36 protein-coding genes and 1 pseudogene are annotated in these 41,026 nt (G+C 67.4%); 19 read left to right on the top strand and 18 right to left on the bottom strand.

Going from position 1 to position 41,026, the window contains the following annotated elements; translation table 11 throughout:
- The 10 genes and pseudogenes from ACCD07_RS28990 to ACCD07_RS28945 all read right to left on the bottom strand — a co-directional run.
- Positions 1-473 (bottom strand): annotated as a pseudogene (locus ACCD07_RS28990) (flagellar hook-length control protein FliK); the annotation flags it as partial.
- 14 nt (positions 474-487) lie between these two features.
- A complete protein-coding gene (locus ACCD07_RS28985; protein ID WP_176654204.1) occupies positions 488-817 on the bottom strand; it encodes a flagellar protein FliT in 330 nt (109 codons plus the stop codon).
- Positions 818-820: 3 nt separating this feature from the next.
- Positions 821-1,255 (bottom strand): flagellar export chaperone FliS, encoded by a 435-nt coding sequence (gene fliS / locus ACCD07_RS28980; RefSeq protein WP_176654205.1) that lies wholly within the window; start codon positions 1,253-1,255, stop codon positions 821-823.
- Positions 1,256-1,283: 28 nt separating this feature from the next.
- A complete protein-coding gene (fliD, locus tag ACCD07_RS28975) occupies positions 1,284-3,983 on the bottom strand; it encodes a flagellar filament capping protein FliD (protein ID WP_413449351.1) in 2,700 nt (899 codons plus the stop codon).
- 258 nt (positions 3,984-4,241) lie between these two features.
- The gene (locus ACCD07_RS28970; protein WP_353405435.1) at positions 4,242-4,619 is read right to left on the bottom strand and encodes a flagellar protein FlaG; all 378 of its coding nucleotides are present in this window, start codon (positions 4,617-4,619) and stop codon (positions 4,242-4,244) included.
- A gap of 90 nt (positions 4,620-4,709) precedes the next feature.
- On the bottom strand, positions 4,710-6,251 hold the full coding sequence (locus tag ACCD07_RS28965) for a flagellin (RefSeq protein ID WP_176654208.1): 1,542 nt from the start codon (positions 6,249-6,251) through the stop codon (positions 4,710-4,712).
- A gap of 308 nt (positions 6,252-6,559) precedes the next feature.
- The gene (locus ACCD07_RS28960; protein ID WP_176654209.1) at positions 6,560-8,140 is read right to left on the bottom strand and encodes a GGDEF domain-containing protein; all 1,581 of its coding nucleotides are present in this window, start codon (positions 8,138-8,140) and stop codon (positions 6,560-6,562) included.
- Between the two features lie 141 nt (positions 8,141-8,281).
- Positions 8,282-8,929, bottom strand: a complete 648-nt coding sequence (locus ACCD07_RS28955; protein ID WP_176654210.1) for a response regulator — start codon at positions 8,927-8,929, stop codon at positions 8,282-8,284.
- 27 nt (positions 8,930-8,956) lie between these two features.
- The gene (locus tag ACCD07_RS28950; protein ID WP_413449350.1) at positions 8,957-10,120 is read right to left on the bottom strand and encodes a histidine kinase; all 1,164 of its coding nucleotides are present in this window, start codon (positions 10,118-10,120) and stop codon (positions 8,957-8,959) included.
- A 48-nt stretch (positions 10,121-10,168) separates the two neighbouring features.
- Positions 10,169-10,738 carry a hypothetical protein gene (locus tag ACCD07_RS28945; protein WP_413449349.1) on the bottom strand — a complete coding sequence of 190 codons (570 nt, stop codon included), beginning with the start codon at positions 10,736-10,738 and terminating at the stop codon, positions 10,169-10,171.
- A 91-nt stretch (positions 10,739-10,829) separates the two neighbouring features.
- Between ACCD07_RS28945 and greB the strand changes: the two genes are divergently transcribed.
- Positions 10,830-11,396, top strand: a complete 567-nt coding sequence (gene greB / locus ACCD07_RS28940) for a transcription elongation factor GreB (RefSeq protein ID WP_413449348.1) — start codon at positions 10,830-10,832, stop codon at positions 11,394-11,396.
- Positions 11,397-11,430: 34 nt separating this feature from the next.
- On the top strand, positions 11,431-12,282 hold the full coding sequence (locus ACCD07_RS28935; protein ID WP_413449347.1) for a hypothetical protein: 852 nt from the start codon (positions 11,431-11,433) through the stop codon (positions 12,280-12,282).
- Between the two features lie 7 nt (positions 12,283-12,289).
- Here the strand turns inward: ACCD07_RS28935 and ACCD07_RS28930 are convergent, their stop codons facing one another.
- From ACCD07_RS28930 to ACCD07_RS28915, 4 genes are all read right to left on the bottom strand, one after another.
- Entirely contained in the window at positions 12,290-14,626 is a 2,337-nt protein-coding gene (locus ACCD07_RS28930; protein ID WP_176654215.1) for a RelA/SpoT family protein, read from the bottom strand.
- A gap of 82 nt (positions 14,627-14,708) precedes the next feature.
- Complete coding sequence (gene rpoZ / locus ACCD07_RS28925) at positions 14,709-14,912, bottom strand: DNA-directed RNA polymerase subunit omega (RefSeq protein ID WP_008451304.1); 204 nt, start codon at positions 14,910-14,912, stop codon at positions 14,709-14,711.
- 24 nt (positions 14,913-14,936) lie between these two features.
- Entirely contained in the window at positions 14,937-15,575 is a 639-nt protein-coding gene (gene gmk, locus ACCD07_RS28920) for a guanylate kinase (protein ID WP_176654216.1), read from the bottom strand.
- 81 nt (positions 15,576-15,656) lie between these two features.
- A complete protein-coding gene (locus ACCD07_RS28915; RefSeq protein ID WP_176654217.1) occupies positions 15,657-16,409 on the bottom strand; it encodes a DUF72 domain-containing protein in 753 nt (250 codons plus the stop codon).
- Between the two features lie 184 nt (positions 16,410-16,593).
- Here ACCD07_RS28915 and ACCD07_RS28910 point away from each other — a divergent pair, with 184 nt between their 5' ends.
- Genes ACCD07_RS28910 through ACCD07_RS28865 form a run of 10 tightly spaced genes read left to right on the top strand, consistent with a single transcriptional unit; the run spans position 16,594 to position 28,466 of the window.
- Positions 16,594-17,040, top strand: coding sequence for a chemotaxis protein CheW (locus ACCD07_RS28910; RefSeq protein WP_413449346.1), 447 nt, complete (start codon positions 16,594-16,596; stop codon positions 17,038-17,040).
- A complete protein-coding gene (locus ACCD07_RS28905; RefSeq protein ID WP_413449345.1) occupies positions 17,030-18,373 on the top strand; it encodes a CheR family methyltransferase in 1,344 nt (447 codons plus the stop codon). Before ACCD07_RS28910 ends, ACCD07_RS28905 begins: the two co-directional genes overlap by 11 nt.
- A gap of 2 nt (positions 18,374-18,375) precedes the next feature.
- Positions 18,376-18,990 carry a chemotaxis protein CheW gene (locus tag ACCD07_RS28900; RefSeq protein WP_176654220.1) on the top strand — a complete coding sequence of 205 codons (615 nt, stop codon included), beginning with the start codon at positions 18,376-18,378 and terminating at the stop codon, positions 18,988-18,990.
- Positions 18,991-19,017: 27 nt separating this feature from the next.
- Positions 19,018-20,967, top strand: coding sequence for a TonB-dependent receptor (locus tag ACCD07_RS28895; RefSeq protein ID WP_176654221.1), 1,950 nt, complete (start codon positions 19,018-19,020; stop codon positions 20,965-20,967).
- Positions 20,955-21,512: a YfiR family protein gene (locus ACCD07_RS28890; protein ID WP_176654222.1), complete on the top strand. Its 558-nt coding sequence runs from the start codon at positions 20,955-20,957 to the stop codon at positions 21,510-21,512. Before ACCD07_RS28895 ends, ACCD07_RS28890 begins: the two co-directional genes overlap by 13 nt.
- Positions 21,513-23,285 (top strand): methyl-accepting chemotaxis protein, encoded by a 1,773-nt coding sequence (locus tag ACCD07_RS28885; protein WP_176654223.1) that lies wholly within the window; start codon positions 21,513-21,515, stop codon positions 23,283-23,285.
- 15 nt (positions 23,286-23,300) lie between these two features.
- Positions 23,301-25,577: a response regulator gene (locus ACCD07_RS28880; RefSeq protein WP_413449344.1), complete on the top strand. Its 2,277-nt coding sequence runs from the start codon at positions 23,301-23,303 to the stop codon at positions 25,575-25,577.
- Entirely contained in the window at positions 25,574-26,650 is a 1,077-nt protein-coding gene (cheB, locus tag ACCD07_RS28875) for a chemotaxis-specific protein-glutamate methyltransferase CheB (RefSeq protein WP_413449343.1), read from the top strand. Before ACCD07_RS28880 ends, cheB begins: the two co-directional genes overlap by 4 nt.
- The gene (locus ACCD07_RS28870; protein ID WP_413449342.1) at positions 26,647-28,098 is read left to right on the top strand and encodes a response regulator; all 1,452 of its coding nucleotides are present in this window, start codon (positions 26,647-26,649) and stop codon (positions 28,096-28,098) included. Before cheB ends, ACCD07_RS28870 begins: the two co-directional genes overlap by 4 nt.
- A gap of 5 nt (positions 28,099-28,103) precedes the next feature.
- Positions 28,104-28,466 (top strand): response regulator, encoded by a 363-nt coding sequence (locus tag ACCD07_RS28865; protein ID WP_413449341.1) that lies wholly within the window; start codon positions 28,104-28,106, stop codon positions 28,464-28,466.
- A gap of 10 nt (positions 28,467-28,476) precedes the next feature.
- On the opposite strand, the gene ACCD07_RS28860 is transcribed toward ACCD07_RS28865, so the two are convergent.
- Positions 28,477-29,865, bottom strand: coding sequence for an NCS2 family permease (locus tag ACCD07_RS28860; protein WP_413449352.1), 1,389 nt, complete (start codon positions 29,863-29,865; stop codon positions 28,477-28,479).
- 247 nt (positions 29,866-30,112) lie between these two features.
- Positions 30,113-31,003: a YicC/YloC family endoribonuclease gene (locus tag ACCD07_RS28855; protein ID WP_176654487.1), complete on the bottom strand. Its 891-nt coding sequence runs from the start codon at positions 31,001-31,003 to the stop codon at positions 30,113-30,115.
- Between the two features lie 87 nt (positions 31,004-31,090).
- Between ACCD07_RS28855 and ACCD07_RS28850 the strand changes: the two genes are divergently transcribed.
- The 7 genes from ACCD07_RS28850 (at position 31,091) to ACCD07_RS28820 (ending at position 38,012) form a co-directional block, all read left to right on the top strand.
- Positions 31,091-32,116, top strand: coding sequence for a serine/threonine protein kinase (locus ACCD07_RS28850; protein ID WP_413449340.1), 1,026 nt, complete (start codon positions 31,091-31,093; stop codon positions 32,114-32,116).
- 29 nt (positions 32,117-32,145) lie between these two features.
- On the top strand, positions 32,146-33,114 hold the full coding sequence (locus ACCD07_RS28845) for a PP2C family protein-serine/threonine phosphatase (RefSeq protein WP_176654230.1): 969 nt from the start codon (positions 32,146-32,148) through the stop codon (positions 33,112-33,114).
- Positions 33,115-33,124: 10 nt separating this feature from the next.
- Positions 33,125-33,859: a ribonuclease PH gene (gene rph, locus ACCD07_RS28840; protein WP_176654231.1), complete on the top strand. Its 735-nt coding sequence runs from the start codon at positions 33,125-33,127 to the stop codon at positions 33,857-33,859.
- Positions 33,860-33,925: 66 nt separating this feature from the next.
- Entirely contained in the window at positions 33,926-34,855 is a 930-nt protein-coding gene (locus ACCD07_RS28835) for a substrate-binding domain-containing protein (RefSeq protein ID WP_413449339.1), read from the top strand.
- A 64-nt stretch (positions 34,856-34,919) separates the two neighbouring features.
- Positions 34,920-35,504, top strand: a complete 585-nt coding sequence (rdgB, locus tag ACCD07_RS28830) for an RdgB/HAM1 family non-canonical purine NTP pyrophosphatase (RefSeq protein ID WP_176654233.1) — start codon at positions 34,920-34,922, stop codon at positions 35,502-35,504.
- Positions 35,501-36,757 (top strand): radical SAM family heme chaperone HemW, encoded by a 1,257-nt coding sequence (gene hemW / locus ACCD07_RS28825; protein WP_176654234.1) that lies wholly within the window; start codon positions 35,501-35,503, stop codon positions 36,755-36,757. Before rdgB ends, hemW begins: the two co-directional genes overlap by 4 nt.
- Before the next feature lie 7 nt (positions 36,758-36,764).
- Positions 36,765-38,012 carry an anthrax toxin-like adenylyl cyclase domain-containing protein gene (locus tag ACCD07_RS28820; protein WP_413449338.1) on the top strand — a complete coding sequence of 416 codons (1,248 nt, stop codon included), beginning with the start codon at positions 36,765-36,767 and terminating at the stop codon, positions 38,010-38,012.
- Here the strand turns inward: ACCD07_RS28820 and ACCD07_RS28815 are convergent.
- A complete protein-coding gene (locus ACCD07_RS28815; protein ID WP_413449337.1) occupies positions 38,009-39,736 on the bottom strand; it encodes a methyl-accepting chemotaxis protein in 1,728 nt (575 codons plus the stop codon). The genes ACCD07_RS28820 and ACCD07_RS28815 overlap by 4 nt on opposite strands.
- A 123-nt stretch (positions 39,737-39,859) precedes the next feature.
- Positions 39,860-40,945 carry a patatin-like phospholipase family protein gene (locus tag ACCD07_RS28810; RefSeq protein ID WP_413449336.1) on the bottom strand — a complete coding sequence of 362 codons (1,086 nt, stop codon included), beginning with the start codon at positions 40,943-40,945 and terminating at the stop codon, positions 39,860-39,862.
- Positions 40,946-41,026: the final 81 nt, after the last annotated feature.

The raw sequence follows: 41,026 nt of genomic DNA, 5'->3' as shown, positions 1-41,026 counted from the left end.
GACATCTTCCGGGGGGGGGGGGGGGGGGGGGGGGGGGGGGGGGTTGTTGGGGGGGGGCCGGGGGGGGGGGGGGCGGGGGGGGGGGGGGGTTGGGGGGGGGGTGGGGGGGCGACCCGGCGGGGGGCGCCTGGGGGGCCGGCGCTTTCGCTGTAGACCAGGGTCGACGAGCCGCCCGGACTGCCGTTGCCGATCTGGAAAGTCGGACGCGGCTGGGCGCTGAGCACCGTCATCGGCACTTCGGCGCCCACTTGCGCGCCCGGCGGCAGCATTATGCGCACCGCGCTGTCGGCCACCTTGACCAGGAAACTGCCGTCACTGAATTTGGACAGCACTTCAGCCGTCACCGACTGGCCGACCAGTCCCTGCAGCGCGCGCTGGAATTCCGCCTGGCGGCCGTCGCCGACCGCCGCGGGTGCGCCGACGCCGGCAGCCGGGGTCAGCGGCGTGACGGCGACGTCGAGGCGCGGCAGCATGGCGCGCGTCCGCTTTAGACGCTGCCGTAGGCGTTGATTACCCGCCGTTCAGTGCCGGTGGCGTTGATCAGTTTGGACAGCTGGGCCATCCACGGCATCGTCAGGTCGCGGATCTGGCGGTCGGCGTTGAGCATCTGGCGGATCAGCTCGATCTTGCGTTCGCGGTCCGCGCCCTGCATCGGCTGTTGCGGTTCCTGTTCGCGCAGCGCCTGCACGTGGGCGGCGCAGCGCTGCTCGAGCAGCACCAGCAGGTCCCAGTCGCTGCGCGTGGCGGCCTGCACCATTTGCCCGGTCAGATCGGCCATCGCGGCGTACACGGAAAGGATATCTTGACTCGTCATCATGGATCAGGCGCTCGCGAGATTGGTGGGGTGGGCGCCGGTGACGGCAGGGGTGTCGGCGATCGCATTCCAGGCGTCGCGCAACTCGGTCAGCAGGCGCTGCACTTCTTCCAGGATCGCTGGATCGTTGTTCATATTGGCCGTCAGCAGGCGCGCGCTCATGTATTCGTACAGCGCGTCGAGTCCCTCGGCGATCTCGCCGCCGGCTTTCTTGTCGAGCGCGGCGCGCAGGCCGCTGTCGATGATCATGATGGCCTTGGAGATCGATTTTCCTTTTTCGCCGATATTGCCGCTGCGCATACCCTGCAGCGCCGTGCCGAGCGCCACCAGCGCGCCGTCGAACAGCATGACGATCAGCTTGTGAGGACTGGCGGCGACCACGCCGGTTTCCATGCCTACCTTGGCATAGGCATGTACGCCAGTTTGTCGGGATCCGAACATACTCTGTCTCCTGTTAATGCGTCAGCGGCTATTGCTTGGCAAGCGCCGCGAACTGTTGCGTCAAGAATGACGCGGTGGTATTCATGCTGGCGATCGACGTGTCGAGCGCCGTGTATTGCGCGCGGTAGCGCGCTTCGATATCGACCAGGCGGGCGCTGAAGGCGTCCTTTTGCTTGCTGATATCCTTGACCGAATTGTTGAGGCCGGTGGTGCGTCCGGTGATCGCGCCCTTGGCGCCCAGGTAGCCGGCCGCCAGCGTGTTGAGCTGGTAGGCGTAGCCCTGCGAGAAGCCGAAACTGCCGCGCGAACCGATGGTGTCGCCGGTGATGGTGAGCTTGAGGCCGTCGACCGGCGCGCCCGGCGAGCCGGTCAGTACCTGGCCGTTGCCGGTGGCGGTGTAGCCGCCGATGGTGCCGGCCACGTCGAGGCCGTCGACCGAGGTGCCCGCGCCGAACACGGCGGAAATATCGGTGCCGGTGGCGTTGGCGACATGGATGTTGGACTTGGAGCCGTAGCCGGTCGAATTCAGCTTCAGCTTGCCGTCATCGCCTATCGTCGCCGAGACGGTGGCGCCGGCGGTGGAAAACGCGCTGACGCCGTTGATCGACGATTGCAGCAAGGTGGCCAGCTGGCTCGGGTTGTAGCTGCCGGCCGGCAGCGTGATCGTCGCCGTGTTCGCCAGCGTGGCCGGCGTGGTGTCGTTCAGCGTGACGGTCCAGGTGGTGTCGGCGTCGATCACGGTTTCCGCCGGCAGCACGGCCGTGCCCTGCAAGGTGCCCTGGGTGGCCAGCTGGGTGATGTTGATGCCGTAGTCGCCGGCCTTGGTGTTGGTGCCGGAGCTGGCGAACTTGACGTCCGGGTCGGTGCCGCGGCCGACCGCCGCGAACAGGCCGGCGATGTCGTTGAAGTTGCTGTTGATCGACTTCTGCAGCTTGGCGTTGTCCAGCGTCAAGGTGCCGTCCTTCTGGAAGGAAATGCCGATCTGCGACAGGTTGGTCAGGCTGGTGCCCTGCAGGCCGGTGATCTGCGTCGACAGCTGGCGGCGGATCGACGCCTGCAGGTTGCGCAAGGTGGTGTCGCCCAGCAGCGGGCCGCCGGTCTTGGTGTCCGGATCGTAGGCGCCCAGCGAGGTGATCTGCGCGTTGAGGTCGTTGTAGGCCTTGACGAAGCCGTTGACCGAGGTGGTCAGCGAGCCGCTGTCCTTGGTCACCGACAGCGACGAGCTGCCGACCTTGAGCGCGCTGATGCTGACGCCGGCGATGGCGCCGGTGATGCTGGTGCTGGAACTGGTGACGGCGATGCCGTTGACGGTGGCCAGCGTGTCGGCCGCCGATGCCTTCTGGCTCAGGTTCTGCACGCCGCCCGGATCATAGCCCAGCAGCGAGACCAGGTCCGGGTCCGGCGGATTGCCGCCCGAGCCGGCCAGCGTGATCTTCATCGTCGAGCTGACGCCGGTGGCGGTCGAGGTCAGGATCAGGTGGTTGGGCGTGGCGGTGGCGCCGGTCGAGCCGTCCGAGACGATGCTGGCGGTGACGCCGAAATTGCCCTTGTTGATCGCCTCGAGGATGCCTTGCAGCGTGTTGTTCGAGCTGTCGATGACGATGTTGCCGCTGGTGCGGGACGAATCGGCGGCGAAGCTGGCGCCCAGGTAGGCGCCGCCGACGCCGGCCGTCAGCCCGGCGCCGGCCGGATTGGTGCCGCCGACGGTGATCGGGCTGCCGTCGGCCGACACCAGCGAGATGGCGCCGACCGCCGTGTCGCTGGAGCCGATGTTGGCGCTGCCGCTGTTGCCGATGCCGCCGGTGACGCTGCCGCCGACCGCTTCGGCGATGGCGATGTTGCTGCCGTCGGCATTGGTAAATTGCAGGTCGCCGCCGGCGGCGGTGCCGCTGACGGTGATGTTGGCGTCGGCCAGCGCGCGCGCGACGGCGGTGTTGCCGGTCAGCGCGGCGTCGATCGAGGCCGCCGTCACGCCGGCGCCGGCGGCCGTGCCGGCCGGCTGGGCGGCGATCTCGACGCCGCCGACCGACAGCGAGTAGCTGCCGCCGCCGGTGGTGTCCACATTGCCGAAGCTGGCCGCGCCGGCGCCGCCGAACAGGGTGGCGCTGGTGACGGTGGGCGCGGCCTTGGCCGAGACGCCGGTGGTGGTGCTCTTGGCGTTGATGGCGTCGGCCAGCAGGCGGGCGCTGCGGGTGGTGCCGTCGGTGGCGATCACGGTGTTGTTGATGCTCAGCGAGCCCGGCGTCAGGCCGCCGCTCGACAGGCTGTGGCCCGCGGCGGTGCCGTTCAGGGCGGCGCCGGCGAGGCCGAAGCTGCCGCCGCTCACGGTGCCCAGCGAGAAGTTAATCGTGGTCTTGGCGCCCAAGCCGATGGCCGACGTGGTGCTCTTGTAGCCGCCCGAGGCCAGCGTTTGCGCCTGCGCGATCTGGTTGATGTTGACGCGGTAGTTGCCCGGTTGCGCGGTGCTGGAGGCGGTGGCCGTCATCACGGTCGAATCGCTGGGCGTGCTCACCAGCGACTGGAAACTGGAGATCGAGGTCAGGCTCGCGAGCGAGCCCTGGAAGGCGCCGAGCGCGCTCGACAGATTGCCGAAGGCGGACACCTGGGCCAGGTAGCTGGCCGACTTTTTGTCGAAATCGGCCAGCGGCGCGGACTCGACCGCCATCAGCTTGCTGACGATGGTGTTGACGTCGATGCCAGAGCCGATGCCTGGTGAAGAGATGCCCACGGTGCGCTCCTAAGTAAAGCAATAATATAAGACAATATCGGCAGAATCAAACCCGACTTGAGAAGGGGAAATACCTGCCAGTTCAGGTAAAGCTGAAACATCAGCTAAAAAAGCAGCTGAAAAGACGGGCGGTGGCGGCTGTCGTGGCGGACGCCGGAGGGATGGTCGGCGGCGGCAGGCGCGCAGGACCGGTCAGCTGGCTCCCGGAATCAGGATGCCATGGATGAGAGAAAAGCGGCGCGCGTCTGCGCAGCCGCTTCAGGCCGTTTGCTGGATCAGCAAGCCGGTGCCGGATTTCGATTCCAGCGATTTGGCGATCTCCAGCGCTTCGGGCGTCGGGATCTGGCGCAGCACTTCCTTGGTGGTCTGGTCGATGACCTTGACCACGGTGCGCTTGCTGTCGTTATCGATCGAAAACTCCAATCCCTGCGACTTGGCCTGCGCCGACTTGTTCAGCTGCGACACGGCGTGGCTGACCTGGTCCAGGCTGGGCACGGCGGCCGGCGCCTTGACGGCGGCGACGGTGTCGAGCGCGGTGGCCGGCACGCGCACTGCGCCCTGCGCCACGCCGGCGTCGGGAGTGCGATCTGCTGCGGGGCGCGGCTGACTGGCCGAGCCGATGGTATCGATAGTCATGATGCTTCCTTTGTGAAAAATCCCCGGTTGAATAAATCAACCGGGGAACCTAGTCAGAGCGACCTTACCGCGTCAACCCTGCCCCGGATTTTAGCCACGCAGCAGGGACAACACGCCGTTCGGCAGCGAGTTGGCCTGGGCCAGGATGGCGGTACCAGCTTGTTGCAGGATCTGGCCGCGGGTCAGGCTGGCCGTTTCCGCCGCGAAGTCGGTATCTTGAATCCGGCTACGCGAAGCGGACAAGTTCTCCGTCGTCGTATTCAGGTTCGAGATGGTCGAGGCGAAACGGTTCTGGATCGCACCCAGCGCAGCGCGGTTGCTGTTGATCTGGTTCAGTGCCGAGTCGATGGTCTTCAGCGCCTTGTTCGAGCCGTCGATGGTGCTAACGTCGATCTTGGCGACCGATTGCAGGTCCGAACCGGTCGGGTTGGCGACGATGTCGGTGGTGGTCGACGAGATCGTGAAGCCGCTGTCCGACGAGAAGTCCAGGTGGCCGCCGACGGCGGCCGAGGCCGCGCCGATGACTGCCGCCGCGCCTTCAACCGCCGCGACCGAGCCGTTGGCTGGCTTGTCGGCGCCGCGGATCGACGCGGTGCCCAGCTGGTCGTCGAGCGCGGTCGAGTTGGTGTTGGTGATCTGGATATCTGCGCCAGACGAGTTCGACAGCTGGATTTCCTTGTTGTGGGTGGTGGCGTTGACCTTGATCGAGGCGCTGATGCCGGTGGTGCCGACTTGCGCGTTGATCGCCTGGGCCACGGCCGACAGGTCGCCGCCCTTGATCTTGGCCGAAATCGTCACGGCGGTCGAGTTGGCGTCCGCTTCGATCGAGTTGTCGCCGCGCAGCTGGAACTGCAGCGAGCCGTCGGCGAAGCCGGTGGCGTTGCTGCTGAACAGCGTGGCGGTGGTGCTGGCGGTGGCGGTCACGCCGGAGCTGCTGCTCAGGGCGTTGACGTTGGCGGCGATCTTCTTGGCGCTGTCGCCCACTTTGACGTCGACGCTGGTGGTGGTGCCGGCGCCCGAGGTCAGGCTCAGGGTCTGCGCCTGTACCAGGTTGGCGGCGGTGGCGGTGGCGGCGCCGGCGCTGCTGGCCACGTCGCCGTACTGGGCGGCCAAGGTGTTGTTGCCGATGTCGGTCGCCTTGGCCGACTGGATGCCGACGTTGATGGTCTGGTTGGCGTTGGCGCCGACCTGGAATTGCGACGCGGTCAGCGAGCCGTCCAGCACGTTCTGGCCGTTGAACTGGGTGGTGTTGGCGACGCGGTTCAATTCCTGCGACAGGGCCGAAACCTCGCCCTGGATCGACTTGCGGTCGGAATCGGAGTTGGTGCCGTTGGCGGACTGGACCGCCAGTTCGCGGATACGCTGCAGCAGGTCGCCGGCGGTGCTCAAGCCACCCTCGGCCGTTTGCGCCAGCGAGATACCGTCGTTGGCGTTACGTGCTGCCGTGGTATTGCCGCGAATTTGCGACGTGAAGCGCTCCGAAATGGCCAGGCCGGCGGCATCGTCTTTGGCGCTGTTGATGCGCAGGCCCGAAGACAGGCGCTGCAGCGAGGTCGACAGGTTGGCTTGCGAGGTGTTCAGGTTGCGTTGCGAATTCAGCGATGCAATATTGGTATTGATGACTTGTGCCATGATGTTTCTCCAGGATACTTCGAGTTGGGCAGTGTGCTCATTTCACTTTGGTCTGTCTCCACGCTCCGAGACAATCAAACCGCTGTTGAAGCTGGTAACGGTTGCCCAGTGGGAAAATTAAGGGGAAGAAAGCCGGAAAATTTTGCGTCGCAGGGCTAAAGTTCATCGTCGATGCCCGTTTAAACGACCGCGCAACGGGAATCTTTAGGGTGAAAATAATTATTTTTCGCCCAAAATTTCGGACGAAAAAAAAGCCCGGCAGGCGCCGGGCTGGAGCAAACTGCGGGAAACGATGGCCTATTCGGCAACTATTCGGCCACCACCACCCGGTTCTTGCCGGTTTGCTTGGCCGTGTACATGGCCTTGTCGGCGCGCTTGACCAGGTCGGTCTGCTCCTCGTTCGGGCGGCGCAGCGCGACGCCGGCCGAGAACGTGATCAAGACCTTCTCGTTATCGTGCAGGAAGAAGTGGCGGGTCAGCTCGCGCTGCAGCCGGGTCATCGTGCTCGAGGCCGCCTCGACCGTGGTTTCCGGCATCAGGATCAGGAATTCCTCGCCGCCGAAGCGGGCGATGACGTCCATCGAACGCAAGGTGTCCTTGACGATCTTGACCAGGTGCTTGAGCGCGGCGTCGCCGGCGATGTGGCCGTAGGTGTCGTTGAGCTTCTTGAAGTCGTCGAGGTCGAGGATGGCGATGCACAGCGGCGTGCCGCGGCGGTCGGAGCGGGCGGTCTCGCGCTCGAACACGTCGTCCAGGCCGCGGCGGTTCAGGCTGCCGGTCAGCTGGTCTTCGCGCACCAGTTCGCTCAAATGCTGCAGCTTGGCCTCCAGCGCGTGGATGCGGTTCTCGGCGTCCTGCACTTCCTGGCGCGCCAGCACCATCTTGTCGCGCGCCTTCAGCGCCTCGCTCTGCACCAGCCGGGTTTCCTTGAGCACCTCGTCGAGGATGCTGTTCAGTTCGGAGATGTTGTCGGCCTTGCTGATCTTTTCCGAATAGCCGCCTATCTTCTCGTGGAAGTCGCCGGTCGACGCCGCCACCTGGCCCAGGCGGTCGATGAAGGTCATCATCATGTTCTTGACGGTGAGCTTGACGTCCGACAGGCTGTGCTTGAGCTGGCCCTGCTTGTAGATCACCTCCTTCAGGCTGCGCGTGGCTTCCTCCAGCGCGCGCACGTCGAGCGGGCCGGCGATCAGGTTTTGCACCGCTTCGATCTGGCCGCGCAGCCAGCTGTCGTCGTCGAGCAGTTCGCTGACGTTTTCCAGCAGCAGCTTGAACAGGCGCAGCAGCAATTCCTGCTGTTCGCCGCTGTCGCCGCCGCGCAGCTCGATCTGGAAGCACAGCTGCTTGAGGCGCAGCGCGATTTCCGCCAGCGCCTCCTCGCTGTGGGCCAGCTTGGTGGCCGCGCCCAGCGATTCGGCCTCGGCCACCAACGCCGGCGCGCCCGACAGCAGCGAGGCGACGGCAAAGGTCAGGGTGCGGCTCAGCAGGTCGCGCAGCGTGCGGCTCTGCTCGTCCTCGGCATCCATGCCGGCCACCTCGATGCCGACCTTCCGGCTGATGAAGTGTTTTTCCACCAGCTGCGACAAGGCCTTGGCGTAGCCCTCCCAGTCGCGCGACTTGACGGCGCGGTTGAAGCGGCGGCCGAAGTCGGCCAGGTCGCCGGTGTTTTCCGTCAGGCGGGTGGCGAACTGGCTCAGCACCGATTCCGGGCCGGGATCGACGGCCACCGCCGGCGCGGCCGCCGGCGTGGCGGCGATGCCGGCGATTTCGTTGTAGATGTCGCGGTAGGCTTCCGGCGTCGGCGCGACACGGCGCACCGCCAGGCGCTTGAACGCCTCGCGCGCGATCTCGGCCGGATTCTGCTCGGGAGTGTTGGATTTGCTGGACATATTACGCGCGGCCTCTTAAAGGTTTCTCATGTAATACCATGATACGGCCGCGCCGTGCGCGCCATAGCCTGAATAAAGGGCGGGAAGAGGTCTTTCATCAGGGCATTAAATCTATTCGATCCGGCAACCATGTTGGACACGTCATTCGATCAGCTGGTTCTTGATCGCGTAGTGGGTCAGTTCCGCGCTGTTTTTCAGCTTCATTTTAACCAGTAAACGGGCGCGGTACTCGCTCACCGTCTTCACCGACAGCGACAGTTCCTTGGCGATCATGCCGACCGTCTTGCCGGAGGCGATCATCGTCAAGGTCTGGTATTCGCGGTCGGACAGCGTGTCGTGCGGCGGCGCGTCGTGGTCGTCGCCGACGTGGTTGGCCAGCTCCTGGGCCAGCGCCGCGCTGATGTACTTGAGGCCGCCGGCCACCTGGCGGATCGCCGTCACCAGCTCGCGCGGCGCGCTCTGCTTGGTCAGATAGCCGGCCGCGCCGGCCTTGAGCGAGCGGATCGCGTACTGGTCCTCGCGGTGCATCGACAGCATCAGCACCGCCAGCTCCGGCTTTTCCTTCTTGATCTGCTTGAGCACCTCGATGCCGCTGCGGTCCGGCATCGAAATGTCGAGCAGCATCACCTGGCACTCCGACTTGCGGAACAGCTTGACGGCGTCCAGGCCGTTCTCGGCCTCGCCGGCGACGACGATGTCGCGCGTCTCGGCCAGGATCTGTTTCAAGCCTTCGCGCACGATCGCGTGGTCGTCGGCGATGAAGACCTTGATGATGGCTTTTTCTGTCATGTGAATCTCTACACCCTATTTTTTACATTATTTCACAGCAGAAACGTTTTCTCCAGCTATTGTAGCGCCAGCGGCGGCTGTTTCGACCCTGATTTTGATGGCGACCACGGTGCCGCCGCCGGCCGCGTGGCTCAGCGTCAACGTTCCGCCCAGCGCGCGGGCCCGTTCGGCCATGCCGCGCAGGCCGAACGAGGCCGGCTTGGCGCGGTCGGCCTGGGCGATGCCGCTGCCGTTGTCGGCGATCTTCAGGCTGACGTGGTGGCGCAGCCGCGCCAGCCTGACGCCGACCTCGGTGGCGCCGGCGTGCTTGGCGATGTTGGTCAGCGCCTCCTGCGCGATGCGGAACAGCGCGGTGGACTGGTCGTCGTTGAGGTCGATGTGGCGCTGGTTGGCGTGGAAGCTGCAGGCGATGCCGGCCTGCTTGCCGAATTCCCGCACCTGCCATTCCAGCGCCGCCACCAGGCCCAGGTCCAGCAGCGACGGCCGCAGGTCCAGCGAGATGCGGTGCACGGCGTCGATGGTGCGGTCGACCAGCGCATCGACGTAGTCGGTCTTTTCGCGCAGCGCCGGATGGTCGCCGGCCTCGCCGAGGCGGGCCGCCAGCATCGCGACCGCCATCTTGATCGCGGTCAGGTTGCCGCCCAGCTCGTCATGGATTTCGCGCGCGATGCGGGCGCGCTCCTGTTCCTTGACGCGGTCGGTGTGCGCCGACAGCTCGGCCAGCCGCGCGCGCGACTGCCGCACCTCCAGCTGTTCCTGCTTGCTCTCGGTGATGTTGGTCATGATGCCGTCCCAGCGCACCGCGCCGTCGTCCAGCGCGTGCGGCGTGCAGCGCAGGTTGATCCACTTGACGTCCTTCCAGGCGTCGACCCAGATGCGGCCTTCCCAGTTCCAGCTCCACAGCGCGGCGGCCGAGGCCCGCATCGCCTCCAGGTAGGAGGCGCGGTCGTCGGCCAGGATCAGCTCGAGGAAGCGCTCCGGCTGCCGGTGCAGCTCGGCCGTCGTCAGGCCCAGCAGCGCCTGGCAGCCGTCGCTCAGGTAGGGGAAGGAGACGGCGCCGCCGGCGTGCAGCACGAACTGGAACACCAGGCCGGGCGTGTTGGAGACGATGGCGTCGAAGCGCGCGCGCACCTGTTCCAGCTCGGCCGCGAGGGCGGCGCCGGGGTTGTGCGGTTCGGGGGCTGCGCTCATGGTGTGCCTGAACTCCTGCATAAACTCGTGCATCAATCGTCTAAAAAATTATCGGGCCCGCCAGCGCGCGCGGAAGCGCCGCAGCAGGCGGCGGAAGCGGGCGATCCAGCTGCCCGGCGCCGGCACCGCGTGCCGGCGCCAGTGGCGCAGGCGCCCGGCCAGCGCGCCCACCTGGCGCCAGGCCGCGGTGGCGCGCAGCCGTTCTATCCAGCGCTCCTTCAGCGCCAGGAACCAGTGCAGCAGGCGCGCGAACCAGACTATCGTCATCAGCACCGGCCGCGTCAACAGGAAGATGCGCGCCACCGCCGCCGCGCCGGCCACCTTGGCCAGCACGATGACGAGCAGGCCCAGCAGCGCATGGCCCTGGGCCATCGCCCACAAGGCCAGCAGCTTGACCGGAAACAGCAGCGTGGCCGGCAGCACGAACAGCGCCAGCGCGGCGCGCGGTCCCAGCGTGCAGATCCACGCCTCGATGCGGCGCAGCACCGGCCACGACGACAGCCGGTCCAGCAGCCGCATGCCCAGGTCCCACAGCCAGTCTTCCAGCAGCAACAGCAGGGCGGCCACGTAGACCAGCGGTGCAAACAGCGAACGGCAAAAGCGGTGGAAGGGTTTCATCGTCTCGGCGTTGTTCTATGTGCATCATCATACGTCAAAGCGGACCGTGCGCGGCAGCCTGTTGACCGCCGAAGCCGTTACAATAGCCGGCATGAACAAAGCATTTGTCAAAGAATCGGACGGAGACGACGACGAGGAGGCCGCAGCGCTGGCCTTGGCGATTCCGGCCGGGTCGAAGAACTACATCACGCCGGCCGGCTACCAGCGCATCAAGGATGAGCTGTTGCAGCTGATCGACGTCGACCGGCCGGAGGTGGTGCGCATCGTGCACTGGGCGGCGTCCAACGGCGACCGTTCGGAAAACGGCGACTATATCTACGGCAAGCGCCGGCTGCGCGAGATCGACCGCCGCATCCGCTTCCTGACCAAGCGCATGGACACGGCGGCCATCGTCGACCCCAGCGTGCATCATGGCAGCGACCAGGTGTTCTTCGGCGCCACCGTCACGTATTGCAACCAGAACGACGAGACGCGCACCATCACCATCGTCGGCATCGACGAGCTCGATCCGCTGAACGGCAAGATCAGCTGGGTGGCGCCGGTGGCGCGGGCGCTGACCAAGGCGCGCGAGGGCGACGTCATCAGCTTCCAGGCGCCGCACGGCGTGGAGGAGCTGGAAATCCTGGAGGTAAGCTATCCTGCGCCGGCTGCCGATTGAAGCGCGGCGCGCCCTCGGCGCGGTGCTGTGCGCGATGCTGGCGCTGCTGGGCTGGCCGGGGCGGGCGCTGGCGCTCGACTCCTATGTGATCGATCATAATTTCAGCCGGCCGGACAGCCGCGATCACTACACCCTGCAGCTGTTGAAGGCGGCGCTGGAGGCGTCGAGCGAGATCTATGGCCCGTATGAGCTGCGCACCTCGCCGCTGGGCATGGAGCGCGATCGGCTGCTGCTGGAAATGAGCAAGGGCAAGCTGGTCAACCTGAGCGCGCAGATCACGTCGCCGGAGTGGGAGCGCAAGCTGATCCCGATCCGCATCCCGATCGACAAGGGCATGTCCGGCTACCGCATCTCGCTGATCGACGGTCGCCGCCAGGCGCAGTTCAGCGCGCTGAGCACGCTGGAGCAGCTCAAGCGGCTGCCGCTGGGCGCGGGGCGGCAATGGAGTTCGACGGCGGTGTTCGTGGGCGCCGGCTTCGATGTGGTGCAAGGCAACTCGACGGCCGGCCTGCACGGCATGCTGGCGGTCAACCGCTTCCAGCATTTCCCGCGCGGGATAGAGGAGGCGTTGTTCGAGCAGGCCGCGTACGCGCCGGCCTTTCCCGAACTGGCGCTGGAGCGCAGCCTGGCGATTTATTTTCCGCTGCCGCGCTACTTCTTTGTGACGCCGGGCGAGCAGCGGCTGGCGCAGCGGCTTGAGCAGGGCCTGCAGCTGCTGAGCGCCGACGGCGGCTTCGACCGGATCTTCCACGACTTCTATGACGACTTGATCGACAAGGTGGGCTTGCGCAAACGCCGGCTGTTCAAGCTGGACAATCCGTTGCTGACGCCGCAAACCCCGCTGTCGAACAAGGCCTACTGGTACGACCCCTTCGAACACAAATAATCCGGGGTCAGCTGCGCTCGCGCAGGATGCGGTTGACGCCGGCCACGCGGCGCACGTTGCGCAGCAGGCCGGCCAGGTGCACGCGGTCTTTCACCTGGATGGTGAAGCGCAGCTGGTGCAGCACGTGTTCCTTGTCCTCGTCCATGCCGACGTAGGTGATGTTGGCGTCCGATTCGCCGATCTCGGCCGCCACGCGCGCCAGGATGCCTTTTTCGTTGTTGATCAGCAGCTTGATGCGGCTGTCGAAACGGCGGTTGAGCTCGGTTCCCCACTTGACCGCGATCCAGCGGTCCGGTTCCTTGATCTTCTGCCGCTTGGCCAGCGTGCAGTCGCTGGTGTGCACCAGCAGGCCCTGGTCGCGGCGCAGCTGGCCGAGGATGGAGTCGCCCGGGATCGGCAGGCAGCACGGCGCCAGCTGCACCGACACGCCCTCGCTGCCGCAGATCGTCACCGGATCGAGCTCGGCCGCGCTGTTGTGGTCGACCGGCGCGCTGGCCGATTCGCCGCCGCGCAGGCCGAAGATGTGGCGCGCCACCAGCGCCGCCATGCGCTTGCCGATGCCGATGTCGGCATACAGCTCGTCGAGCGACTTGGCGCTTGATTCGTTCAGCAGCCGCTCGACCAGGTGCTCTTCCAGTTCCGGGTTGAGGCCCAGCGACGACAGCGCCTGCGACAGCAATTGCTGGCCCAGCGTGATCGATTCCGGCAGGTTGATGGTGCGCAGGTGGTGGCGGATCGCCGAGCGCGCCTTGCCGGTGCGCACGAACGACAGCCACGTCGGGCTGGGGCGCGATTTCGAGTCGGTCACGATCTCGACGATGTCGCCGTTGCGCAGCTCGGTGCGCAGCGAGGCCGGCTCGTTGTTGATCGTCACCGACACCGTATGGTCGCCGATGCCGGTGTGGATCGAATAGGCGAAGTCGATCGGCGTGGCGCCGCGCGGCAGCGCGATGATCTTCGACTTGGGCGTGAACACGTACACCGAATCGGGGAACAGGTCGACCTTGACGTGTTCGAGGAATTCGGCCGAGTCGCCGGTCTGCTGCTGGATGTCGAGCAGCGACTGCAGCCAGGCGTGGGTGCGCTGCTGCAGGTCCGACAGGTTCGAGTCGCCGTTCTTGTACAGCCAGTGCGCGGCCACGCCCGATTCGGCGGTGCGGTGCATTTCCTGGGTGCGGATCTGGAACTCGACCGGCGTGCCGTAGGGGCCGATCAGGGTCGTGTGCAGCGACTGGTAGCCGTTCAGCTTGCGGATCGCGATGTAGTCCTTGAACTTGCCCGGCATCGGCTTGTACAGCGAGTGCAGCGTGCCCAGCGCCACGTAGCAGTTGGGGAAGCTGTCGACCACCACGCGGAAGCCGTACACGTCGAGCACCTGCGAGAACGACAGGTGCTTGCTGCGCATCTTCTTGTAGATGCCGTACAGCGTCTTTTCGCGGCCATACACCTCGGCCTCGATATTGGCCATGGCCAGCGTGTTGGTCACCGACTCGAGGATCTTCTTGACCACCTCGCGGCGGTTGCCGCGCGCCGCCTTGACCGCCTTGGCCAGGGTGCGGTAGCGCAGCGGATACAGGTGCGAGAACGACAGGTCCTGCAGCTCGCGGTAGATATTGTTCAGGCCCAGGCGGTGCGCGATCGGCACGTACACTTCCATCGTCTCGCTGGAGATGCGCGCCTTCTTGGCCGGCGCCATCACTTCCATCGTGCGCATATTGTGCAGGCGGTCGGCCAGCTTGATCAGGATCACGCGCACGTCGGACGCCATCGCCAGCAGCATCTTGCGGAAGTTTTCCGCCTGCGCCTCGATCTGGCTCTGGAATTCGATCTTCTCCAGCTTGGACAGGCCGTCGACCAGGTTGGCCACCGGCGCGCCGAAGCGCTCGATCAGCTCTTCCTTCTTGACGTCCTGGTCTTCCATGACGTCGTGCAGCAGCGCGGCCATGATGGCCTGCGCGTCGAGCTTCCAGTCGGCGCAGATCTCGGCCACGGCGATCGGGTGCGAAATATACGGCTCGCCCGATTTGCGCACCTGGCCCAGGTGCATCTCGTCCGAGAAGCGGTAGGCTTCCTTGACCTTTTTCAGGTCGGCCGCGTTCATGTACTCGGCCAGCTTTTCGGTCAGGTGCGTGACCGAGGCCACGCCGGCGGTCAGCGTGGGCGTGGCCAAGGGCGACGAGGAAATCACCGGCGGCGCGGGCGCGGGAGAGGAGGAGGCGATGGTGGTCGACAGCGTGCTGTCACCTGCGTTGGCTCCAGACGTGGCTGCAGCCGGCGCTTTGGCCGGCTGTTTGGCCCTGGCGGGCTTGCCACTCAATGTCGGATCGGCAGGAATCAGATTCATACGTATGCGTTCCGTCTCGCTGAGAATGTCGTACTACTATTAAACCACACCATTCACATTGTTCGGGAACGCCGGGCCCAACTTACATTGGGACCTTTTTCAACATTTCCAGACCGACTTTGCCGGCGGCGATTTCACGCAGCGCGACGACGGTAGGCTTGTCCTTGGCTTCGACCTTCGGGGTGTGGCCCTGCAGCAGTTGGCGGGCGCGGTAGGTCGCCGCCAGCGTCAGCTGGAAACGGTTAGGAATGGTTTTGAGACAATCTTCAATAGTAATGCGGGCCATCTTAACTCCTAAAATCTTGTGTATTTATTCAGCGTGGATACCCAATTGGGCAAATAGCGAGGCGTTGCGCGCCGCTTGTTGCGCAAACCGGCAACGGGCCGCTCTGACAATCGCCGTCAGTTCCGACAGGGCGACTGCAAATTCTTCGTTGATGATAGCATACTCGAACTCGGGGGCGTGGGCGATTTCGCCGCCGGCCGCCAGCAGCCGGCGCGTGATCACATGCGGTTCGTCGGTGGCGCGTTTTTTCAGCCGTTCCTCGAGCGCGGCGATCGACGGCGGCAGGATGAAGATGCCGGCCGCCTGCGGGAACTGCTTCTTGACCTGGCGCGCGCCCTGCCAGTCGATCTCCAGCAGGATGTCGGTGCCGGTCTTCATCTGTTGTTCGACCATGATGCGCGAGGTGCCGTAGTAATTGCCGTGCACCTCGGCCCACTCCAGGAACTCGCCGGCGTCGGCGCGCTTGACGAAGTCCTCGGCCGTCGTGAAATAGTATTCCTTGCCGTGGGTTTCGCCCGGACGCGGCGCGCGCGTGGTGGTGGAAATCGACAGCTTGATGGTCGGTTCCTGCGCCAGCAGCGCGTTGACCAGCGTGGACTTGCCGGCGCCGGACGGCGCGACCACCATGAACAGGCTGCCCGCAAATGCGTTGGTTGAACTCATGTCTATCTTTCAAAAACGTCAGCAGGCGGGTAACTACGTCGCCCAAAGACGTATTTTACCAAGAGCAACGACAGCTTTCCACTACAGCAATGAGATCAGATGCTGCGCCGCAGCGGGCGCGCGTTCCTTGGCGCCGTTGATGAAGTAGACGTAGGCGTCGCCGGATTTCGCCTGCTGCTGCCACTGCTTCGCGGTGGCGGCCCACTGCTTCAGCGCCGGCTTGGTGTAGCCGGTCTCCACTTCGCTTTGCGCGTTCATCAGGCGCGCGTACACGAACTCGCCGGTGATCTCGCCCACGTTGGGGTACTTGGGCGAGTCGGTGATGACGGTGGCGATCTTGTGCTTGCGCGCCAGCCGATAGTACTCGTCGCACAGGAAGCTGTCGTGGCGCGCGTCGAGCACGTGGCGCAGCTTGCGCGTGCCCAGTTTGGCGGGCAGCAGCTTGAAGAAGGCGGCGATGTCGTCGGCGTCGAACTGCTTGGTGGCGGCCAGCTGCCACAGGATGGGGCCGAGCTTGGGGCCCAGTTCCGTCAGCCCGCTGTCGATGAAGCGGGCGATCGATTCGCCGGCCTCGCCCAGCACCTTGCGGTTGGTGGCGAAGCGGCTGGCCTTGACGGCGAAGACGAAATCGTCCGGCGTCTGCGCGGCCCAGGAGGCGAAGTGCTCGGGCTTGGCGGTGCGGTAGAAGGTGCCGTTGATCTCGATGCTGGTGACCTGGCGGCTGGCGTATTCCAGCGCCTTCTTCTGCGGCACCCCTTTCGGATAGAAAGTCTCGCGCCACGGCGCAAAGTCCCAGCCGCCTATGCCCACCCGCACTGTGCCCGATGTAGCCATCCAGGATTCCTCCGCTAGTCGATGCGCCGATGATAGCGCAGATGGGGGCTGTTCCGTATGCGTGGTAAAAGCAACTTTGTTACACTTCGCGAGGATATTTGTGGCAATATGGATCACAATTGACGTGAAACAATCTTCACTCATCCACCGCAGATAGCCGGGGTCAGCCATCGTGCAACAGCTGTTGATTTGGACACTGGATGAACGGCGCTACGCCCTGCCGCTGGCAGCGGTGGAGCGGGTCGAGCGCGCGGTGGCGGTGACGCCGTTTCCGGCGGCGCCGGGGGTTGTTTGCGGCATCGTCAACGTGCAGGGGCAAGTGGTGGCGGTGATCGACATGCGTCAGCGGCTGGGTTTGCCGGCGCGCGAGATCGCGCTGACCGACCAGATCGTGCTGGCGCATACGGCGCGCCGGCGCATCGCTTTTGTTGCCGACGCGGTCGGCGGTGTCGTCGATTGTGCCGACGACGCCATCGTCGGCGCCGGCCTGATTGTTCCCGTCCCCGCCGCCGATTTCGCGAGCGGCGTGGTAAAGCTGGACGATGGCATGATACTGATCCATGACCTGGACCGGTTCCTGTCGCTGGACGAAGAATTGGCTCTCGAGAAGGCGCTCTCCGATGCTTATTGACCGTCATGCCGAAACCGCCGCCGCAGCAGCAGCGGCAGCCGATGCGCTGCTGGCGCGCTTCAGCGGCTATGTCGCCGAGCACCTGGGGCTGCATTTCCCGCGCGGGCTGTGGCCCGAACTGCTGCGCGCGGCCGAGGCGCTGGCGCGCGACAGCGGCATCGCCGGCACCTCGCGCGCCGCCGTCTGCATGGAGCGCCTGATGGCCGCCGCGCCGACGCGCGCCGGCGTCGAGCAACTGGCGCGCCACCTGACCATCGGCGAAACCTACTTCTTCCGCGAACCTGAGCTGTTCGACACGCTGGAGCGCGATGTGCTGCCGCCGCTGATCGCGGCCCGCCGCGCCGCCGGCAAGACGCTGCGCGTCTGGAGCGCGGGCTGCTGCACCGGCGAGGAACTGTATTCGCTGGCCATCCTGCTGCACCGCCTGATCCCCGACCTGGCCGACTGGCGCGTCACCTTGCTCGGCACCGACATCAATCCGCAGTTCCTGCGCAAGGCCGAGCAGGGCGTCTACCGCGACTGGTCGTTCCGCAACGTGCCCGATTGGATACGCCGGTGTTATTTCGACGCGGGCACCATCGCGCCGGTGCTGCGCCAGGGCGTGCGCTTCGATTACCTGAACCTGGCGACCGACGCGTTCCCCGGGCCGGACAGCGGTACGCCGCCGATGGACCTGATCCTGTGCCGCAACGTGCTGATGTATTTCGCGCCGGCCTGTGCCGCGCGCACCGTGCTGCGGCTGCGCGACGCGCTGGCCGGCGACGGCTGGCTGGCGGTCGGCGTCGCCGAGACCGGGCACAGCCTGCTGAAGCCGCTGCAACCGGTGCGCTTTGGCGCCGCCCAGTTGTACCGGCGATCCAAGCCGGCAGCGGCGCCGCCACCGCTGTCCGCTGCCCCGGCGCCGGCCGCCGTCACCGTCTCAACGCCCCCGCGCGCCCGCATGCCGGACCTGGCCGAACGCGCGCGGCAGTGCGCCGATCGTGGCCTGCTGGCCGCCGCCGGCGACTGCTGCGCCGCCGCGATCGCCCGCGACAAATGCGATCCCGGGCTGCGCTACCTGCAGGCGCTGATCCTGGAGGAGCAGGGGGATGTGGCCGCCGCCATGGGCGCGCTGCGGGACGCGCTGTACCTGGACCAGACCTTCGTGCTGGCGCATTTCACGCTGGGCACGCTGTGCCGGCGCAACGGCGACGAGCGCGAGGCGGCCCGCCATTTCGCCAACGCGCTGGAGCTGCTGCACGGCCGCGCGCCGGACGAGCCGCTGGCGCACGCCGGCGGCCTGCGTGCCGGCGAGCTGGCCGACCTGATGCGCGCCGGCGCGGGGACGCACTGACGATGCCGGGCCGGCGCCAGGCACCGGACTGGGACGCGCTGCGGGCGCGGCTGGCGGCGGCCGCCACCGTCGCGACGGAGCAGGACGCGGCGCCGGGGCCGGAGCGGCAGCGCGCGCTGTTGCTGGAGCGGGCCAGGCGGCTGGCGCAGGAACCGCCGGCCGAGGTGGCGCCGGCGGCGATGGCCGAGGTGCTGGAGTTCATGCTGGCCCATGAACGCTACGCGGTGGAGATGGCGCATGTGCACGAGGTCCATGTGCTGCGCGAATTGACGCCGCTGCCCGGCACGCCGGCGTTCGTGCTGGGGATCGTCAATGTGCGGGGACGGATCCTGTCGCTGGTCGACCTGCGGCGCTTCCTCGGCCTGCCGGAACAGGGATTGACGGATATGAACAAGATCATCGTGCTGCGCGACGGCGCCATGCGCTTCGGCGTGCTGGCGGACCAGATCCTGGGCGTGAACAAGCTGGTGCTGGCCGAGCTGCAGCGGCCGCCGACGGCGGCGGGCGGCATCCGCGCCGAGTTCCTGAAGGGGATCACCGCGCAGCGCCTGATCCTGCTTGACGCCGGCCGCCTGCTGGCCGATCCGGCGATGGTGGTGCAGCAGCATGCGGCCTGACAAAAAGCGTGACCAAGGGAGGGGACGATGGCGCGACTGACAAGACCGGAAAAGCATGGCGCAAGGCGCCTGGGCTGGCGCGCGGGCTGGTTGGGCCTGGTGTGCTGCGCGGCCGCCGCGGACGGCGGCGAGCAGCTGCCGCAACTGTCGCGCATGAGTATCGAGGAGCTGGCGGAGATTCCGATCACCTCGGTGTCCAAGCGGGCCGAGCCGCTGGGCGACGCCGCCGCCGCCGTCTACATCATCACCGCCGAGGACGTGCGGCGCTCCGGCGCCACCAGCGTGCCCGAGGCGCTGAGGCTGGCGCCCAACCTCGAGGTGGCGCGCACCAACGGCAACAACTATGTGGTCACCGCGCGCGGCGGCAGCACCGGCAACGGCAACAAGCTGCTGGTGCTGATCGACGGCCGGGTGGTCTACAACCCGCTGAACGCCGGCGTGTTCTGGGAAGTCCAGGACGTGATGATGGAGGACATCGAGCGCATCGAGGTGATCAGCGGTCCGGGCGGCACGCTGTGGGGCTCGAACGCGGTCAATGGCGTGATCAACATCCTGACCCGCTCCAGCGCCGACACCCAGGGCACGCTGCTGGCGCTGGGCGGCGGCAACCAGGAGCGCGACGTGGCGCTGCGCCAGGGCTGGCGCCTTGGCGGGGACGGCAGCATGCGGTTGTACGCCAAGGGTTTCCGCCGCGACGGCAACCGCACCACGGCCGGCGCCGACGCCAGGGACGGCTGGTCCGGGCGCCAGGCCGGCTTCCGCGCCGACTGGGGCGCGGCGGACGACGGCGTGACGCTGCAGGGCGACCTGTACGACCGGGAGCTGGACCAGATCGCCAGCGGCGAGCGCAGGCGCTCCGGCGGCAACCTGCTGGCGCGCTGGAGCCACACGCTGGCCGACGGCGGCGCGCTGCAGGTGCAAGCCTATTACGATCACGTGTACAACCTGATGCCGGGCGCCGTGCTGTTCGGCGAGTCCAACAACACCTACGACATCGAGGCCCAGCACCGGCTGCCGGTGGCGGCGCGCCACGAGCTGGTGTGGGGCGCCGGCCTGCGGGTCTGGCGCAGCGCGGCGACCAACGGCGCGATACTGGTGTTCCTGCCGGAAAAGGTCGAGACGCGCCTGTCCAATCTGTTCGTGCAGGACGCCATCACCCTCGACGAGGACTGGAAGCTGACCCTGGGCGCCAAGGTCGAGCACAACGCCTACACCGGCACCGAATACCAGCCCAACGTACGGCTGGCATGGAAGCCGACGCCGCGCTCGCTGCTGTGGGCGGCGGTGTCGCGCGCGCTGCGCACGCCGTCGCGCGTGGACCGCGACTTTTATGTGTTCGGCATTCCCGGCGCAGCCTACCGCGGCGGCAGCGATTTCCGCTCCGAGCGGCTGACCGCGCTGGAGCTGGGCTACCGCGCCCAGCCGACCGCCAGCCTGTCGTATTCGGTCAACGCCTTCTACAACAAGTACGACGACCTGCGCAGCATCGAGAACGGCAAGGCGGCGGGTACCCTGACGATCGGCAACCAGGCCGAGGGCAACGTGGCCGGCGTGGAAATCTGGGGCAACTACCAGGTCAACCAGGGCTGGCGGCTGAGCGCCAGCCAGACCCTGCAGCGCGAGCGGATCAGCCTGCAGCCCGGCGCCACTCGGCCGGCGCCCACCGGCGGCGCGGGCACGCTGTTCGGCAACGATCCGCCGCACCGCTATGTGCTGCGCTCCAGTCTGGACTTGCCGCGGCAGCTGGAGCTGGACCTGTCGCTGACGCGGGTCGCCTCGTTGCCGTTCCCGTACGTGCCGGCCTATACCTCGCTGGACGGGCGCCTGGGCTGGCGCCCCAGCCCGCGGCTGGAGCTGGCGCTGAACGCGCGCAACCTGCTCGACCGCGGCCATGCCGAGTTCGGCAACGTCACCGGCGGCACGCCGCGCGCCGTGTTCGACCGCGCACTCATGCTGCAGCTGATATGGAAATTCTGACCCGCCCCCTGCGCGCGCTGGCGCGCGCTGTGCTGCTTCTGCTGCTGGCGCTGGCCTGGCGGCCGCTGGCCATCGCGGCCGACGCCGACACGCTGGAATTCGCGGTCAAGGGCGCCTACCTGACCAAGTTCGGCCTGTACGTCGAATGGCCGCCGGGCGTGTTCGCGGCGCCGGCCAGCCCGCTGGTGCTGTGCGTGGTGGGCGACGACCCGTTCGGCGCCGCGCTCGACAGCGCGGTCGGCCGCGAACAGGTGGACGGCCATCCGCTGCAGCTGCGGCGCCTGAAGAGCCTGACGCGCGAGGCCGGCTGCCACGTGGCGTATGTCGGCGCGGCCGAGGCGCCGCGCGGCGCCGAGGCGCTGCGCGGCGTGCTGACGGTGGGCGAGGCGCGCAGCGGCGGCGTGATCAGCTTTGTCATCAAGGATAACCGGGTGCGCTTCACCGTCGACGACGAGGCGGCCGCGCGCAACGGCCTGCAGATCAGCTCCAAGCTGCTCAACATGGCGCTCAGCGTCAAACCCCGTCCGGGCAAGGAGGGTCACTAGATGCACTGGTTTACCGATACGCCGATCCGGCGCAAGCTGATGCTGATCACCGTGCTGGCCAGCGCCATCGCGCTGCTGATGGCGGGGGTGGTGATCGTCAGCTACGACATCCTGACCTACCGCGCGCAAAAACTGCAGGAGAGCGCGGTGCAGGCCGAGATCCTGGCCTCCAGCGTGGCGCCGTCGCTGGTGTTCAGCGACCCCAAGTCGGCGCAGGAATACCTCAACGCGCTGCGGGCCAATCCTGAGATCAGCGCCGCCGCGCTGTACACCGCCGACGGCGCCCCGTTCGCCAGCTACGCGCGCACGGACCGGCCGGCGCAGCCGCTGCCGGCGCGCGCCGAGGCGCTGGGCCAGCACTTCGTCGGCGACGACCTGGTGGCGTCGTGGCCTATCCAGGAAAAGAAACGCCAGCTCGGCAGCGTCTACCTGCGCATGGGCACCGAATCGATGGCGTCGCGGCTGACCCGCTACGGCGGCATCATCCTGCTGGTGATGATAGGCTCGCTGCTGATTTCGCTGCCGCTGGCGATGCGGCTGCACGCGGTGATCGTCACGCCGATCCGCGACCTGGCCGAGGCGGCGCGGCTGGTGGCGGCCGGCGAGATCGTGGTGCGGCCGGCCGCGCGGGCGCGCGCCGACGAGATCGGCCAGCTGCAGGACAAGTTCCGCGAGATGGCGCTGTCGCTGCAGGACAAGGTGGCGATCGCGCGGCGCATCGCCGCCGGCGACCTGCATCAGCAGGTGTTGCCGCAGTCCGAGCGCGACGCGTTGGGCCAGGCCTTCGCGGCGATGGTCGACAACCTGCGCGAGAAGGCCGCCGTGGCCGAACGCATCGCCACCGGCGACCTGACCGGCGAGGTGGCGGCGCCGTCCGAGCGCGACGTGCTGGGCAATGCCTTCGCGGCGATGGTGTTCAACCTGCGCGAGATGAACCGCCAGATCGGCGAGGGCGTCGACGTGCTGGCGGCGTCGTCGAGCGCGATCCTGGCCGGCACCACCCAGGTGGCGACCGGCGCCAGCGAGGCGGCCGCCGTGATGAGCGAGACCGCCACCACGCTCGACGAGGTCAAGCAGACCGCGCTGATGGCCAGCCAGAAGGCCAAGAACGTGGCCGAGGCGGCGCAGAAGGCGGCCCAGGTGTCGCAGACCGGCAAGCGCTCGGTGGAGGAATCGATCGACGGCATGCAGCAGATCCGCGCGCAGATGGAGCTGATCGCCGAGAGCATCATGCGGCTGTCCGAGCAGAGCCAGGCGATCGGCGAATTGATCGCCAGCGTCAACGACCTGTCCGAGCAATCGAACCTGCTGGCGGTGAACGCCTCGATCGAAGCGGCCAAGGCGGGCGAGCACGGCAAGGGCTTCGCGGTGGTGGCGCAGGAGGTCAAGAGCCTGGCCGCGCAGTCGAAGCAGGCCACGGCCCAGGTGCGCACCATCCTCGGCGACATCCAGAAGGCCACCGGCAGCGCGGTGCTGGCCACCGAGCAGGGCGCGCGGGCGGTCGAGCTGGGCGTGCGCCAGTCGCGCGACGCCGGCGAGGCGATCCGCCAGCTGACCGAGAGCATCGGCGACAGCGCGGTGGCGGCCAGCCAGATCGCCGTCTCGGCGCACCAGCAGCTGGCCGGCATGGACCAGCTGGCGCTGGCGATGGAGAACATCCGGGTGTCGACCACGCAGAACATGGCCAGCACCCGCCAGGCCGAGTCGGCCGCGCACGACCTGCACGCGCTGGGGCAGAAGCTGCAGGCCATGGTCGGGCGCTACCGGGTCTAGGAGCGGGGACGGCACATGGCGACCGACGACGAACAGTTCCTGCTGCGGCTGATGGCGACCTTCCGCCTCGAGGCGGACGAGCATCTGGGCGCCATGTCGACGCTGCTGCTGGAACTGGAAAAGCCGCAGGCCGGCGCGCCCGTGGCCGGCCTGCTGGAGACGCTGTTCCGCGAAGCGCACAGCCTGAAGGGGGCGGCGCGCGCGGTCAACCTGGTTGACGTCGAGTCGGTGTGCCAGGCGCTGGAAAGCGTGCTGGCCGCGCTCAAGCGCGGCGAGATCACGCTGTCGCCGCCGCTGTTCGACCTGCTGTACCGCACCGTCGACGCGGTGCGCGCGCTGCTGAACGGCGAAGGCCGCGCCGGCGGCGAGGATGCGGCCGACCTGCTGCATGCCCTGGACCAGGCGCAGCGGGGACTCTACGCGGCCGGTTTGGCGGCCGATTCCGCGCCCGCCGCGCCATCCGCCGCGCCCGTCGGCGCCGCGCTTGCCGCGCCGCCCGCCGCGCCCGCCGAGCCGGCCGAACAGACCGTGCGCATATCCACCGCCAAGCTCACCGCGCTGCTGCTGCAGGCGGAAGAGCTGCTGGCCTTCAAGCACAGCGCCGAACACCAGGCCGACGACCTGCACGGGCTGCACACCGAACTGGGCGCCTGGCGCAAGAGCTGGGAACGCACGGTCGCCGGCGCGCGCGCCGCCGTGCGCGCCGGCGAACGCCGCCAGGGATCCGGCGGCCTGCAGGCGCCGGCCATCGAGCGCCTGCTGGAAGCGGTCGAACGCGACGCGCTGCTGGCCAAGACGCTCAGCGACCGCTGCGCGCAGATCGAGCGCAACGCGTGGCAGGAGCGGCGCGCGCTGGCCGGCATGGTCGACAACCTGCTGGCCGACATGAAGCAGACGCTGATGCTGCCGTTTTCCACGCTGCTGGAAATGGCGCCGCGCCTGGTGCGCGACCTGGCCCACGACAGCGGCAAGCAGGTCGGGCTGAGCATGGACGGCGGCGCCGTCGAGATCGACCGCCGCATCCTCGAGCAGATGCGCGATCCGCTGCTGCACCTGATCCGCAACGCCATCGACCACGGCATCGAGCCGCCGGCCGAGCGGCTGCGCCGCAACAAACCGGAACGCGCGCGGCTGGCGATTGCCGTGGTGCCGCGCGACGGCGACAAGGTCGAGCTGCTGGTCAGCGACGACGGCCGCGGCATCGACGCCCATCAGGTGCGCGAGCGCGCCGTCCGCGAAGGCGTGCTGACGGCCGAAGCCGGCGCGGCGCTAAGCGAGGCGCAGATGCTGGCGCTGGTGTTCGAGTCCGGCGTGTCCACCAGCGCCATGCTGACCGACCTGTCGGGGCGCGGCCTGGGCCTGGCGATCGTGCGCGAGAAGGCGGAAAAACTGGGCGGCAGCGTGACGGCCGAACATGCGCCCGGCGGCGGCGCGCGCTTCCGCATCGTGCTGCCGGCCACGCTGGCGACCTTCCGCGGCCTGCTGGTGGCGGCGGCCGGGCGCCAGTTCGTGCTGCCTTCGCGTAACGTCGAGCGGGTCTTCCGCGTGCTGCCCGAGTCGGTGCGCAGCGCCGCCGGCCAGGCCACCATCGTGCTGGAGAACGAGGTGCTGGCGCTGGCGCCGCTGGCGCGCGCGCTGGGCCTGGCGTCGCCGTCGGCGCCGGCGATGCCGCCCTCCGGCTACCTGACGGTGGCGCTGCTGGCCAGCGGCAGCCGCCGCATCGCGCTGGCGGTGGACGCCGTGCTGGGCGAGCAGGAAGTGCTGGTCAAGGGACTCGGGCCGCAGTTGCGGCGGGTGGCCAACATCGCCGGCGCCACGGTGCTCGGGGCCGGCCAGCTGGTGCCCATCCTGCACGTGGCCGACCTGATGAAGTCGGCGCTGGCGGCCGGCGCCGCGCCGATGCCGGAGGCGCCGGCGGCCGCGCCGCGCCGTTCGCTGCTGGTGGTCGAGGATTCGATCACCTCGCGCGCGCTGCTCAAGAACATGCTGGAGGTGGGCGGCTACCAGGTGGCGGTGGCGGTCGACGGCGTCGACGCCCTGGGCGCGCTGCGTCGCGGCGCCTTCGACCTGGTGGTGTCGGACGTCGAGATGCCGCGCATGGACGGCTTCGACCTGACCGCCAAGATACGCGCCGACCGCCAGCTGGCCGCGCTGCCGGTGGTGCTGGTGACGACCTTGGAATCGCGCGAGCACCGCGAGCGCGGCATGGAAGCCGGCGCCAGCGCCTACATCGCCAAGCAAAGCCTGGAGCAGAGCACCCTGCTCGACACCGTGCGCAGGTTGCTGCGATGAGCGCCGCCTCCATGATACGGGTGCTGGTGGTCGACGATTCGCCGGTGGCGCGCGAGCTGCTGGTGTATCTGCTCAACTCCGATCCGCAGCTGCAGGTGATCGGCGTGGTGGCCGACGGCGAGCAGGCGATCGAGGCGGCGCAGCGGCTGCGGCCCGACGTCATCACGATGGATATCCACCTGCCGAGAATGGACGGCTACGCCGCCACCCGGGCCATCATGGAGAGCGTGCCGACCCGCATCGTCATGGTCAGCGCCAGCCCGGCCATCCAGGCGGTGGCGGCCAGCTTCCACGCGCTGGAGGCCGGCGCGCTGGCGGTGCTGGCCAAGCCGCCCGGCCCCGGCCATCCGGAGCACGCGGCCTGCACCGACGAACTGCTGCGCACCATCAAGGTGATGGCCGAGGTGGGCGTGGTCAAACGCTGGAAAAAGACCGGGGCCGCCGCTTCGGCCTACCCGCTGCATCCGCCGCCTGTGCCGCAGCCGCCGCGGCGCGACCTGCGGCTGCTGGCGATCGGCGCGTCGACCGGCGGCCCGCTGGTGCTGCAAACCATCCTGGCGCGGCTGCAGCAGCCGTTCGGCGCGCCGGTGCTGATCGTCCAGCATATTTCGGCCGGTTTCGTGGCCGGGCTGGTCGAATGGCTGGGCCGCAGCTGCGACTTCGACGTGCGCATCGCCGTCCACGGCGAGCTGGCGCAGGCCGGGCGGGTCTACCTGGCGCCGGACGGCGCCCACATGACGGCGCAGGCCGACGGCCGCATCGCGCTGACCGGCGTGCCGCCCGAGCATGGCGTGCGGCCGGCCGTGTCCTGCCTGTTCCGCTCGGTGGCGGCGCAGTACGGATCGCACGCGGCCGGCGTGCTGCTGACCGGCATGGGACGCGACGGCGCCCAGGAACTCAAGGACATGCGCGACGCCGGCGCGCTGACCATCGCCCAGGACCGGGACAGCTCCATCGTCTACGGCATGCCGGGCGAGGCCGTCAAGCTGGGGGCGGCCCAGCACGTGCTGGCGCCGGAAGCCATCGCCACCTTATTGAACATGTTGAAAGCGGGAGCGCCATCATCGCCATGACCACCATGCCAGCGCCATCGGACGCCGAGATCCTGATCGTCGAAGACAGCCGAACCCAGGCCGAACACCTGCGCCATCTGCTCGAGCAGCACGGCTACCGCGTGCGCCTGGCCGGCAACGGCCGACGGGCGCTGGAGGCGATCGGCGACAGCCAGCCGGCGCTGGTGCTGTCGGACATCGTGATGCCGGAAATGGACGGCTACCAGCTGTGCCGCGAGGTCAAGGCGCGGCCGGAATGGCGCGCGATCCCGGTGGTGCTGATCACTTCGCTGTTCGATCCGGAGGACATCGTGCGCGGCCTGGAGTGCGGCGCCGACAACTTCATCCGCAAGCCGTATGCGACGGCCTACCTGATGAGCCGCATCGAGCAGGTGCTGGCCAACCGGCGCCTGCGCCAGCAGGCCGACGCCGGCGACGCCGGCAAGGGTATCGTGCTGTACCTGAACGGGCGCGAGCACCTGATCAATTCGGAGCGCCAGCAAATCCTCGACCTGCTGGTGGCGACCTACGAGCAGGCGGTGCTGGTCAACAGCGAGCTGCAGGCGCGTGAGCAGCAGGTCAGCGACTTGAACAAGCAGCTGCGCCGCCATGCCGCCGACCTGGAAAACTCCAACCGCGAGATCGCCCGCCAGAACGCCAAGCTGGAGGCGTCGAACCGCGAGATCGCCCGCCAGAACGACGAGCTGGGCGAGGCCAACCGCATGAAGTCGGCCTTCCTGGCCAATATGTCGCACGAGCTGCGCACGCCGCTGAACGCGATCAACGGTTTTTCCGAGGTGCTGCGCAGCGGCATGGCGGGCAAGCTGACGCCGCAGCAGGAAGAGTTCGCCGGCAACATCCTGGCCAGCGGCAAGCATTTGCTGGCGGTGATCAACGACGTGCTCGACCTGTCGAAGATCGAGGCCGGCATGATGACACTGAACCTGGAGCCGGTCGGCGTGGCCACGCTGCTGGGCGACAGCCTGATGGTGGTGCGCGAACGCGCGCAGCAGCACGGCATCGCGCTGGTGCTCGAGGCCAGCGACGATACGCCGCTGCCGGCCGACCGCCGCAAGCTGACCCAGGTGATCTTCAACCTGCTGTCGAACGCCGTCAAGTTCACGCCCGACGGCGGCCGCGTGACGCTGAGCGCGACGCGGGTGGGGCCGGAGCGGCCGGCCGCCATGGCGCTGGTCGACGGCGGCGCCGCGCTGCGGCCCGACGCCGTCTACATGGAGATCGTCGTCGGCGACAGCGGCATCGGCATCGCGGCCGACGATCTGCCGCGGCTGTTCCGCCAGTTCGTCCAGCTCGACAGCCGGCTGTCGCGCAAGTACGAGGGTACGGGGCTGGGGCTGGTGCTGGTGCGGCAGCTGGTCGAGCTGCACGGCGGCGCGCTGGCGGTGCGCAGCACGCCGGGCGCGGGCTCGGAATTCATGTTCTGGCTGCCGTGCGGAACGGCTGGGTGAACGAGATGGCCAAAATCCTCATCGTCGAAGACAACCCGTCCAATATGCTGCTGGCGGCCTTCCTGCTGGAGCGCGAGGGCCACGAGGTGCTGCAGGCCACGGACGCCGACGGCGCGCTCAGCCTGGCGCGCAGCGAGCTGCCGGCGCTGATCCTGATGGACGTGCAACTGCCCGGCATGGACGGGCTGGAGGCGACCGCCGTGCTGAAGGCGGACAGCCGGACCAGCGCGATCAAGGTGCTGGCCTTCACCAGCTTCGCCATGGCCGGCGACGCGGAGCGCATCCGCGCCGCCGGCTGCGACGGCTATATCAGCAAGCCGATCGGCGTCGAGCAGTTCGCCGCCGAGGTCGCGCGCGCGCTGGCCTGAGGCGGCCGGATCAGATCGCCCAGCCGCCGGCGTAGAACAAGGCCAGCGCGGCGGCGATCGATATCGTGCCGACGTTGAGCTTGCGCCATTCGCCGGCCACCAGGCGGCCGACCACCAGCGTGCAGAAGCCGAGCATGATGCCGGTGACGATATTGCAGGTGAGCAGGATGAACACGGCGCAGACCAGGCCGGACAGGGCATCGATCTTGTCGTCCATCTTCATGTGGGCGACGCTGCCCAGCATCAGCAGGCCGACATACATCAGCGCCGGCGCGGTCGCATACGACGGCACCAGGCCGGCCAGCGGCGAGAAGAAGATCAGGCCGAGGAACAGCACGCCGACCACCACCGCGGTCAGGCCGGTGCGGGCGCCGGCGGCGGTGCCGACGGTCGATTCGATGTAGGCGGCGGCGGGCGCGCCGCCCACCAGCGCGGAGAAGATGGAGCTGAGCGAGTCGGCCGTCAGCGCCCTGCCGCCGTTGTGGATATAGCCCCTGGCGTCGACCTGGCCGGCCTGGCCGGCGACCGCGCGGATGGTGCCGGTGGCGTCGAACACGGCGGTCATCACCAAGGCCAGCACGCTCGGCAGCAAGGTCATGCTCAGCGCGCCGCGGATGTCCATCGCGCCGATCAGCGAGGCGTGGCCGGGGGCGCTCAGCTTGGGCATGGCGAAGAAGCCGGTGAAGTGCACGGCCGGGTCGAAGGCCAGGCCGAGGGCGGAGATGGCGATGACCACCAGCAGGATGCCGCCGGGCACCTTGCGCTGCTCGAGGCCGAAGATGGCGGCCAGGCCCAGCATGCTCATGACGACGGGGAAGGCGGTCACATGGCCCAGCGCCACCGGCAGGCCGGCGCCGGCGTTCTTGACCACCAGGCCGACGTCGCTGGAGGCGATCATCAGCAGGAACAGGCCGATGCCCACGCCGGTGCCATGCGCCACGCCCGACGGCAGGTTCTGCAGGATCCACGAGCGCACGCCGGTGACCGAGATCGCCGTGAACACCAGGCCCATCAGGAACACCGCGCCCAGCGCCACGGCCGGCGACAGGCCCTTGCCCAGCACCAGGCCGAAGGCGGTGAAGGCGGTCAGCGAGATGGCGCAGCCGACGGCGATCGGCAGCCGGGCCCACAGGCCCATCAGCAGCGAGCCGACGGCGGCGGTCAGGCAGACGGCGACGAACACGGCGCTGACGTCGAAGCCGGCCTGGCCCAGCATGCCGGGCACGACGAACACGGAATACACCATGGCGAGGAAGGTGGTGATGCCGGCCACGATCTCGCGCCGCTGCGTGCTGCCGCGTTCGGAGATCTGGAAATATTGGTCGATTTTGCCCGGAGGGACGACGATGGCTGGCTCCGCCGGCACGGGGCGGAGTTGTGGCTGGGGCTGGGACATGATGGTGCTGCTCCTGTTGTTGTCCGCCTGGCCGGCCGTGGCGGCCGTACCGGGCAGTGTCTCGTTATGGGTATTGCCAGGAGAGCTTAGGGGAAAGCTTGTCTGCGATGCACGGGAGTTAATCGATACCTACCATAACTGAAAACGTATTGCGTTTATCCAGGGCGGGGAATCCCCTATGAGGCGGGCGGCAAAGCGGAGGGCCGCCACATCGCGCGGCGTGGCGCGCTGTGGCGGCATACGGACAGGTTTATTCCAGGTTCTGCACCTGCTCGCGCATCTGCTCGATCAGCAGCTTCAGCTCCATCGAGGCGTCGGCCAGTTCCTTGACCGAGGCCTTGGCGCCCAGCGTGTTGGCTTCGCGGTTGAGTTCCTGCATCATGAAGTCCAGCCGTTTGCCGACCTGGCCGCCTTTTTTCAGGATGTGGCGGGTCTCGGTCAGGTGCGCCGACAGCCGGCCCAGTTCCTCGGCCACGTCGATGCGGATGCCGTACAGGATCACTTCCTGGCGGATGCGCTCGAGCGCGTCCTGGCGCGACAGCGCCGAATTGGAGCCCTGGCAGGCCAGGCCCAGCGCGTCCTGCATGCGTTCGACGGCTTTCTGCTGGAACGCCGCCACCACCTGCGGGATCAGCGGCGTGATGCGCTTGACGATCACTTCCATCGCCTCGATGCGCGAGGTCAGCATCGCTTCCAGCGCCGCGCCTTCGCGCTGGCGGCTGAGGACGAAGGCCTCGACCGTCCTGGCGGTCAGCGCGGCCACGTCGGCCTGCAGCGATTCCTGGCCGATCTGGGCTTCCTCGATGACGCCGGGCCAGCGCAGCAGCTCGGCCACCGACATCGTCTGCACGCCGGGGAAGTGGGTGCCGACTTCGGCTTGCAATCGTTGTAATTCCGTCAATAACGGCAGGTTCAGCGCCTGGGTGCCGGCGGTGGCCGCCTTGCGGCCAAAGCTGAGGCGCAGCTCGACCTTGCCGCGGGTGATCGCCGCCATGACCGCGGAGCGCAAATCGGGTTCAAGCGCTCGCAAATCGTCGTTTATTCGAAACTGAAGGTCTAAAAACCGAGAGTTGACGCTCTTGATTTCGATAGTCAGTGTTCCCGCCGCACTTTCACTGGTGGCGACCGCGTAGCCCGTCATACTGGAAATGCTCAATGGATATCCCCGATTTAATCTTTACAAAACAGTGATTTATCCACACAATCCGGTTGTTGAGGCGAGGAATCTATGGCTGCACAAAACAACGCCCCGTTACCAGATGGTCTGGAAATTGCTGGATATCGCATTGTAAAGAAAATTGCGTCCGGTGGGTTCAGTATTGTTTACCTGGCGTATGACGCCGACGGGGTGGCGGTGGCGATCAAGGAGTATTTACCCAGTTCTTTGGCCCTGCGCCAGGAGGGGGAACTGGTGCCGACCGTGTCCAAGGCCAACCTGCCCGTGTTCCGCATCGGCCTCAAGTGCTTTTTCGAGGAGGGCCGGGCGCTGGCCCGCATCGCCCACCCGAACGTGGTCAGCGTGCTCAACTTCTTCCGCGCCCACGAGACGGTGTACATGGTGATGGCCTACGAGTCGGGCCATTCGCTGCAGGAGCACATCCAGCGCCAGCGCGCCAAGGGCAGCAAGGTGGGCGAGGCCTTCATCCGCACCATCTTCCTGCAGGCGATCAAGGGCCTGCGCGAGGTGCACGCCAACAAGCTGCTGCACCTGGACCTGAAGCCGGCCAACATCTACCTGGGCACCGACGGCACGCCGATGCTGCTGGACTTCGGCGCGGCGCGCCAGACCGTCAACAACGACATGCCGACGTTGACGCCGATGTACACTCCCGGCTTCGCGCCGCCCGAGCTGTACGCCAAGACCGGCGGCCTGGGGCCGTGGTCGGACGTGTACAGCCTCGGCGCCTCGATGTTCGCCTGCATGGTCGGCTCGCCGCCGCAGCCGGCCGACCAGCGCAAGACCGAGGACAAGATGGCCGGCCACTTCCAGAAGCTGGAGGGACAGTACACGCCGGAGCTGGTCAAGCTGGTACGCTGGTGCCTGGAGATCGATCCGCTGGAACGTCCGCAAAGCCTGTTCGCGCTGCAGAAGGTGCTGCAGGCGCCGGTGGCCGTGGCGGCCGCGCCGGCGCCGGCGGCGCCGCAGGGCATGATGGACAAGCTGGGGGAAGGCCTGCGCGGCCTGGTCGGCCGCCTGGGCGGCGCCGCCAAACCGAAGTCCAAGGCCAAGGCCGGCCCGGACACGCTGCTTTAACGCGGTTTAAAAAACAAGAAGGTTGAACCATGCAATTCTCCGTGTATCAGGAAAGCCACATCGGCGGCCGCAAGGTCAACCAGGACCGCATGGGCTACAGCTTTACCCGCGACGCGCTGCTGCTGGTGCTGGCCGACGGCATGGGCGGCCACCTGCGCGGCGAAATCGCCGCCACCGTCGCGCTGCAGACCATTTCGTCGCTGTTCCAGCAGCAGGCCACGCCGTACGTGAAGAAGCCGCAGCGCTTCCTCGAGGAAGCCTTCCTGGCGGCGCATCAGGAGATCCACCAGTACCGCATCCTGCACAACCTGCCGGAGACGCCGCGCACCACCATCGTCGCCTGCCTGATCCAGCACAACACGGCGACCTGGGCGCACTGCGGCGATTCGCGGCTGTACTGGATGCGCAACGGCGAGATCCTGGCGCGCACGCGCGACCACTCGCACATCGAAAGCCTGATCGCCAAGGGGCTGGCGCTGCCGTCCGAGCGGGCCACCCATCCGGACCGCAATAAGCTCTACAACTGCCTGGGCGCCGACAGCCTGCCCAAGGTGGAAACGGCCAGCGCCGGCGGCATGCTGCCGGGCGACCTGATGCTGTTGTGCTCCGACGGCTTGTGGTCTATGCTGCCGGACGACGACATGGTGCGCCGCATGCAGACGCAAACCGTGGTGCGCGCCGTGCCGGACCTGCTGCAGGCGGCGCTGTCCGCGGCCGGCAGCGGCAGCGACAACGTCACCGCGCTGGCGATCATGTGGCAGGGCAGCTCGATCATCGACGGCATGGGCGCCAGCACGATGGCGGCGGCCGAGCTGTCGACCGTGATCTCGACCGAGGCGTTGCCGCAGGACCTGCACAGCACCACCATCCACAGCGCGCCGGTGCCCGGGCAGGCCGGTGCGGAACCGGAAGTCGACGCCTTCGATGAAGATGAAATCGAGAAGGCCATCGCGGAGATCCGCGGTGCGATCGAAAAATCCTCCCAAATACTTAAATAAGGAATACAGCATGAGTTTTGAATCACGTCCCAGCGGCCGCGCCGTCGATGCGCTGCGCACCCTGCGTCTGACCCGCGACTACACCAAGCACGCCGAAGGCTCGGTGCTGATCGAGTGCGGCGACACCAAGGTGATCTGCACCGCCAGCATCGAAGAAAAAGTGCCCGGCTTCCTGAAGGGCAAAGGCCAGGGCTGGATGACGGCCGAATACGGCATGCTGCCGCGCTCGACCCACACCCGCATGGACCGCGAGGCGGCGCGTGGCAAGCAGTCCGGCCGCACCCAGGAGATCCAGCGCCTGATCGGCCGCTCGCTGCGCGCGGCGTTCGACCTGGAGGCGTTCGGCGAGCGCACCCTGCACCTCGACTGCGACGTGATCCAGGCCGATGGCGGCACCCGCACCGCGTCGATCACCGGCGCCATGGTGGCGGCCTACGACGCGTTCTCCAAGCTGGTGGCGCGTGGCGCGGTGCCGGCGATTCCGCTCAAGCATTTCGTCGCGGCGATTTCGGTCGGCGTGTACCAGGGCATGCCGGTGCTGGACCTGGACTATGTCGAGGATTCCGGCTGCGACACCGACATGAACGTGGTGATGAACGACGCCGGCCACTTCATCGAAGTGCAGGGCACGGCAGAAGGCGCCGCCTTCGACCGCGCCGGCATGAACCGCCTGCTCGACCTGGCGCAGGGCGGCATCGCCGACCTGATCAAGCTGCAGAAGCAGGCGCTGGGCCTGGCCGCCTGAGCGGGCAGACCGCAGAAATTCCATCCGATACCGTCACGGTTGTACAATGGCCGGATGAAAAAATGGATGTCGCTCCTGCTGGTGCTCATCGCGTTTTCGATGTGGCCGGCATACGCCAGAGACCTGAACGTCGTCTTCATTCCGAAGGCGCGCGACCAGGACTTCTGGACCTTCATGCGGCAGGGCGTGGACCGGGCGGTGCAGGAAGACGGGCACGTCAACCTGACCTGGCGCGGCCCGGCCCACAACGACGACATCGATTCGCAGATCCAGATCCTGCGCATCTATTCCAAGCCGGAGGTTGACGCCATCATCATCGCCTCGACCGACCGCGCGCGCCTGGTCGAACCGGTCAAACAGGCGGCGGCCCGGGGGATCAAGATCGTGGTGGTGGACTCCGCGCTGGATGGCAACGCCCACGTCAACTTCGTCACCACCGACAATTACGCAGCCGGCGCGCTGGCGGCGGAACGCATGTCCAACTTGTTGGGCCGGCAGGGCACGGTGGCGCTCTTGCGCACCATCGCCGGCAGCGGCTCGACCGAGGACCGCGCCAATGGCTTCATCGACTATCTGAAAAAGAACGCGCCGCACCTGGCCGTCGTCGCCGACGTGTATGGCGGCGGCACGCGCGGCAAGGCCGCCCGCAGCGCGGCCACGCTGCTGGAGATGTATCCCGAGGTCGACGGCATCTTCGCCGTCAACGAATCCGCCAGCGACGGCATGCTGCGCGCGCTGCGGCAAGCCGGCCTCGCCGGTAAAAAGAAATTTATCGGTTTCGACACCACCGAGTTCCTGCTGGACGGCTTGAAGCGGCAGGAAATCCACGGCCTGGTGGTGCAGGATCCGCGCCAGATGGGCTATCAGGCGATGAGGGCCGCGGTGGCCGCCGCGAAGGGCGCGGCCATCAAGCCAGCGCTGATCCTGACGGACGCGGTCATGGTCACACAGGAGAACTACCAGAAACCCGAGATCCGTTCGCTGCTGACTCCGTAGGGGGCGCGCCAAAGGGTTTACAATGTCGGCTTCATTGCCTTACTTGCCCTCTCCAGCCGACACCATGACCCAACGCCTGATCCTCGCCTCGAACAACGCCGGCAAACTCAAAGAGTTCAACGAACTGCTGTCCACCGTGGGCTTTTCCGTCCACGCGCAGGGCGAGTACGACGTGCCGGAAGCGGACGAGCCGTTCCATACTTTTGTCGAAAATGCACTGCAAAAAGCCCGCCACGCCTCGCGCCTGACCGGGCTGCCGGCGCTGGCGGACGATTCCGGCGTGTGCGTCAACGCCCTGGGCGGCGCCCCCGGCGTGTATTCGGCGCGCTTTGCCGGCGAACCGAAATCGGATGCCCGCAACAACGAGAAGATGATCGCCGACCTGGCCGCCCACGCCGACAAATCGGCGTACTACTACTGCGTGCTGGTGTTCGTGCGCCACGCCGACGACCCGCAGCCGGTGATCGCCGACGGCCGCTGGAACGGCGAAATGGTCGCCACCCCGCGTGGCAACGGCGGTTTCGGCTACGATCCGCACTTCTACATCCCGGCGCTGGGCAAATGCGCCGCCGAGCTGACGGCCGATGAAAAGAACGCGCTGTCGCATCGCGGCCAGGCCCTGCGCGCACTGGTAGAGAAGCTGAAATGATACCGATCAAAATCGCCGGCGCCGCCAGCAAGGCCGCCGCTCCCGCCAGGGACATCAGCGAGGCGGCCGGCGTGGCCGCCAAGTACCTGCAGGCCGGCGCGCTGAACCTGCAGGCGCTGCCGCCGCTGTCGCTGTACATCCACTTCCCGTGGTGCGTGAAGAAGTGCCCCTACTGCGACTTCAATTCGCACGAGGCGAAGGAAGGCGGGGCCTTCCCCGAACAGGAATACCTGGACGCGCTGCGCACCGACCTGGAGATGGCGCTGCCGCTGATCTGGGGCCGCAAGATCTACACCATCTTCATCGGCGGCGGCACGCCCAGCCTGATGTCGGCGGCGGGGCTGGACCGTTTGCTGTCCGACGTGCGCACCCTGCTGCCGCTCGACAGCGACTGCGAGATCACGATGGAGGCCAATCCCGGCACCTTCGAGGCGGAGAAGTTCAAGTCCTACCGCGCCAGCGGCATCAACCGCCTGTCGATCGGCATCCAGAGCTTCAACGGGCGCCACCTGAAGGCGCTGGGCCGCATCCACGACGACAACGAAGCCAAACGCGCGGTGGACATCGCGCTGGCCAACTTCGACAACTTCAACCTCGACCTGATGTACGCGCTGCCGTCGCAAACGCTGGACGAGGCGCGCCACGACGTCGAGACGGCGATGGCGTTCAATCCGCCGCACCTGTCGCTGTACCATCTGACGATGGAGCCGAACACGCTGTTCGCCAAGTACCCGCCGGCGCTGCCGGACGACGACGCCAGCGCCGACATGCAGGACCTGATCGCCGAGCTGACCGCCGCCCACGGCTACCAGCAGTACGAAGTGTCGGCCTATGCGAAGGAAGGCCGCCGCGCGCGCCACAACCTGAACTACTGGGAATTCGGCGATTATCTCGGCATCGGCGCCGGCGCCCATTCCAAGCTGTCGTTCCCGCACCGCATCCTGCGCCAGGCGCGCTACAAGCAGCCCAAGGCCTATATGGAGCAGGTGCGGCTGGGCGCGCCGGTGCAGGAGGAATACGAGATCAAGCGCGAGGACATGGGCTTCGAGTTCATGCTCAACACGCTGCGCCTGCACGGCGGCTTCGATCCCAACCTGTTCAGCGAGCGCACCGGCATGAGCCTGAACGCGATCGAGAAAACCCTCAACGAGGCCGAGGCCAAGGGCCTGCTCTACCGCGACTACAAGCTGATCAAGCCGACGGTGCTGGGTCAGCGCTTCCTCAACGATTTGCAGCAGATGTTCCTAGGCTGAGGCCACTATGCCCTTATTCGGTTTGATTTCGTCCTGTTTCGAGCCGCAAAACGGCATGACCTCGGCCGACATGGTGGCCAGCCAGCAGGTGGCCAACGAACTGGACGAGGTGATCATCTTCCGCTCGACGGGACCGTGGTCGCGGCGCTGGCTGGAGCAGGGATATCCCAGCAAGAATTTCCACGTCAAGGGCAAGAGTTCGGACTGGGGGCCGCAGGCCGGCTTCGTGCCGTACGACGGCACCTACAGCAAGGTCGGCCACGACCAGGCCAAGGCGCAGAAGGGCACGCGCACCAACCAGAAGGGCATCAACGACGGCTTCACCACGGCCAGGGTGCTGGAGCTGACCTTCGATCAACTGACCCGGCAGCTGCTGAGCCCCGAGGAAATGCCGCCGCGCACGGCTTTGCAGTTCATGGAAGCCATTCCCGGCACCAGGGACTATTCCCTGCTGGCGACGCGTCCGGGCGACGGCCATCTGTTCGAGTTCCGCGCCTGCTGGCGCCGCGCCGGCCCGACAGCTGGCATGGCCGTTTATGCGATCCATGTGTACACCATCGCCACCGACTTCAGCCCGCGCGGCATGGCGTCGCGCCTGCTGCTGCCGCTGGAGGTGATGTGTTCGTCCGAGGCGGGCGCCAACAACATGCCGATGACCGGCGACTACGACCTGATGGCGGTGTGCCCGCGCTGGAGCGACTACGGCGGCCGCAGCACGGCGCAGATTGAAAAACCGGGCCTGGTCATGAACGGCATGGCGCAGCCGCGCGCCGGCCAGATCTTCCGCGCCGGCGTCAACCTGGACCAGGTGCGGGACATGGAGAGCAACACCGGCCGCGTCCGTCCCACCGGATGGCAGCCGCCGCCGCGCTTCGGCCAGGGCGAGCATTCGGACATGGGCAACGTCACGCCCCGCATCACGCGCTGCATCAACCTGCTGAACTCGCGCATGCTGAACGGGAACGGCGCCTTCCGCCGGGTGCACCACAACGCCGAATCGCACCGGCATGTGGCCTTCGGCGCGCTGACCATGGCGGACATGGAAAACGGCAGCGACGGTTTTCCCTTGACGGTATTCCAGCCCGACGCCGCCGGCGCGCGCCATCCGGCGATCGCCCGCTACGGGCCGATCTCGACCTTGCTCGACATGCGCGAGTTCCGGGTTTATGCCGGCCTGCTGCAGGACGCCGGCTACTTCCTGCCCCGCAACGCGGCCTGGGGCATGTCGATTCGCGACGCGATGCGGCCGGTTTAGAATTCTTCCCAGTCCTTGTCGCCGCCAACGGTGGCGGGCTTGCTGGCGGCCAGCCGCTGCGGAGCGGGCGCGCGCGCGGCCACGGCGGGCCGCACCGCAGCCGCCGGGCGTGGCGGCGCCAGCGTAGCCTTGGCGCGCGCGGCCGGCGCGGCCAGCGTCGGCTGGCGGCCCTCGTTGCCCAGCTTGAACGACGACGCCACTTCGGCCAGCCGCGCCGCCTGGTCCTGCATGCTGGCGGCGGCCGCCGCCGCTTCCTCGACCAGCGCCGCGTTCTGCTGCGTCACCTGGTCCATCTGCGTGATGGCGGTGTTGACCTGGTCGATGCCGATGCTTTGCTCGCTGCTGGCCGAGGTGATCTCGCCCATGATGTCGGTGACGCGGCGCACGCTGGCCACCACGTCGTCCATGGTGGCGCCGGCCTGCTGCACCAGCTTGGCGCCGACGTCGATCTGGCCGACCGAGTTGCCGATCAATTCCTTGATTTCCTTGGCCGCGCCGGCCGAGCGCTGCGCCAGGTTGCGCACCTCGGAGGCCACCACGGCGAAGCCGCGTCCCTGTTCGCCGGCCCGTGCCGCCTCGACCGCCGCGTTGAGCGCGAGGATGTTGGTCTGGAACGCGATGCCGTCGATGACGCCGATGATGTCGACGATCTTGCGCGACGAATCGTTGATCGAGCCCATGGTCTCGACCACCTGGCCGACGATGGCGCCACCTTTTTCCGCCACGTCGGACGCCGCCTGCGCCAGCTGGTTGGCCTGTCTGGCGTTTTCCGCGTTCTGGCGCACGGTCGAGGTCAGCTGCTCCATCGACGACGCGGTTTCCTCCAGCGAGCTGGCCTGCTCCTCGGTGCGTTGCGACAGGTCCATATTGCCGGCGGCGATTTCGTTGGAGGCGGTGGCGATGGTGTTGGTGCCGACCTGCACCTGGCTGACCACATGGTGCAGCGAATCGTTCATGCCCTTGAGCGCGGTCATCAGGTCGCCGATCTCGCAGTGGCTTTTCTCGTCGCTGAAATGGGTGGTCAGGTCGCCGGCGGCCACGGTCGAGGCGATGTCGATGGCCGAATGCAGCGGCACGGTGATCGAGCGCGAGATGATCCATGCGGCCAGCGTACCGAAGGCCAGCATCAACACCGTCAGCACCAGCTGCAGCATGTTGCTGCGGTCGTTGGCGGCGTCGATCGCGTGGGCGGTGTCGTCGATGGCCTTGCGCTGGTAGGTCAGCAGTTCCTTGACCTTGTTCTGGTAGGCGTCGGCGGCCGGCGTGAAGGTTTCCTTGAACAGTTTTTCCGCCTCGGCCGCGTTGCCCGCCTTCTTGGCGTTCATGATGTCGGTCTTGGCTTTCTGGTAAGTGTTGCGGAAGGCGACCGAGGCCTCGAAGGTGGCCTTCTCCTCGTCGGTGCTCAGCAGTTCCTTGATCTGGCCCAGCACCTCGCCGCCGCGCTTGCTGCTGGCGGCGATGACGTCGGCAAAGGTGGTCGACAGCGTGTCGTCGGTGCTGCGGGCGATCAGCGCGGTGCGGGCGACGGCCGAATAGATCAGCACATACCAGTCCGACACCAGGCGCTCCTTGGCCAGCGGTTTTTCCATCATGTGCCGGGTGGCGGCGGCGTTGGCGCGGGCGTTGACCAGCGCCACCGAGGTGGCGAAGACGGCGAGCAGCAGGACGATGGCGAAACCCACGGCGAGGCGGGTGCCGATGCGCATATGCGACAGAAAGTTCATGATGTTTACTCCGGGAACGGGCACCGGGCGGCGCCGCTGGCTGGGCTTTAGTATGCGCCCATCCGGCCGGAGTGTTTATGCACTAGCTTATGTTCGCGCATGTTCGTTGCTTTTTCGAAACAGTCAAAAACTGCGCGTTTGCGCCAGGTCGGGCCGCTCGCACCAGCGGGCGAAGGCTTCGGCCAGGCGTTCGCTTTCGGCGATGGCGCGGGTCCAGTCGCGGTTGCGGCCGGCGTGGTCCTGGCCGTAGGCCTTGAAGTCCTGGCGGTCGGGCAGTTTGCCGTTGGCCAGGCGGGCGACGAAGTCGGGCGACGGCGACACCAGGATCATGTTGTCGAGCGCGGGATTGCCGGCGCCGGCCCTGGCGCGGCGCCACGGCATGGACTTGTCCAGCCAGCCGGGCACGATGTAGTCGTTGAAATGCGGGTACAGCACCAGGCCGGGATCGCGCTGGTAGGGCAGGTGCAGGTGGTAGTCGATCAGGCCGCCGTCCCAGTAGGCGCCGTCCGGCGCGCCGGCGATGCCCGACACCGCCTCCAGCACCAGCGGGATCGAGCCCGAGGCCAGCAGCGCGTCGCGCAGGTTGGCCTCGGACAGGCCGACGAAGTGGGCGGTGAAGGCGTCGAATTCGTTGCGCAGCCAGTTTGCGTCGTCGCCGGCGTGGTGGAAGATCACGCGCTGCATGGACGTGGCGAGGCGCCGGCGCGACACGGCGTTGCCGGCGGCGGCGCGCAGGAAGCCGGCCATTTCGCGCCAGCGCGCGCCGTTGGTGCTGCCCAGCGGGCCGATGCCGCGCATGGTCAGCACCGAGACGTGGTGGTGCGGATGATTGAGCGGTTCGGCGGCGCGGCCGTCGAGCAGTTCGTCGAGCAGCGCGCGGCAGGTCTGGCTGACGTAGGCCGGCGTGACCTTGGCCGGATAGCGCTGGCCGGCGTACAGGCGCGCGAGCCGCTGGTGGGCGGCGACCGGGTCGTCGAACGCCGAGGCGGCCATGCGCCAGGCGCCGATCGACGCGCCGACCAGCTTGCGCGGACGCGGCGCGGCCTTGAGCCAGTGGCCGAACATCCAGCAATCGAGGCCATGCAGGATCAGGCCCTTGGGACCGCCGGCGGCGGCCGGCACGATGGCGATATCGGACGCCAGCACGCCCTCGGCGGCGATACGCTGGCGGGCGCGGGCGCCCAGACGAATGGTGATCGGATTAGTCATAGTCAAATCCGGGGTCAGATCCGACATTTGGACACGAGCCCTGCCGTAGCGACCGCTACGGCCTGTGTGTTATACACATCT

This window comes from Duganella sp. Dugasp56 (genome assembly GCF_047304105.1).
GTDB lineage: Bacteria > Pseudomonadota > Gammaproteobacteria > Burkholderiales > Burkholderiaceae_D > Rugamonas > Rugamonas hordei.
The sequence above is the reverse complement of the archived record's forward strand: the minus strand, read 5'-3'. Positions and strand labels throughout refer to the sequence as shown.

Bases quoted from the DNA above. Each gene is read 5' to 3' on its own strand.
- ACCD07_RS28985 (WP_176654204.1), bottom strand. From the start codon at position 817: ATGATGACGAGTCAAGATATCCTTTCCGTGTACGCCGCGATGGCCGAT.
- fliS (WP_176654205.1), bottom strand. From the start codon at position 1,255: ATGTTCGGATCCCGACAAACTGGCGTACATGCCTATGCCAAGGTAGGC.
- ACCD07_RS28970 (WP_353405435.1), bottom strand. From the start codon at position 4,619: ATGACTATCGATACCATCGGCTCGGCCAGTCAGCCGCGCCCCGCAGCA.
- ACCD07_RS28965 (WP_176654208.1), bottom strand. From the start codon at position 6,251: ATGGCACAAGTCATCAATACCAATATTGCATCGCTGAATTCGCAACGC.
- ACCD07_RS28960 (WP_176654209.1), bottom strand. From the start codon at position 8,140: ATGTCCAGCAAATCCAACACTCCCGAGCAGAATCCGGCCGAGATCGCG.
- ACCD07_RS28955 (WP_176654210.1), bottom strand. From the start codon at position 8,929: ATGACAGAAAAAGCCATCATCAAGGTCTTCATCGCCGACGACCACGCG.
- ACCD07_RS28950 (WP_413449350.1), bottom strand. From the start codon at position 10,120: ATGAGCGCAGCCCCCGAACCGCACAACCCCGGCGCCGCCCTCGCGGCC.
- ACCD07_RS28945 (WP_413449349.1), bottom strand. From the start codon at position 10,738: ATGAAACCCTTCCACCGCTTTTGCCGTTCGCTGTTTGCACCGCTGGTC.
- greB (WP_413449348.1), top strand. From the start codon at position 10,830: ATGAACAAAGCATTTGTCAAAGAATCGGACGGAGACGACGACGAGGAG.
- ACCD07_RS28935 (WP_413449347.1), top strand. From the start codon at position 11,431: ATGCTGGCGCTGCTGGGCTGGCCGGGGCGGGCGCTGGCGCTCGACTCC.
- ACCD07_RS28930 (WP_176654215.1), bottom strand. From the start codon at position 14,626: ATGAATCTGATTCCTGCCGATCCGACATTGAGTGGCAAGCCCGCCAGG.
- rpoZ (WP_008451304.1), bottom strand. From the start codon at position 14,912: ATGGCCCGCATTACTATTGAAGATTGTCTCAAAACCATTCCTAACCGT.
- gmk (WP_176654216.1), bottom strand. From the start codon at position 15,575: ATGAGTTCAACCAACGCATTTGCGGGCAGCCTGTTCATGGTGGTCGCG.
- ACCD07_RS28915 (WP_176654217.1), bottom strand. From the start codon at position 16,409: ATGGCTACATCGGGCACAGTGCGGGTGGGCATAGGCGGCTGGGACTTT.
- ACCD07_RS28905 (WP_413449345.1), top strand. From the start codon at position 17,030: ATGCTTATTGACCGTCATGCCGAAACCGCCGCCGCAGCAGCAGCGGCA.
- ACCD07_RS28900 (WP_176654220.1), top strand. From the start codon at position 18,376: ATGCCGGGCCGGCGCCAGGCACCGGACTGGGACGCGCTGCGGGCGCGG.
- ACCD07_RS28895 (WP_176654221.1), top strand. From the start codon at position 19,018: ATGGCGCGACTGACAAGACCGGAAAAGCATGGCGCAAGGCGCCTGGGC.
- ACCD07_RS28890 (WP_176654222.1), top strand. From the start codon at position 20,955: ATGGAAATTCTGACCCGCCCCCTGCGCGCGCTGGCGCGCGCTGTGCTG.
- ACCD07_RS28885 (WP_176654223.1), top strand. From the start codon at position 21,513: ATGCACTGGTTTACCGATACGCCGATCCGGCGCAAGCTGATGCTGATC.
- ACCD07_RS28880 (WP_413449344.1), top strand. From the start codon at position 23,301: ATGGCGACCGACGACGAACAGTTCCTGCTGCGGCTGATGGCGACCTTC.
- cheB (WP_413449343.1), top strand. From the start codon at position 25,574: ATGAGCGCCGCCTCCATGATACGGGTGCTGGTGGTCGACGATTCGCCG.
- ACCD07_RS28870 (WP_413449342.1), top strand. From the start codon at position 26,647: ATGACCACCATGCCAGCGCCATCGGACGCCGAGATCCTGATCGTCGAA.
- ACCD07_RS28865 (WP_413449341.1), top strand. From the start codon at position 28,104: ATGGCCAAAATCCTCATCGTCGAAGACAACCCGTCCAATATGCTGCTG.
- ACCD07_RS28855 (WP_176654487.1), bottom strand. From the start codon at position 31,003: ATGACGGGCTACGCGGTCGCCACCAGTGAAAGTGCGGCGGGAACACTG.
- ACCD07_RS28850 (WP_413449340.1), top strand. From the start codon at position 31,091: ATGGCTGCACAAAACAACGCCCCGTTACCAGATGGTCTGGAAATTGCT.
- ACCD07_RS28845 (WP_176654230.1), top strand. From the start codon at position 32,146: ATGCAATTCTCCGTGTATCAGGAAAGCCACATCGGCGGCCGCAAGGTC.
- rph (WP_176654231.1), top strand. From the start codon at position 33,125: ATGAGTTTTGAATCACGTCCCAGCGGCCGCGCCGTCGATGCGCTGCGC.
- ACCD07_RS28835 (WP_413449339.1), top strand. From the start codon at position 33,926: ATGTCGCTCCTGCTGGTGCTCATCGCGTTTTCGATGTGGCCGGCATAC.
- rdgB (WP_176654233.1), top strand. From the start codon at position 34,920: ATGACCCAACGCCTGATCCTCGCCTCGAACAACGCCGGCAAACTCAAA.
- hemW (WP_176654234.1), top strand. From the start codon at position 35,501: ATGATACCGATCAAAATCGCCGGCGCCGCCAGCAAGGCCGCCGCTCCC.
- ACCD07_RS28820 (WP_413449338.1), top strand. From the start codon at position 36,765: ATGCCCTTATTCGGTTTGATTTCGTCCTGTTTCGAGCCGCAAAACGGC.
- ACCD07_RS28815 (WP_413449337.1), bottom strand. From the start codon at position 39,736: ATGAACTTTCTGTCGCATATGCGCATCGGCACCCGCCTCGCCGTGGGT.
- ACCD07_RS28810 (WP_413449336.1), bottom strand. From the start codon at position 40,945: ATGACTAATCCGATCACCATTCGTCTGGGCGCCCGCGCCCGCCAGCGT.